General features: G+C 56.7%; 52 protein-coding genes and 1 pseudogene (2 of these 53 only partly in view). 31 read left to right on the top strand and 22 right to left on the bottom strand.

Annotated elements, in window-relative coordinates:
• A protein-coding gene (locus ACEPPP_RS07275) for a hypothetical protein (RefSeq protein WP_374090374.1) crosses the window boundary here: on the bottom strand, window positions 1-48 show its 5' end (the start). Its footprint begins 81 nt before the window's first position; 48 of the gene's 129 nt are visible here — the first part of the coding sequence; its start codon is at window positions 46-48; the stop codon falls past the left edge of the window.
• 29 nt (window positions 49-77) lie between these two features.
• Entirely contained in the window at window positions 78-1,478 is a 1,401-nt protein-coding gene (locus ACEPPP_RS07270; RefSeq protein WP_374090373.1) for an OFA family MFS transporter, read from the bottom strand.
• A gap of 402 nt (window positions 1,479-1,880) precedes the next feature.
• On the opposite strand from ACEPPP_RS07270, the gene ACEPPP_RS07265 reads away from it, so the two are divergent.
• The 6 genes from ACEPPP_RS07265 to phoU all read left to right on the top strand — a co-directional run bounded on the left by ACEPPP_RS07265 (window position 1,881) and on the right by phoU (window position 9,663).
• Window positions 1,881-2,735 carry an EAL domain-containing protein gene (locus tag ACEPPP_RS07265; RefSeq protein ID WP_374090372.1) on the top strand — a complete coding sequence of 285 codons (855 nt, stop codon included), beginning with the start codon at window positions 1,881-1,883 and terminating at the stop codon, window positions 2,733-2,735.
• A gap of 256 nt (window positions 2,736-2,991) precedes the next feature.
• Window positions 2,992-3,975: a PstS family phosphate ABC transporter substrate-binding protein gene (locus tag ACEPPP_RS07260; protein ID WP_374090371.1), complete on the top strand. Its 984-nt coding sequence runs from the start codon at window positions 2,992-2,994 to the stop codon at window positions 3,973-3,975.
• 192 nt (window positions 3,976-4,167) lie between these two features.
• Window positions 4,168-6,444, top strand: coding sequence for an ABC transporter permease subunit (locus ACEPPP_RS07255; protein WP_374090370.1), 2,277 nt, complete (start codon window positions 4,168-4,170; stop codon window positions 6,442-6,444).
• On the top strand, window positions 6,441-8,096 hold the full coding sequence (pstA, locus tag ACEPPP_RS07250) for a phosphate ABC transporter permease PstA (RefSeq protein ID WP_374090369.1): 1,656 nt from the start codon (window positions 6,441-6,443) through the stop codon (window positions 8,094-8,096). Before ACEPPP_RS07255 ends, pstA begins: the two co-directional genes overlap by 4 nt.
• A gap of 41 nt (window positions 8,097-8,137) precedes the next feature.
• Entirely contained in the window at window positions 8,138-8,935 is a 798-nt protein-coding gene (pstB, locus tag ACEPPP_RS07245; RefSeq protein ID WP_374090904.1) for a phosphate ABC transporter ATP-binding protein PstB, read from the top strand.
• Window positions 8,936-8,946: 11 nt separating this feature from the next.
• Window positions 8,947-9,663 carry a phosphate signaling complex protein PhoU gene (gene phoU, locus ACEPPP_RS07240; protein WP_024298569.1) on the top strand — a complete coding sequence of 239 codons (717 nt, stop codon included), beginning with the start codon at window positions 8,947-8,949 and terminating at the stop codon, window positions 9,661-9,663.
• Between the two features lie 100 nt (window positions 9,664-9,763).
• Here the strand turns inward: phoU and ACEPPP_RS07235 are convergent, their stop codons facing one another.
• Window positions 9,764-10,606: an outer membrane protein assembly factor BamD gene (locus tag ACEPPP_RS07235; protein ID WP_374090368.1), complete on the bottom strand. Its 843-nt coding sequence runs from the start codon at window positions 10,604-10,606 to the stop codon at window positions 9,764-9,766.
• A gap of 241 nt (window positions 10,607-10,847) precedes the next feature.
• Here ACEPPP_RS07235 and rluD point away from each other — a divergent pair, with 241 nt between their 5' ends.
• From rluD to ACEPPP_RS07220, 3 genes are read left to right on the top strand one after another with little or no spacing between them, the layout of a single operon-like run.
• On the top strand, window positions 10,848-11,792 hold the full coding sequence (gene rluD, locus ACEPPP_RS07230; RefSeq protein ID WP_374090367.1) for a 23S rRNA pseudouridine(1911/1915/1917) synthase RluD: 945 nt from the start codon (window positions 10,848-10,850) through the stop codon (window positions 11,790-11,792).
• Complete coding sequence (pgeF, locus tag ACEPPP_RS07225; protein ID WP_374090366.1) at window positions 11,779-12,513, top strand: peptidoglycan editing factor PgeF; 735 nt, start codon at window positions 11,779-11,781, stop codon at window positions 12,511-12,513. The genes rluD and pgeF overlap by 14 nt, the downstream gene beginning before the upstream one ends.
• Window positions 12,514-12,517: 4 nt before the next feature.
• Window positions 12,518-13,351 carry a ZIP family metal transporter gene (locus tag ACEPPP_RS07220; RefSeq protein ID WP_374090365.1) on the top strand — a complete coding sequence of 278 codons (834 nt, stop codon included), beginning with the start codon at window positions 12,518-12,520 and terminating at the stop codon, window positions 13,349-13,351.
• A 49-nt stretch (window positions 13,352-13,400) separates the two neighbouring features.
• Here the strand turns inward: ACEPPP_RS07220 and ACEPPP_RS07215 are convergent, their stop codons facing one another.
• The gene (locus ACEPPP_RS07215; protein ID WP_374090364.1) at window positions 13,401-15,035 is read right to left on the bottom strand and encodes an alpha-D-glucose phosphate-specific phosphoglucomutase; all 1,635 of its coding nucleotides are present in this window, start codon (window positions 15,033-15,035) and stop codon (window positions 13,401-13,403) included.
• A 50-nt stretch (window positions 15,036-15,085) separates the two neighbouring features.
• Here ACEPPP_RS07215 and ACEPPP_RS07210 point away from each other — a divergent pair, with 50 nt between their 5' ends.
• On the top strand, window positions 15,086-15,649 hold the full coding sequence (locus tag ACEPPP_RS07210) for a murein L,D-transpeptidase family protein (protein WP_374090363.1): 564 nt from the start codon (window positions 15,086-15,088) through the stop codon (window positions 15,647-15,649).
• Between the two features lie 85 nt (window positions 15,650-15,734).
• Complete coding sequence (locus tag ACEPPP_RS07205) at window positions 15,735-16,013, top strand: Lpp/OprI family alanine-zipper lipoprotein (RefSeq protein ID WP_374090362.1); 279 nt, start codon at window positions 15,735-15,737, stop codon at window positions 16,011-16,013.
• Between the two features lie 111 nt (window positions 16,014-16,124).
• Here ACEPPP_RS07205 and rdgC read toward each other — a convergent pair whose 3' ends face one another.
• On the bottom strand, window positions 16,125-17,033 hold the full coding sequence (rdgC, locus tag ACEPPP_RS07200) for a recombination-associated protein RdgC (RefSeq protein WP_374090361.1): 909 nt from the start codon (window positions 17,031-17,033) through the stop codon (window positions 16,125-16,127).
• 90 nt (window positions 17,034-17,123) lie between these two features.
• Here rdgC and ACEPPP_RS07195 point away from each other — a divergent pair, with 90 nt between their 5' ends.
• Complete coding sequence (locus ACEPPP_RS07195; RefSeq protein ID WP_374090360.1) at window positions 17,124-17,654, top strand: DNA-deoxyinosine glycosylase; 531 nt, start codon at window positions 17,124-17,126, stop codon at window positions 17,652-17,654.
• Window positions 17,655-17,687: 33 nt separating this feature from the next.
• On the top strand, window positions 17,688-18,290 hold the full coding sequence (gene yjgA, locus ACEPPP_RS07190; RefSeq protein ID WP_374090359.1) for a ribosome biogenesis factor YjgA: 603 nt from the start codon (window positions 17,688-17,690) through the stop codon (window positions 18,288-18,290).
• A 91-nt stretch (window positions 18,291-18,381) separates the two neighbouring features.
• On the opposite strand, the gene ACEPPP_RS07185 is transcribed toward yjgA, so the two are convergent.
• From ACEPPP_RS07185 to ACEPPP_RS07155, 7 genes and pseudogenes are all read right to left on the bottom strand, one after another.
• Window positions 18,382-18,681, bottom strand: coding sequence for a DUF4389 domain-containing protein (locus tag ACEPPP_RS07185; RefSeq protein WP_031429781.1), 300 nt, complete (start codon window positions 18,679-18,681; stop codon window positions 18,382-18,384).
• Between the two features lie 4 nt (window positions 18,682-18,685).
• The gene (locus ACEPPP_RS07180) at window positions 18,686-19,717 is read right to left on the bottom strand and encodes a DUF2333 family protein (RefSeq protein WP_374090358.1); all 1,032 of its coding nucleotides are present in this window, start codon (window positions 19,715-19,717) and stop codon (window positions 18,686-18,688) included.
• Between the two features lie 104 nt (window positions 19,718-19,821).
• Window positions 19,822-20,733 carry a tyrosine recombinase XerC gene (gene xerC, locus ACEPPP_RS07175; protein WP_374090357.1) on the bottom strand — a complete coding sequence of 304 codons (912 nt, stop codon included), beginning with the start codon at window positions 20,731-20,733 and terminating at the stop codon, window positions 19,822-19,824.
• Window positions 20,726-21,418 (bottom strand): DUF484 family protein, encoded by a 693-nt coding sequence (locus ACEPPP_RS07170; RefSeq protein WP_374090356.1) that lies wholly within the window; start codon window positions 21,416-21,418, stop codon window positions 20,726-20,728. Before ACEPPP_RS07170 ends, xerC begins: the two co-directional genes overlap by 8 nt.
• Complete coding sequence (dapF, locus tag ACEPPP_RS07165) at window positions 21,415-22,242, bottom strand: diaminopimelate epimerase (protein ID WP_374090355.1); 828 nt, start codon at window positions 22,240-22,242, stop codon at window positions 21,415-21,417. Before dapF ends, ACEPPP_RS07170 begins: the two co-directional genes overlap by 4 nt.
• Before the next feature lie 53 nt (window positions 22,243-22,295).
• A complete protein-coding gene (gene lysA, locus ACEPPP_RS07160; RefSeq protein WP_374090354.1) occupies window positions 22,296-23,543 on the bottom strand; it encodes a diaminopimelate decarboxylase in 1,248 nt (415 codons plus the stop codon).
• A 161-nt stretch (window positions 23,544-23,704) separates the two neighbouring features.
• A pseudogene (locus ACEPPP_RS07155) lies at window positions 23,705-23,794 on the bottom strand (lipoprotein); the annotation flags it as partial.
• 364 nt (window positions 23,795-24,158) lie between these two features.
• On the opposite strand from ACEPPP_RS07155, the gene ACEPPP_RS07150 reads away from it, so the two are divergent.
• Window positions 24,159-24,962 carry a sulfite exporter TauE/SafE family protein gene (locus ACEPPP_RS07150; RefSeq protein ID WP_374090353.1) on the top strand — a complete coding sequence of 268 codons (804 nt, stop codon included), beginning with the start codon at window positions 24,159-24,161 and terminating at the stop codon, window positions 24,960-24,962.
• A gap of 201 nt (window positions 24,963-25,163) precedes the next feature.
• A complete protein-coding gene (locus tag ACEPPP_RS07145; protein WP_374090352.1) occupies window positions 25,164-27,737 on the top strand; it encodes an ATP-binding protein in 2,574 nt (857 codons plus the stop codon).
• 14 nt (window positions 27,738-27,751) lie between these two features.
• On the opposite strand, the gene ACEPPP_RS07140 is transcribed toward ACEPPP_RS07145, so the two are convergent.
• From ACEPPP_RS07140 to ACEPPP_RS07120, 5 genes are read right to left on the bottom strand one after another with little or no spacing between them, the layout of a single operon-like run.
• Complete coding sequence (locus ACEPPP_RS07140) at window positions 27,752-28,075, bottom strand: HesB/IscA family protein (RefSeq protein ID WP_374090351.1); 324 nt, start codon at window positions 28,073-28,075, stop codon at window positions 27,752-27,754.
• Between the two features lie 6 nt (window positions 28,076-28,081).
• Entirely contained in the window at window positions 28,082-29,197 is a 1,116-nt protein-coding gene (locus ACEPPP_RS07135; RefSeq protein ID WP_374090350.1) for a cysteine desulfurase family protein, read from the bottom strand.
• The gene (iscR, locus tag ACEPPP_RS07130) at window positions 29,194-29,685 is read right to left on the bottom strand and encodes a Fe-S cluster assembly transcriptional regulator IscR (RefSeq protein ID WP_374090349.1); all 492 of its coding nucleotides are present in this window, start codon (window positions 29,683-29,685) and stop codon (window positions 29,194-29,196) included. The genes ACEPPP_RS07135 and iscR overlap by 4 nt, the downstream gene beginning before the upstream one ends.
• A gap of 58 nt (window positions 29,686-29,743) precedes the next feature.
• Window positions 29,744-30,535, bottom strand: a complete 792-nt coding sequence (gene cysE / locus ACEPPP_RS07125) for a serine O-acetyltransferase (protein ID WP_374090348.1) — start codon at window positions 30,533-30,535, stop codon at window positions 29,744-29,746.
• Between the two features lie 9 nt (window positions 30,536-30,544).
• Window positions 30,545-31,285, bottom strand: a complete 741-nt coding sequence (locus ACEPPP_RS07120; protein ID WP_374090347.1) for an RNA methyltransferase — start codon at window positions 31,283-31,285, stop codon at window positions 30,545-30,547.
• 89 nt (window positions 31,286-31,374) lie between these two features.
• Between ACEPPP_RS07120 and ACEPPP_RS07115 the strand changes: the two genes are divergently transcribed.
• The 3 genes from ACEPPP_RS07115 to ACEPPP_RS07105 all read left to right on the top strand — a co-directional run bounded on the left by ACEPPP_RS07115 (window position 31,375) and on the right by ACEPPP_RS07105 (window position 35,680).
• Entirely contained in the window at window positions 31,375-32,169 is a 795-nt protein-coding gene (locus ACEPPP_RS07115) for an inositol monophosphatase family protein (RefSeq protein WP_374090346.1), read from the top strand.
• A 572-nt stretch (window positions 32,170-32,741) separates the two neighbouring features.
• Window positions 32,742-33,473: a copper(I)-binding protein CorA gene (gene corA / locus ACEPPP_RS07110; RefSeq protein WP_374090345.1), complete on the top strand. Its 732-nt coding sequence runs from the start codon at window positions 32,742-32,744 to the stop codon at window positions 33,471-33,473.
• A 77-nt stretch (window positions 33,474-33,550) separates the two neighbouring features.
• Entirely contained in the window at window positions 33,551-35,680 is a 2,130-nt protein-coding gene (locus ACEPPP_RS07105; RefSeq protein WP_374090344.1) for a cytochrome-c peroxidase, read from the top strand.
• Between the two features lie 76 nt (window positions 35,681-35,756).
• Here the strand turns inward: ACEPPP_RS07105 and metG are convergent, their stop codons facing one another.
• The gene (gene metG, locus ACEPPP_RS07100; RefSeq protein WP_374090343.1) at window positions 35,757-37,778 is read right to left on the bottom strand and encodes a methionine--tRNA ligase; all 2,022 of its coding nucleotides are present in this window, start codon (window positions 37,776-37,778) and stop codon (window positions 35,757-35,759) included.
• A 180-nt stretch (window positions 37,779-37,958) separates the two neighbouring features.
• On the opposite strand from metG, the gene apbC reads away from it, so the two are divergent.
• Together apbC and ACEPPP_RS07090 are read left to right on the top strand one after the other, a co-directional pair.
• Window positions 37,959-39,050: an iron-sulfur cluster carrier protein ApbC gene (gene apbC / locus ACEPPP_RS07095; RefSeq protein ID WP_374090342.1), complete on the top strand. Its 1,092-nt coding sequence runs from the start codon at window positions 37,959-37,961 to the stop codon at window positions 39,048-39,050.
• A 206-nt stretch (window positions 39,051-39,256) separates the two neighbouring features.
• Window positions 39,257-39,922 (top strand): hypothetical protein, encoded by a 666-nt coding sequence (locus tag ACEPPP_RS07090; RefSeq protein ID WP_374090341.1) that lies wholly within the window; start codon window positions 39,257-39,259, stop codon window positions 39,920-39,922.
• 107 nt (window positions 39,923-40,029) lie between these two features.
• On the opposite strand, the gene rpiA is transcribed toward ACEPPP_RS07090, so the two are convergent.
• On the bottom strand, window positions 40,030-40,683 hold the full coding sequence (rpiA, locus tag ACEPPP_RS07085) for a ribose-5-phosphate isomerase RpiA (protein WP_374090340.1): 654 nt from the start codon (window positions 40,681-40,683) through the stop codon (window positions 40,030-40,032).
• 117 nt (window positions 40,684-40,800) lie between these two features.
• The gene (locus ACEPPP_RS07080) at window positions 40,801-41,259 is read right to left on the bottom strand and encodes an EVE domain-containing protein (protein ID WP_374090339.1); all 459 of its coding nucleotides are present in this window, start codon (window positions 41,257-41,259) and stop codon (window positions 40,801-40,803) included.
• 180 nt (window positions 41,260-41,439) lie between these two features.
• On the opposite strand from ACEPPP_RS07080, the gene ACEPPP_RS07075 reads away from it, so the two are divergent.
• The 3 genes from ACEPPP_RS07075 (at window position 41,440) to parE (ending at window position 45,007) form a co-directional block, all read left to right on the top strand.
• Complete coding sequence (locus ACEPPP_RS07075) at window positions 41,440-42,201, top strand: flagellar motor protein (RefSeq protein ID WP_374090338.1); 762 nt, start codon at window positions 41,440-41,442, stop codon at window positions 42,199-42,201.
• The gene (motD, locus tag ACEPPP_RS07070; protein WP_374090337.1) at window positions 42,198-43,025 is read left to right on the top strand and encodes a flagellar motor protein MotD; all 828 of its coding nucleotides are present in this window, start codon (window positions 42,198-42,200) and stop codon (window positions 43,023-43,025) included. Before ACEPPP_RS07075 ends, motD begins: the two co-directional genes overlap by 4 nt.
• A gap of 89 nt (window positions 43,026-43,114) precedes the next feature.
• Entirely contained in the window at window positions 43,115-45,007 is a 1,893-nt protein-coding gene (parE, locus tag ACEPPP_RS07065) for a DNA topoisomerase IV subunit B (RefSeq protein WP_374090336.1), read from the top strand.
• On the opposite strand, the gene ACEPPP_RS07060 is transcribed toward parE, so the two are convergent.
• Window positions 45,000-45,782: a zinc-dependent peptidase gene (locus tag ACEPPP_RS07060; protein ID WP_374090335.1), complete on the bottom strand. Its 783-nt coding sequence runs from the start codon at window positions 45,780-45,782 to the stop codon at window positions 45,000-45,002. The genes parE and ACEPPP_RS07060 overlap by 8 nt on opposite strands.
• Before the next feature lie 115 nt (window positions 45,783-45,897).
• Between ACEPPP_RS07060 and ACEPPP_RS07055 the strand changes: the two genes are divergently transcribed.
• The 4 genes from ACEPPP_RS07055 (at window position 45,898) to ACEPPP_RS07040 (ending at window position 49,670) form a co-directional block, all read left to right on the top strand.
• Window positions 45,898-47,832, top strand: a complete 1,935-nt coding sequence (locus tag ACEPPP_RS07055) for an ATP-dependent DNA helicase (RefSeq protein ID WP_374090334.1) — start codon at window positions 45,898-45,900, stop codon at window positions 47,830-47,832.
• Window positions 47,833-47,922: 90 nt separating this feature from the next.
• Window positions 47,923-48,312: a preQ(1) synthase gene (gene queF / locus ACEPPP_RS07050; protein ID WP_024298531.1), complete on the top strand. Its 390-nt coding sequence runs from the start codon at window positions 47,923-47,925 to the stop codon at window positions 48,310-48,312.
• Between the two features lie 8 nt (window positions 48,313-48,320).
• On the top strand, window positions 48,321-49,175 hold the full coding sequence (asd, locus tag ACEPPP_RS07045) for an archaetidylserine decarboxylase (protein ID WP_374090333.1): 855 nt from the start codon (window positions 48,321-48,323) through the stop codon (window positions 49,173-49,175).
• A gap of 147 nt (window positions 49,176-49,322) precedes the next feature.
• Window positions 49,323-49,670, top strand: coding sequence for a hypothetical protein (locus ACEPPP_RS07040; RefSeq protein ID WP_374090332.1), 348 nt, complete (start codon window positions 49,323-49,325; stop codon window positions 49,668-49,670).
• Between the two features lie 25 nt (window positions 49,671-49,695).
• On the opposite strand, the gene ACEPPP_RS07035 is transcribed toward ACEPPP_RS07040, so the two are convergent.
• Entirely contained in the window at window positions 49,696-50,505 is an 810-nt protein-coding gene (locus ACEPPP_RS07035; RefSeq protein WP_374090331.1) for a GntR family transcriptional regulator, read from the bottom strand.
• Window positions 50,506-50,732: 227 nt separating this feature from the next.
• Here ACEPPP_RS07035 and hflK point away from each other — a divergent pair, with 227 nt between their 5' ends.
• From hflK to ACEPPP_RS07015, 4 genes are all read left to right on the top strand, one after another.
• Window positions 50,733-51,713, top strand: a complete 981-nt coding sequence (gene hflK / locus ACEPPP_RS07030) for an FtsH protease activity modulator HflK (RefSeq protein ID WP_374090330.1) — start codon at window positions 50,733-50,735, stop codon at window positions 51,711-51,713.
• Window positions 51,710-52,678, top strand: a complete 969-nt coding sequence (gene hflC, locus ACEPPP_RS07025; RefSeq protein ID WP_374090329.1) for a protease modulator HflC — start codon at window positions 51,710-51,712, stop codon at window positions 52,676-52,678. The genes hflK and hflC overlap by 4 nt, the downstream gene beginning before the upstream one ends.
• A gap of 676 nt (window positions 52,679-53,354) precedes the next feature.
• Window positions 53,355-53,582 carry an MbtH family protein gene (locus ACEPPP_RS07020; protein WP_374090328.1) on the top strand — a complete coding sequence of 76 codons (228 nt, stop codon included), beginning with the start codon at window positions 53,355-53,357 and terminating at the stop codon, window positions 53,580-53,582.
• Window positions 53,583-54,431: 849 nt separating this feature from the next.
• Window positions 54,432-56,979: the 5' end (the start) of a non-ribosomal peptide synthase/polyketide synthase gene (locus ACEPPP_RS07015; protein ID WP_374090326.1), read on the top strand. It continues 14,213 nt past the right edge of the window; the window shows 2,548 of its 16,761 coding nt (coding positions 1-2,548); the start codon lies at window positions 54,432-54,434; its stop codon lies off the right edge, out of view.

The raw sequence follows: 56,979 nt of genomic DNA, 5'->3' as shown, positions 1-56,979 counted from the left end.
CAGCACCAGCCCCACTGGGGTGGATTTTGGTTTATCAGGATGTTTCATCTTTCGTCTCTTTAATCGGCGGGCTTCGTTTAATGTGCGTCGGACGCCGCACCGTGTGGAAAAACACCGTCGAGTTCATCGAATTCATCATGGCGCATGTGATGTTTCGCGTGCACCGGCCGGATCAGCATATTGCAAATGAAGCCGATGACTAAAACGCCGGCCATGATGTACATCGTCACATTGTAGGCATCCGACTTCGCGACCCCTTGGGCGATCTGAAACTCTCGGATATAGTTGACCAGGACCGGCCCTGCGACCCCTGCGGTTGACCAGGCGGTCAACAGGCGGCCGTGGATGCCGCCGACATAGCGGGTACCGAAGATGTCGGCCAGATAGGCCGGAATCGTCGAGAAGCCGCCACCGTACATGCTCATGATGATCGCATACAACAGGATGAACAGACCGATGTTGCCGAGCTGGCCCAGCGTCGGCACGGTCGCGTAAAGCACCGCGCCGAGCGCGAAGAAGATGATGTAGGTATTTTTGCGGCCCAGAAAATCGGAGGCCGAGGACCAAAAAAAGCGCCCGCCCATGTTGAACAGACTCAGCAAGCCGACAAAGCCGGCCGCCGCGGCCGGCGTGACCGCGCCTTTGAACATTTCCTGGATCATCACCGACGCCTGCCCCAAGACACCGATGCCGGCGGTCACATTCAAACACAACACCAGCCAGAGCAAATAAAACTGCGGCGTCAGCAACGCCCGGTCGATGTGCACATGATTATTCGTGATCATCTTGTTCTGAATGACCGGCGGCGTCCAGCCTTCGGGTTTCCAGTCGTTCGGCGGAATCCGTATCGTCAGGGCGCCGATCAGCATCGAAACGAAATACACGCCGCCCATCACCATGAAGGTTTCGAGCACGCCGACCGAGGTCGCCGATTTGAAATGATCCATCAGCAAGACCGCCAGCGGCGCGCCGATCATCGCGCCGCCGCCGAAGCCCATGATCGCCATGCCGGTCGCCATGCCGCGCCGGTCCGGAAACCACTTGATTAGCGTCGACACCGGCGATACGTAGCCGAGACCCAGCCCGATGCCGCCGATCACGCCGTAGCCGACGTAGAGCAGCCAGATTTGGTGCAGATACACGCCTAGCGCTGCAATCCAGAAACCGCCGCCGAAACAGCAGGCGGCGACAAACATGGTTAAGCGGGGGCCGACCTTTTCGAGCCATTTGCCGCCGAAGGCGGCCGATAGACCCAGGAACACGATCGCGAGGCTGAAAGTCCAGCCCAGCGTGGTCAGCTTCCAGTCGTCGGGTGTGGATTCGGTGATGCCGATCAGCTTGCTCAAGGGATCATTGAATACACTGAAGGCGTAGGCCTGGCCGATGCAGAGGTGCACCGACAAGGCCGCGGGAGGCACCATCCAGCGGTTATAACCTTGGGAGGCGGTAATGCGTTGCTTGGAAAAAAAACCGGACATGAAATCGAGCTCTAATTGAATGGACTTGGGTGGTAGGTGAGTGGGATAGGCGAGGAAAGCCGGTTCTAATCGGTAGCTGCAGCCGTAAAACCAGGTAAAGCGCTATTCTACTCTGAGATGGCGGGCTGAATCTACTGCGTTAGGCAGGGGGGGCGAAGTGAGCCTGAGAACGGTGAATTATGCAATAAACAGATATAACAATCTAATAATATCGTTTTATCAAATATTAAAATTTCACTAAGATCGTCAGCGAGTGCAAATACCGCCGATCGATCCTCATTAGCCTTGTTATGTGCCCTCTGGGCGGGTTTAACCCGCCTTTTTTTTCGGTCGGAGATGTTGTGAGTCCGCCGATTCTGAATCATCGGTGTTTAGCCTTGATCTACACCGGAGTGAGCCGCCATGAGCCAAAGCGTAATCGAAGTATTAAACGAAAAAATGCAGGATGCCTTTCTTGAAGATTTTACGCAATATCTGAAAGAGGATACACAGGGCCGCTATTCCGGCCTGTTCCGGGGCTTCGCGCTGGACAGCGTTTTTCAGCCCATCACGACCGGAAGCGATCAGCAGGCGATAGGCTATGAAGCGCTGCTGAGGCCTTCGATCGGGAGAGCCTTGCCGGTCGAGCCCAAGTTCGTATTCCGCTACATCGAGGAGGCCGGTGGTCTGGTGTTCTTCGATCGAATCTGCCGTACCCTGCATTTGCTCAATTTTCTCGCCTTCAAGCAGGAACAGGATCTGCTGTTTATCAACGTGCATCCGGCGCTGTTGTCGCAAGTGGATGCGCACGGCAAGGTTTTTGAAGCGATCGTGCATGCGCACTCGGTGCCGGTGGATCGGGTCGTGATCGAACTCGAGGAAAGTTTTCTCGAACACCAGCAGACGCTCGACAAGGCTTTGCGGAATTTCCGCGACCGCGGTTTCAAAATTGCGATTTCGGATTTCGGCAGGGAGCTGACCTATGTCAAACGGCTGTGGAAAATCACGCCGGATTTCGTCAAATTGCACGGCGATTTGCTGAGGGAGGCGGTCGTCAATGAAAAAGTCATGAAGATTTTGCCGAAGATCGTCGATCTGATCCATCAGGCCGGCGGGGAAGTCGTCGTGCAAGGCATCGAATCGGCGCGGCAGTTGGCGATCGTCGAACAAAGCGGTGCTCGCTTTCGGCAAGGCTTTGCCTTGTCTAAACCGGAACCTGCCGGTTATTGGCTGGAGCGGCTCGGCGATGCGAATTTGCGCCGTTATGCTTCGAGATAGTGGCCTTTTCGTCGCCTTATACTGCTTCCCGCTCGGTTCATAAGTCCGCTGACAAGGCGCGAAAGCCTTTTTTCCTTAAGCTCAATTCTCAAAACGCTAACATCATAGATAGCCTGTACGCCAGATTGTTGCACTCGGTCGTATCTGCTTGCGCGGAAAACCCGGGTGCTGTCATAATTCTGTCATATTCAGTGACTAACCTATGCGCAATGAATTCCAACGAGTCCATTTACCCATCTATTTTTTGAGAGTTGATATGAAATTGTCGTTTAAAAAAACATCGCTGGCATTGGCGCTGGGTGTTATGTCATTCGCTCCCCTGAGCAGCCAGGCCGCCGCCAAATTGGCCGTCGACCCGAGCCTTCCCGCCTATCAAACCGCCAGCGGGATTTCAGGCAACTTGTCCAGCGTCGGTTCCGACAGCTTGGCCAACATGATGACCTTGTGGGCCGAGACTTTCAACCGTTTTTATCCGAATGTGAATATTCAGATTCAGGCCGCAGGATCTTCGACCGCGCCCCCTGCGTTGACCGAAGGCACCTCGAATCTGGGTCCGATGAGCCGGGAAATGAAAGACGATGAAATCGAGGCTTTCGAAGACAAATACGGCTATAAGCCGACCGCGATTCCGGTCGCCGTTGACGCCTTGGCGGTGATGGTGAACAAGGATAACCCGATCAAGGGCTTGTCGATGGATCAAGTGGACGCGATCTTTTCCTCGACGCTGAAATGCGGCGGCAGCAAAGAGATCGAAAACTGGGGTGATGCCGGCGTGAAGGCGTGGGGTGCGAAAAGCATCCAGTTATATGGCCGTAACTCGGTATCGGGTACCTACGGTTATTTCAAGGAACACGCGCTTTGCAAAGGTGACTTCAAGAGCAACGTGAACGAGCAACCCGGATCCGCGTCGGTCGTGCAATCGATTACCTCTTCGACCAACGGTATCGGCTATTCCGGCATGGGTTATACGACATCCGGCGTCAGAATGGTACCTTTGGCCAAAAAAGGCACCACCAATTATGTCGAAGCGACGCCCGAAAATGCACTGAACGGCACTTACCCCCTGACGCGCTATTTGTTCGTCTATGTGAACAAGAAGCCTAACCAGCCGCTGGCGCCGCTCGAGAATGAGTTCATGAAGATGGTTTTATCCAAGGAAGGCCAGGAAGTCGTAATCAAGGACGGTTACATTCCGCTGCCTGCGAAGGTAGTTCAAAAATATCTGGAAGCGCTCAAATAAATAGGATTGCCGCAGTATATTCCCCTTGTACTCAGGTTAGGGAAAAGAGTCACTGAATGCCGGCAACGCTTGCCGGTATCTTCTCTCAGATGGCAACTTTTCGATTGGACGGCCAAGATTTATTCAACGAATCTTGGCCGTTTTTTTTGATGTTGTTATATCATTGTCACTTTTAAAAGCTAGCATCTTCGCATGTCTGAAATAAACAATCTTAGAAACATGCCAGGCTCCATTCAACAGTCGGCTGCCGGTTATTATCAGCGGTGGCGTTTGATCAAGGATACATTGGCGCGTTACGGCGTCATCATCGGCGGGCTCGGAATTCTTGTCGCGATCATTCTGATCTTCTTTTACCTGCTCTATGTGGTCTATCCGCTGTTCGTCGAGGCTTCGGCGACGCCGGTCAGCCAGTATGCGGTGCCCGAACAGTCGCTCGGTAAAACGCTGTTCCTCGAAATCGAGGAGCAAAATGAGCTGGCGACCCGTTTCACCGACAACGGTCAGGTGGTGTTTTTTGAGGCGGCCACCGGCAAGACCGTACTGACTCAGGCGATCGCGGTGCCTGAAGGTGTCTCGATTACCAGTTTTGCCCCGGGCAGCCCCGCCAATGCCGGCGTCTTCATCTACGGATTGTCCAACGGCGGCGCGGTCGTGGTCAAGGACCAATATAAGGTAACCTACGCGAACGATGTCCGCAAGATTAGGCCCGAACTCAGCTATCCTCTCGGCGAGGCGCCGTTGATGATAGTCGAGACGGGGACGCCACTCGATAAGGTCGCGCTCAAATGGGAAGACGATGCGACGGTGATCGCCGCGAAAACCGGCGGCAAGATTCATTTGGTTAATTTTGAAAAGGAGCAGTCGCTGTTTGCAGAAGAGGCGGCGCTGCAGCGTTTGGACGCGGATCTGGATGTGCAGGCGGACGGCATCACCGAGATGTTGATCGACAAGAACGGCGAGAGCCTGTTTCTGGCAGGCCGCGACGGCAGTATCAGTTTTTTCAATATTGCCGATAAGAGCGCGCCGGTGCTTAGACAGCGCCAAAATGTGGTCGAAGCGGGCCTTTCGATTACCCGCTTGGCGTTTCTAAACGGCGATTTGTCGTTGATGGTCGCCGATTCTTCCGGGCTGGTCGCGCAGTGGAGCAAGGCCAAGGATGAATTGAATAACGTGGTGCTGAAAAAGATCAGGGCCTTCAAGGTTTCCGATCAGCCGGTCGTTGCGATCGAATCCGAGCAGCGGCGCAAGGGTTTCATGACCTTTGATGTCAGCGGTAAAATGGGCGTCTTCAATTCGACTGCGGAAAGGCGCTTGCTCGAGGAAAATTTTGCGGTGAGTCCGGTGGCGGCCGCCTTGTCGCCGCGGGCGAACGCCTTGTTGCTGCAGTCCGGGGACGGCCAAGTGCGTTTCTGGAGAGTCAGTAACGAACATCCGGAAGTCTCGTTCGGATCGATCTGGGGCAAAGTCTGGTACGAAAGCTACCAAAAACCCGAGTATGTCTGGCAGTCGTCTTCGGCAGCGAATGATTTCGAGCCGAAATACAGCCTGACGCCGCTGGTTTTCGGCACCTTGAAGGCCGCGTTTTACGCGATGCTGGTCGCGATGCCGCTGTCTTTGCTGGGCGCGATATACGCGGCTTATTTCATGGCCCCGGCGATGCGCCAGGCGGTCAAGCCGACCATCGAATTGATGGGCGCCTTGCCGTCGGTGATCCTGGGCTTCCTGGCCGGCTTGTGGCTGGCGCCTTTCGTCGAAAAACATCTGGCCGGCATCTTTTCGATGCTGATTCTGCTGCCGATCGGCGTGCTGCTGTTTGCGCTGTTTTGGCAACTTGCCCCGAAAGCGATCCGGCATAAGATTCCCGACGGCTGGGAGGCTGCGTTATTGATTCCGGTGCTGCTGTTTACCGGCTGGTTTGCGTTTTGGATCAGCGTACCGCTGGAGTCGGCCTTATTCGGAGGTTCGCTGCGTGAGTGGTTCAGCCGCGAATTGGGCATCGGCTACGATCAGCGCAATGCGCTGATCGTCGGCGTCGCGATGGGTTTTGCGGTGGTGCCGACCATTTTCTCGATTGCGGAAGATGCGATCTTCAGTGTGCCCAAGCATTTGACGGTCGGCTCCCTGGCGTTGGGTGCAACTCCCTGGCAAACGGTCACCAAGGTCGTGTTGCTGACCGCGAGCCCGGGCATCTTTTCGGCGGTGATGATCGGCCTCGGCCGCGCGATCGGCGAGACGATGATCGTATTGATGGCGACCGGCAACACCCCGGTGATGGATTTCAGCGTGTTTCAGGGGCTCAGAACCCTGGCGGCGAACATCGCGGTCGAAATGCCGGAGGCGGAAGTCGACAGTACGCATTATCGGGTGTTGTTTCTGGCCGCGTTGGTGCTGTTTATGTTCACTTTCATTTTTAACACGCTGGCCGAAGTGATCCGTCAGCGTTTACGCGAAAAATACAGTTCGTTATGATCAAGTTATGGTTTAAAAGCGGCAATCCCTGGATCTGGCTGAATGCCGCTGCGGTCAGCGCCTGTTTGATCATGGTGCTGGGGGTGATGGGGCTGATATTCGTGCGCGGCATCGGGCATTTTTGGCCTGGCGAACTGGTGCAGTTCAGTTATCAGGAAGACAGCGGCCAAGTGCGCGATATTGTCGGCGAATTGATCGATACCAGTATCACGCCCGCGGCGATGGCGAAAGCGACCGGATATGCGATGGCCGACGACGAGGATGTGCTGGTGCAATATCAGGTCAAAACCGGCAACCGTGATATCAGCGGCGCCGATTTTCGCTGGATCCAGGCACGCCGAGTCAAACAGCAGAGCAATCCGCCCGAACTGATCGCGGTCGAACGGCGCGAATGGGGAAATTTCTATGGCCGGCTGGTCGCGGTCAAGGACGGCGGTAAGGTGGTCGGCGAAGGAGCGGAGGCGATGCCGGTCTTGCAGGAACGGCTAAAAGCCGCGCTGGATATTTTCGAGAAAATATCCCATCTGGAAAAAAAGAAAATCGGTGCGGTCAACTACAGCCTCGAACGGCTGCGGCTGGAACAGCGCAGGCTGGAGCTGGAAAAGCGCTGGGATGCGGAGGCGCAGCAACGCATCGCGGCCGAAAAATCGACGTTGGATGCCGAGTACAAGAAGCTCCAGGCGCAATTGGTTTCCTTGTACCGGGATATCCGCAAGGGCAGTTTTGTCGCGGCGGCGGATGACGGCAGCGAACACGAGATTGCGCTGGCCAAGGTGGTCAGGATTTACCAACCGAACAAGATGAATGTGTTCGGCAAAATCGGCCATTACCTGACCAAGTTCGTCGAATTTTTGACCGACGATCCGCGCGAGGCGAATACCGAGGGCGGCATTTTTCCGGCGATTTACGGCACCATTTTGATGGTGGTGATCATGTCGATCATCGTGACGCCGTTCGGCGTGATCGCGGCGGTGTATCTGCGCGAGTATGCGAAACAGGGTTTCATGACCCGGCTGATCCGGATCGCGGTGAACAATCTGGCCGGGGTGCCGTCGGTGGTTTACGGCGTGTTCGGCCTGGGATTTTTTGTTTATATCTTGGGCGGCAAGATCGACCGTCTGTTTTACCCGGAAGCCGCGCCCGCGCCGATGTTCGGCACGCCGGGCCTGATGTGGGCGTCGATCACGCTGGCGCTGTTGACGCTGCCGGTCGTGATCGTCTCCACCGAAGAAGGCCTGGCGCGGATTCCGAAATCGATCCGCGAAGGCAGCCTGGCGCTCGGCGCGACCAAGTTCGAAACACTGTGGCACACGGTTCTGCCGATGGCGAGCCCCGCGATGATGACCGGTTTGATTCTGGCGGTCGCCCGGGCGGCGGGCGAGGTGGCGCCGTTGATGCTGGTCGGCGTGGTCAAACTGGCGCCGTCGTTGCCGTTGGACGGCAACTTCCCGTTTTTACACATGGAACGAAAATTCATGCACCTCGGCTTTCATATTTATGACGTCGGCTTTCAAAGTCCGAATGTCGAGGCGGCAAGACCCTTGGTTTATGCGACATCGTTGTTGTTGGTCGTGGTGATTGTCGGGCTCAATTTGTCCGCGATCGTAATCCGCAATCATCTGAGGGAAAAATATAGAGCTCTTGAAGGTTAATCATCATGACATCACAACAAGCACGCACCCATGCGATCGACATGAAATCGATTCTGCGTGGTCCGATCGATCAGGCCGAGACTTCCGAGGTCTGCATCAAGGTCGACAATCTGAACCTGTTTTATGGAGAAAAACAGGCCTTGCACAATATCAATATGGATATTCCGAAAAAGAAGGTCACCGCCTACATCGGCCCCAGCGGCTGCGGTAAATCGACGCTGCTGCGCTGCATCAACCGGATGAACGATCTGGTCGACAGCGCGCGCATCGAAGGCCGAATCTTGCTGGATGGCGACAACATCTACGACAAATCGGTCAATGTCGCGGCGCTGCGCCGGCGGGTCGGCATGGTGTTCCAGAAGCCGAATCCGTTCCCGAAATCGATTTTCGAAAATGTCGCCTACGGCCTCAGGATTCAGGGCATCAACGATAAAATCACGCTCGAAGAAACGGTCGAAAAGGCGCTGCGCGGCGCGGCGCTGTGGGATGAGATGAAAGACCGTCTGAACGACAATGCGCTCGGCATGTCCGGCGGTCAGCAGCAGCGTCTGGTGATCGCGCGCGCGATTGCGATCGAGCCTGAAGTGCTGTTGCTCGACGAACCGGCTTCGGCCCTCGATCCGATCTCGACCCTGAAAATCGAGGAACTGATCAACGAGTTGAAAGAACACTATACTATCGTTATCGTCACGCACAATATGCAGCAGGCAGCGCGCGTGTCCGATTACACGGCTTTCATGTATATGGGCGAATTGATCGAAATGGGCTCCACCAGCGAGCTGTTCACGAATCCCAGAAAGCAGCAGACAGAAGATTACATCACCGGCCGTTACGGTTAAAGGAGGGGAAAATGGACAGCAATAAAATCGGGCATCATATCTCCGGGCAGTTCAACAAGGAACTCGAAGACATCCGCAACAAAGTGCTGACGATGGGCGGTTTGGTCGAGCAGCAAGTGGAACTCGCGATGCAGGCCTTTTCGACGGGCGACATCGAAATGGCCGAATTGGTGATCAAGCAGGACAATCAGGTCGATGCGTTGGAGGTCGAGATCGACCGCGAATGCACGCAGATTCTGGCGCTCAGACAGCCGGCCGCGTTCGATCTGCGTTTACTCCTGACCGTGATCAAGGTGATCAACGAGCTCGAAATCGTCGGCGATCTGGCCGAGCGCATCTCGAAATTGGCGATCCAGTCGGCCGACAGCGACGGCAAGATCGATCAGTATTATGAAATCCAGCATATGTCGAATCTGGTCAAGGACATGCTGCACCGCTCGCTCGACGCGTTTGCGCGGATGAGCATCGAGGAAGTGCCGGCGATTACCCACCTGGACGACAATGTCGATCGCGAATATGCGAGCATCATCCGCCAGTTGATCACGCACATGATGGAAGATCCACGCAATATCACGCGCACGATCAACGTGCTGTGGACCGTGCGCGCGATGGAGCGGATCGGCGATCATGCCTGTTACATCTGCGAGCATTTGATCTATATGGTCAAAGGCGAAGCGGTGCGGCATCTGAGCCGGGAAGAGCTGGAGAAGAAGGTCAAGGGCGGCTGATTTTGCCGCTCTTTGTGGGTGAGGGTTTTACCCCCACCTTCACCCTGGTTGAATTAAATGGCGGCGGCACACCGGGCGCCGCCGTAAAGGCCAAATCCCGCTATTTCTCCAAGCCGATAAAATCCCACACCTTGTGCGAGAACGTCGCATTCTTGTGTTCGGGCACCGGAGGTCCGTCCGGGTAGTTTTGCCGGTAAATCCGGTCGATATTGGCGGCCTGTTCGGTCATCTCCAGCTTTTCGTAGGCTTCCTTCAATACTTCCAAAGCAAACGGCACCGCCGGCGTCCGCTGGTATTTTTCGATCACTTCCGAGGCCCGGTTTACGGCGGCTACATACGCCTTGCGCTTCATGTAATAGCGGGCGACATGCACCTCATGCATCGCCAGGTTGTTCTTCAGCGCGATCATCCGTTGTTTGGAGTCCGGCACATATTTGCTGTTCGGGAAGCGCTTGATCAGTTCCGAAAAGTTTTCATAGGCTTCCTTGGCCGTGCTGGTATCACGCTGCGAGGTGTCGGTCGGCAGGAAGCGGTCCACAAAGCCGAAGCCGCGGTTGTAATTGACCAGTCCTTTCAGATAATAGGCGTAATCGACGCTCGGATTGCGCGGATTGATTTTGATGAAGCGGTCGGCGGCCGCGAGCGCGGCGTCGGGGTCGTTGCTCTTATAATAGGCGTATGCCACGTCGAGCTGGGTTTGCGCGGAAGTCTCGCCGAACGGATAGCGCGCCTCCAGCGCTTCATACAGTTTGACCGCTTTTTCGTAATTGCCGGCATCGACGGCGGTTTGCGCCTCCTTGCGGAATTTTTCGAGATTCCAGTCTTTGTATTCGTCTTCGGTCTCGGTATCCTTGCTGAAAGAGAAATTTTTCAGCGATTCGCAGCCGGTCAGCGACAGACCCAGCCAGCATATAAATAAACTTTTTAACAAAATTAATCGCATAGTGCTATCGATGTAGTAAGATGAGCAGTTTTCTTGCCGGTTTATGGCTCTCGTGCTAGATCTCTTCCCCCTTTGCGGGAGACGGCTGGGGTGAGGGTGTTTGAACTCAAAGTTTGTATTTGACCTGACGGCTCGCCAAGGCGAGAGCGGCGGGTGAGTTTTAGAACGGATACTAAGCTGACAAAACCGGTTTTAATTTAACGAGTATAACTTAACGCAGAGCGAAGCAGAAGAGCTTGTGATGGAAAGATTGACGGCCGTGGTGCCGTATGAATTGGCGGGCATGCGCCTGGATCAGGTGTTGGCCGAGGTGTTTTCCGATTATTCGAGAACCCGTTTGCAAACCTGGGTCAAATCGGGTCGGGTCACGGTCAACGGCCGGGTGTTGAAGGCGAAGGACAAACTGGACGGCGGCGAAGAGATCACGCTGGAGGCGGAAGACGAGGTGGTGGTCGAATCCGAGCCGCAAGACATCCCTCTGGATATCGTCTATGAAGACGACAGCCTGTTGATAGTCAACAAACCGGCCGGCCTGGTCGTGCATCCGGCGGCCGGCAACTGGGACGGCACCTTGCTGAATGCCTTGCTGCATCATGATCCGCATCTCGAAACCTTGCCGCGCGCCGGCATCGTACACCGGATCGACAAGGAGACCAGCGGTCTTTTGATGATCGCGAAGACCTTGCAGGCGCATAACAGCCTGACGCAGCAGTTGCAGGAACGCGAGATTACCCGCGAGTATCTCGCGATCACGCGCGGAAGGATGACCGCCGGCGGCACGATCGATGAGCCGATCGGCCGGCATCCGACCGACCGCAAGCGCTATGCGGTCAGGGAATCCGGCAAGCATGCGGTCACGCATTACCGGGTGCTCAAGCGCTTTGCACAGCATACCTTCATTCAGGTGATGCTCGAAACCGGGCGCACGCATCAGATACGGGTGCACATGGCGCATATCCGCTATCCTTTGCTCGGCGATCCGGTCTATGGCGGCCGTTTCCAGATGCCGCCTAACTGCGGCGAGCGGCTCGAAACCGAATTGCGCAATTTCAAGCGTCAGGCGCTGCATGCGGCGAAACTGGGGCTTTTGCATCCTGTCACCGACGAGTATCTGGAATGGGAGCAGCCGTTGCCGGAAGACATGCAGCGTTTGCTGGAGGCCTTGGAAGACAATGAGCGGCGCTGAGTCTTTTCTGTTTCCCGACTGGCCTGCGCCCAATGGGGTGCAGGCGGCGATGACGCTCCGGGCTGGTGGCGTCAGTGTCGGGCCTTATAGGAGCCTGAATCCCGCGCTGCATGTCGGCGACGATTTTGAAACGGTGATGCGCAACCGCAAGTTGATCCGCGAAAGCCTGGCGCTCCCGTCCGAGCCGGTCTGGCTGGAGCAGGTTCACGGCAATCAGGTCGTGAAGGCGGAAGCGGCTTCGATGCCGCCGCAGGCCGATGCGAGTTACACCGACGCGCCGGGCGTGGTCTGTGTGGTGATGACCGCCGATTGCCTGCCGCTTCTCTTGTGTTCGGCCGACGGCCGCCGTGTCGCGGCAATCCATGCCGGCTGGCGTGGTTTGTTGGCCGGGGTGATCGGCAATACGGTGGCGGCCATGGGGGAAAGCGAGCCGTTGGTCTGGCTGGGGCCGGCGATCGGCCCCGACGCTTTCGAAGTCGGCGAGGAAGTGCGCGCCGCCTTCATGCAAAAATCACCGGCGTTCGGCGAGGCCTTCAGGCCGCAAGCGGACGGCAAATGGCTGGCCGATATTTACCGGCTGGCGCGCATCGATCTAAATGTTTTGGGCGTGACAAAGATCTACGGTGGCCGCTTTTGTACGGTCACCGATGTGGAGCGGTTTTATTCCTATCGTCGGGACACGGTGACCGGGCGCATGGCGACATTGATCTGGAGAGATTGAACGCGTGAATTTATTGGTATTGATCATCATCTTTACGACCCTCGGCGGGGTGCTGAGCGTGCTCGCGGCCGGGCTGTTTCTGCTGCTGCCGGATCAGCGGAGAAATCATGTGTTGCCGCACGGCATCAGTTTTGCGATCGGCGCGTTGTTGGCGGTTGCGTTTTGGGGTTTGATCCCGCATGCTTTCGAGGAGGTCAAGCCGGAGCAGTTCCGCGCCTTGTCCGCGACGATTCTGGCCGGGATACTGAGCTTTTTCGTGCTCGAAAAACTGCTGATTTGGCGGCATTGTCATTACAATACCTGCGAGGCGCATGGCGAGGACGTCCATGATCATGATCATGGACACAGTCACGGTCACGGTCACGGCTTGGGGCATCGGCATTCGGCCGGCGCGCTGATCATTTTGGGCGACAGCATTCATAACTTTGTCGACGGCATCCTGATCGCCGCCGCTTTTCTGACCGACCCGAAACTCGGCATCGTGACCAGTTTGGCGGTCGCGGCGCATGAAATCCCGCAGGAAGTCGGGGATTTCGCGATTTTGCTGGAGAGCGGCTATGGCAGGGCCAAGGCGCTGTTCTATAACATCCTATCCAGCCTGGCGACGGTGTTGGGCGGGGTGCTGGCTTATTTCAGCCTGGAGGATTTGCATCACATGCTGCCTTACATCCTGGCGCTGGCGGCGTCGAGCTTCATCTATGTCGCGGTGGCCGATTTGATTCCGACCTTGCACAAAAAGACCGAATTGAGGGCTTCGCTGGAGCAGATCGCATTGATCGCGGCGGGCGTGCTGTTGATTTGCGTGATGCACGGTTTCGCGCACAGTCTTGAAGTGTGATCGCAAGGCGAAAGCGTTGAACTTTCGCCTTGCGCCCTGGTCTTTTTTGTCAGGTAATGACGTCGGGTGAACTTCTGCCGGTGCGCTTTTTGACTTCGCAAAGCTGTTCGGCCAGCACAATCAGTTCGGCTAAGGCTTCTTGAGCGTCCTGATCGTGCTTCGAGGCATCCGCTTCGAATTTTTCCAAATAGATTCTGAGCGTGGCGCCGACCGTGCCGGTGCCGGACAGGCGGAACACGATCCGCGAGCCGTTCGTGAAGCCGATCCGGATGCCCTGGTTTTTGCTGACGCTGCCGTCGACCGGGTCGGCGTAGCTGAATTCATCGGCGAATTTGACCGTAAAGGCGCCGAAGGTCTGACCGGGCAGGGACGGCAGTTGCTGGCGCAAATGCTCGACGATGCCGTTCGCGATGCCGGTTTCGACCCCTTCGTAATCATGCCGGCAATAAATGTCGCGGCCGAACTTTTGCCAATGTTCGTGCACGATGTCGGCGACCGACTGGCGTTTGCGGGCGATCAGGTTCAGCCAGAACAGTACTGCCCACAGGCCGTCTTTTTCGCGGACATGGTCGGAGCCGGTGCCGAAGCTTTCTTCGCCGCAGAGCGTGATTTTGCCGGCATCGAGCAGGTTGCCGAAAAATTTCCAGCCGGTCGGCGTCTCAAAGCAGGGCAGGTTGTAGGCCGCCGCGACCCGGTCGACCGCCTGGCTGGTCGGCATCGAGCGCGCGACGCCGCTGAGTCCCTTGGCATAGGCCGGAATCACCTGCGCATTGGCGGCCATGATGGCGAGGCTGTCGCTTGGGGTGACGAAAATATTGTTGCCGGTGATCATGTTGCGGTCGCCGTCCCCATCCGAGGCGGCGCCGAAGGTTGGCGCATTCGGGCTGAACATCAGTTCGGCCAGTTCGTGCGCATGGGCGAGATTCGGATCGGGATGATGGCCGCCGAAATCCTCCAAGGGCTGCGCATTGATGACCGAATCGGCCGGCGCGCCAAGCATGTCGACTAAGATGCGTTTGGCGTAAGGTCCGGTAATCGCATGCATCGCGTCGAAACGCAACGTGATGTAGCCGGAGCTTATGCTTTGTTTCAACAGATTGAAATCGAAGATCGACTGCATCAGTTCGGCATAATCGCTAACCGGGTCGATGATTGTGATCTTGAGTCCGTCGATCTGGAAACTGCCGATCGTATCGAGATCGATGTCGTCCATTTCGGCGATTTTATAACTGTCGATCGTCAGGCTGCGTTGATAAAATGCGTTAGTGTACTTTTCGGGAGCCGGGCCGCCGTTGCTGACGTTATATTTGATGCCGAAATCATCGTCGGGGCCGCCCGGATTGTGACTGGCCGACAGCACCAGTCCGCCGTAAGCTCCGTATTTGCGAATGATGTGGGAGGCGGCCGGAGTGGACAGCAATCCGCCTTGGCCTATAATGAGTTCAGCAAAGCCGTTCGCCGCCGCCATTTTGATGATCGTCTGAATGGCTTGTCGGTTAAAATAGCGGCCGTCGCCGCCGAGCACCAAGGTTTTGCCGTCGATTTCATCGAGTGAGTCGAAAATTGACTGAACAAAATTTTCGAGGTAACCTGATTCCCGGAAGACTCTAACTTTTTTTCTTAGTCCCGATGTGCCTGGATTTTGATCGTTGTAGGGTTGAGTTGTTATTGTATTTATCTGCATAATGAATCCTAAGTGCGACGATTGACCGTAGGAGTTAAAATACACCAAAATTGCTGCTGAGTGTAGAGAGTATGTTACGAATTTGTTTGCTGATATTTTGTAGTTTGTTGGCAGGTGTCGCGGCTGCGGGTGACGACATGTGGTTGCTGGTTGATACGACCGCGCTGAGGATCGAAGTCAAAAAAGGCGAGCAGACCGTGGACACAATCCCGGATATTGCGATTGGTAGGGGCGGCGCCGGATACAAGACCCACCGCGGCGACGACATTACGCCGTATGGCGATTATCGGATCGGCTGGGTCGGTGAAAGAAGCAATTTTCGCCGTTTTTTCGGGCTGACCTATCCTAATGCGCAGGATGCGCGCACGGCCTTGATCAAAGGTATCATCAGTAAGGATACTTACGAGCGGATCGTGGCAGCGAGCGAGAATCATCAGATTCCGCCGCAAAACACGCCTTTGGGTGGGCAAATTGGCATCCATGGGCTCGGTGCGGCGGATGAAAAGATCCATCGCAGCATGAATTGGACCCATGGCTGTATCGCCATGACCAATACCCAGATCGACCATCTAAGCCGGTATGTGGAGCCGGGAATGGTGGTAAAGATAAAATAAGTTAGCATTCGATTAAAATATTGTGGTATGATATTTTCGGTTAATTTGTTTTTGTAGTCGTAACTTTTTTATAAGGAAAAAGAAAATGAGAAAGCTTGTTAAATTATCAATGATTGCTTTGGCTGCCAGCTTGGTTGTAGGTTGCGCCACCAGCGGTGACATCGAAAATCTGCAAGGCCAAATCGATGGTTTGAAAACTGATGTTGCGAAAGCTTCTTCTGACGCTTCCAGCGCATTGGCTGCTGCTAACGACGCATCTTCTCGCGCTGCTGCTGCTGAAGCTGCTGCTAACCGCGCTGCTGACGCTGCTCAAGCAACCAACGACAAACTGGACAGACTGTTCCACAAAACCATGATGAAATAAGTCTTACGACTTAATCACATAAAAAAAGCCCGGCGGCGCAAGCTTCCGGGCTTTTTTGTGGCTGCCGTTTTGAAAGAAACGCCCGAACCAGAACTGCCGGGCGTGCTTTATTCAAGAGCGGTTTTCGCCGCCGAACCAGGCCGTCAGGCGCGGCAGCAATTCGGCCAGTTCCAGAGTCATGATCGTAAAGTCCGCATCGAAGCGCTCGGCGGCGCTGCCGGCGTCGATGTCGGCGGCTTGATCCTGAACCATGTCGAGAAAGCGCAGGCGTTTCAGCGCGAGGTGCTCGTCCAGCACAAAGGCAATGCGTCCGGCCCAGTTTACCGCCAGTTTGATCGCCTGTTTGCCGGTATCCAGGTGGTTTTTGATTTCCGGCACGGTCAGGTCATGCTTCTTGCAGCGGATGATGCCGCCTTCTTCTTCCAGCGAGCGCAATTCGCATTCATCCTCTATCGTCAGATCGTCGGGCATCTCTTGAGTCAACAGCCATTGGGTCATGTTCACGCTCGGTTTGTCGATCGTATTCAGCGGCACCGCCGGCAGCGAACCGAGGCATTTACGCAGGTTGCTGAGCAAGTCTTCCGCGCTTTTGGCGGATGCCGAGTCGACCAGCAGCCAGCCGCCCTTAGGGTCGATATAGGCATAGGTTTTGCGCGAAAACCGGAACGCTTTGGGCAATAGTTCGAAGATCAGTTCGTCTTTCAGGGTGGTGCGCTCTTTTTTGGACAGCTTGCGCGCTTCGCGCTCTTCGATCTCGCCGATCTTTTCCTGCAGCATTTCATTGACCACGGCCGTAGGCAGCACTTTTTCTTCCTTTTTTCCGCACAGCATCATAAAGCCGTTGGCGGTGTGCACTAATTGCTCGGAAGCTTTGCCGACCGGTTGCGTCCAGCCGAAGCTGAATTCTTCATGCGGCCCGCAGGGGCGGAAGAGCAGCGCCTGCAGTTTCTGCTCCAGTTCGCTGGGAGTCAAGGTGAACGCTTCGGTCAGGCGAAAAATAGTCAGATTCTTGAACCACATGATATGAGGGGTATCCTATAATTACAATGAGCCGGGTATTATCGCAAATTTGCCGGGCTCTCTTGTGAGTAATTTATAGAGGAACAGAGGATGCAGGAGATAAGCGGATTTGACCCGATTGCCGCTCCGGATGCGCGGGTATTGATTCTGGGTTCGATGCCCAGCAAAGTGTCGAAGGCCAGGGAACAGTATTACGGCCACAATAAAAATGCGTTCTGGACGATCATGGGGCAGTTGTTCGGCGCGGAACCCGAATTGTGTTACGGGCTGCGCAAAGGCATTCTGATGACGCATCGCGTAGCGGTCTGGGATGTGTTGAAAACTTGCCAAAGGCTCGGCAGTCTGGATGCGGATATTGATCTCGATTCGATCATCGTCAATGATTTCGGCGACTTTTTCAGACGCCACAACCAGGTTCGACATGTATTTTTCAACGGCATGACGGCGGAAAAAATTTACCGCAAATATATATTGCCGACATTGCCGGAACGATTCGGCTATCTGGTGTATCATAGGCTGCCCTCGACCAGTCCGACCAATGCGGGCCTCAGCCTGACTCAAAAAACGGAGGCATGGCTGGAGATCCGGCACTATTTGGCGGAGGAGCTGGCGGAGGGCTAACCCAGTTGAATCACAGGAAAAAAGCGTTTTAAGATGATTGAAGAAGAATACGACGGCTATGATGAAGACGTCGAATATTACGCGGTACGGCCGAACAAGACCCAAATAAAAAAGGACATCGCCGCGTTATTTGCCTTGGGCGAGGAAATGTCGAATCTGTCGCCCGATCAGTTAAATACCCTGATGCTGCCGGAAAAGATTCTGCAAGCGGTCCGGGAGGTATCCGGCATGCCGCATAAAGGCGCGCGCAAGCGGCTGTTGAAATATATCGCAGGGCAGCTGCATCTGATCGATGTCGCGCCGATCATCGAAAAACTGGAGCGGATCAAGAACAAAAGCGCGCATGCGGTCAGGGAGCATCATCTTGCCGAGCAATGGCGCGACCGCCTGATCGCCGAAGGCAACGAGGCGCTGACCGAGTTGCTGGACGAGCATCCGGAGGCCGATAGCCAGCAATTGCGGCAGTTGATCCGTAATGCGCAAAAGGAAATCGCGACAGCGAAACCGCCCAAGTCGGCGCGGCTGCTATACCGTTATGTGAAGGAATTGCTGCAGAACGAGGGTTTGACGCAGGCGGCGGATGACTCGGAAGCCGACGAAGAGGAAGCGTTCTGGGAGGATCAGGACGATCTTTAGATGCTTGTGCTTCCGTTTTTGATGATACGGGAGAGCAAGCCGGGGATGGGGGAATGAGCCCCATCCATCCATTGTATTTTTTAAACGGAAGTTATTTCTCGGGCATTTTCAGTTCCGCCGTCTGATTCCAGTCCGAAAACGGAAAGGGCAGGGCTTCGGTATTGAAAGTCATGAATAACAGGATGTGGTAAGTATAAACCGACAGGCTGCGGCCAAGATTCAGGATATTCTTGTTCGCCTTCCCGGTCAGCAGGGTCGAGGCGACCTGCAGCAGGATCACTGCCCACAGCAGCATCCTGACCAAGCCGCCGATCGCCGCAAAAATCAGCATGAAGAAGATTCTTTTCCAGGTATCGATGTTGGTCAAATTGTAGTTGATTTGTTCATCCATTCGTTTAACCTCGGTTCATGATGTCGCGCAAGTCCAATGCGGATGCATTCGCGCGGGCGATATAAGTCGCCATCGTCAAAGAGTAGTTCGCGAACAGGCCGTAACCGCTGCCGTTTAGAATCATCGGACTCAGGATGGGCGCCATCGCGTTTTCGAGCGACTTGATCATGATGTCGACCGTGTTCATCGCGCGCTTGTCGAGCAGAATGTCATGGAAATCGGATTTGACCGCCTTCAGGATATGCAGCAGCGCCCAACTTGAGCCGCGTGCCTCATAGAAAACGTCGTCGATTTCCAGCCAAGGGGTTTCCGGCAGCGACCCGGCTTTGGGGTTGCGGGAAGTCACGTCGGTTTCGGGGGCAACCACGGCGAACGCCGGGCTGATATCTGCGCCCGCGGTGCTGGCGCTGAGCCGCGTCGAAAGGTTGCCCAGGCGTTTGATGACGACTTCGGAATATTGCCACAAGTTGTCGGCACGCGCATAAAACTGTCCACGCTTCACGTTGCCGCCCCATTTTTGCAGACGCGACATGTAGTTGTGCAGCGCATCCACGCCCTTTTGGTATTCGGCTTCGGTCGACGGCAGCGCCCAGGAGTCGTTTTCGTAATAAAAATAAGGCTCGGCGATTTTGAGGTCGGGGTCTTCGTCGGATTGCGACTGGTCACGCGAAAAGTGGTTTCTAAGCGCCGACACCGCATCGCGCAGCATCACCAAGGCGCCGTATTCGAAATTCGAGATGTTGTCCAGGAACAAACCGGGGGGGGCCACGTCGTTGGTGATATAGCCGCCGGATTTATGCAGCAGGACTTCCGAGATGTGGGCCAGCGTGTTCGTATAGGTATAGCCCAACGGGATTTCGGTGGTGTTGGTCAGTTTGGCGCGTTCCATTGCCTCTTCCTGGACACTGAACTGATCCGGTTCGGTTCCCCACCAAGCACCCAAAATGAAAACGATGACGAGCGCGGCAAGCACCAGCATGCCAAAGCCCCAGAGTACTCCTTTCGATTTACTATCTTCTAATTCGTTTGCCGCCATTTCTGGAATCCTGATTGAATTGTCTTTACCGCAGACAACAGATTGCTTTGGGTGAAAAAAGAACCTGCATGGTAGCAGATTTTGGATTTTTTTTCCGCCTGCAATTAGGGTGTGGATGTTTTTTTTGCCCGCGGATGCGTCTGGTCATAAATCTCGGCAAGATGCTGAAAATCCAGATGGGTATAGATTTGCGTGGTGCCGATATTGCTGTGACCGAGCAGTTCTTGCACCGCACGCAGGTCGCGGCTCGATTCGAGCAGATGGCTCGCGAACGAATGCCTTAGCATGTGCGGATGAACGGGTTCGGCGACGCCTTTCGCGACGCGCCAGCGCTCTAGGCGCAATTGCACGCTGCGCGCGCCGAGCCTAAATCCTTGCGCCGAGGTGAATAGCGCCTTTTCCTCGATGTCGGCGGTATTGTTCCGGATCGGCAGCCAATTACGGAGCGCAGTGACCGCCTTGCCGCCGATCGGCAGCACGCGGTCTTTACCGCCCTTGCCGGATTTGACGATCAGCGATTGATCGTCCAGGTCGATATCGGTCAGATTCAGCGCGACCAACTCACTCAGCCGTAAGCCGCTCGAATAGAACAGTTCGAACATCGCCAGATCGCGCATTTCCAGATCCGAATGCGCGCCGGCTTCCAAAAGTCCTGTCACCTGATCGACATCGAGCGTTTTCGGCAGTTTACGCGGCTGTTTGGGGGCCTTGACATGCTCGGCGGGATTGATCTGTACCAGGCGCTTTTTCAGCAGAAACTGATAGAAGCCGCGCATCGCCGACAATTCGCGTTGCAGGCTCTTGCTGCCGATGCCTTGGCGGTGGCGTGCGGCGATATGCGCGCGGATATGGGGCTGACCGACATCGGACCACTGCTGGAGCGATTTCTCGTCGCAGAAGCCGGCCAGGTGTTCGAGATCGCGCCGGTAACTGCTGACCGTATGCCGGGAGGCGCGTTTTTCGACTTCCAGTTCGCGGAGAAAATCGTCCAGCGACTTCCGGGCGTCGCTATGCATATTTTTTTTGCGAGAGCAGGGATAGAAAGCGCGCGCTGATGATTTCGCTCATGTGGGTCAGGAAGAAACTGCCCATGCTGTAATGAAAGCGCTCGTTGCTACGGCTGCCGATCGCGAGGATGCCGCTCATATCGGCAAATTTCATCGGGATGATCGCGGCGGACTGGACCTCCAGCGCGGCGGCGCCGAACAAGACTTTGGCTTGAGCCAGGGTCGGGCGGCCGCATTTGGGTTGATCGGCGGCGAGAATCGCCAGAAATTGCTCGAGTTCGGCGCTGTCCGGCGCGAGAAACAGGTGCGGCAAGGCCGCATCGGGCTTGCTGGTGATGATGCGGACCGCGATGAAGTCGGTCATGAAATAATCGGACAAGACGATTTCGAGGCTCGCGACCGCTTCCTCGAGCGTCGAGGTTTCGAGCAGCGCCAGGGTCAGTTTGTGCATCCGGTCGAACGAGGTGTCGTTGCTTTTGGCGATCTCGATCAACGAGGCCAGCTGCGCTTCGATTTCCTGATTGCGCTTACGCAGCATTTCGAGCTGTTTCGAAATCAGCGAGACGGCAACTCCGCTCGGATGCGGTATGCTCAACTCTTCCAAGAGATCCAGATGATCGTTGAAGAATGCCGGATGGGCGCGCAAGTAGTCGGCAACTTGGTCAGAAGTCAAAGCGTTTGGCTGCTCGCTCATGGATTAATCGTCCCCTCGAAAACGGAAATGGCAGGTCCTGTCATCAGCACCGGTTCGCCGCGGCCCGCCCAGCGGATTCTTAACGAACCGCCCGGCAAGGTGACCTCAACGCTAGGATCGACGAGGCCGCGTTCGATCGCGATCACCGCCGCCGCGCAGGCGCCGCTGCCGCAGGCCAGGGTTTCGGCCGCGCCGCGTTCATAAACGCGCAATTTGATATGGGAGCGGTCGACGATCTGCATGAAGCCGATGTTTGCGCGGGCCGGAAAGATCGGATGCGATTCCAACAGGCAGCCGGCCTCTGCGACCGGAGCGGTGTCGACATCGGCTACCAAAAGAACCGCATGCGGATTGCCCATCGATACCGCGCCGAAAGTATAAGTCTCGCCGTCGGCAATGACCTGATAACTGTCGGCTTCCTGGTCGGCCCGCAACGGAATCTCGGCCGGATGGTGCCGGGGAATGCCCATGTTCACGGTAATCAGGCCGTCGTCGTCGAATTTGAGCAGCAACTGCCCGGCGTCGGTATCGACGCGGACCTCGTCCTTAGCGGACAAACCCTTGTCGCGCACGAAGCGGGCGAAACAGCGGGCGCCGTTGCCGCACTGGCTGACTTCGCCGCCGTCCGCATTGAAAATACGGTATTTGAAATCGGCGTTCGCGCTGACCGGCTTTTCGACCAGCAACAACTGGTCGAAACCGATGCCGAAATGACGGTCGGCCAGCTTCTTGATCGACTCGGGGTCCAGATCGGGCGTTTGGTGGATCGCGTCAATCACGACAAAGTCGTTGCCGAGGCCGTGCATTTTGGTGAAATGAATCATGAGATAAACGGTTGTTCAAAAACTTAATCTTAGACGAATTTAGCAGCGATTTCTTAAGGAAGCAACCGTTCACCCGCCCACAATTGTTCGATCGATTCCCGCGCCCGGATCAGATGGGTGTCGCCGCCGTCGACCAGAACTTCCGCCGCGCGCGGCCTGGAGTTGTAATTCGAGCTCATGCTGAAGCCGTAGGCGCCGGATGAGCGGACCGCCAATAGATCATTTGCATTGAGTCTGAGCGTACGCCCCTTGCCTAAAAAGTCACCGGTTTCGCAGACCGGTCCGACGATGTCCCAGGTTTGCTCGGCAGCCTGGTTTTGCATCCTGACCGGGATGATGTTCTGCCAGGCGCTGTACAGCGACGGGCGCACCAGGTCGTTCATCGCCGCATCGACGATCGCGAAGTTTTTATGGTCGGTCGCTTTCAGGTATTCGACGCGGGTGACCAGGATGCCCGCATTGCCGACGATCGCGCGGCCGGGCTCCAGCAGGATTTCGAAATCGGCTTCGCCGAGGCGATCCAATACGGCTCGAATATAGTCGGCCGGCTCCGGCGGCTGCTCGTCCTTGTAGCGAATGCCGAGGCCGCCGCCGAGGTCCAGGTGATGGAGAACAATGCCTGCCGCTTTCAAGTCGGCGACCAGGGCGAGAATGCGCTCCAGTGCATCCAGGAACGGCCGCGTCTCGGTCAGCTGCGAGCCGATGTGGCAGTCGATGCCGATGATCTTGATGTTCGGCATCCGGGCGGCGCGCTGGTATTCGCTCAGCGCCTGCTCGAAGGCGATGCCGAATTTGTTTTCCTTCAGGCCGGTCGATATGTAAGGGTGCGTATTCGCATCGACATCCGGATTGACCCGGAACGACACCGGCGCGATCACGCCGAGCTGCCCGGCCAGACGGTTGATGCGGTCGAGTTCGCCGCCGACTTCGATATTGAAACAGCGGATGCCGATCTTCAGGGCGGCGATGATCTCGTCTTCGCGCTTGCCGACGCCGGAAAAGACGATCTTGTCCGGCGCGCCGCTGGCGGCGATGACCCGCTCCAGTTCGCCGAGCGAGACGATGTCGAAACCGGAGCCGAGACGGGCCAACAGATTCAGCAAGGCGATATTCGAATTGGCCTTGACCGCATAGCAGATCAGGTGCGGGTGTGCGCCGAAAGCGCTGTCGAACGCGCGCCAATGCCTCTCGAGAGTTGCGCGCGAATAGACATAGCAAGGTGTGCCGTATTGCTTGACGATTTGCTCGACAGGCACGTCTTCGGCAAAGAGTTCATCGTTCCGGTAATTGAAATAATCCATCGTTATTGCGTGTTTTCTGTTGGGGGTTGATCTTCTTTGGGTTTGGCCTCGGCCGGTTTCGGCGGTGCGGCATCGATCGGCGGCGGCGCTTGGTCGATGTCGCGTTCGGGAATCGGCGCGGGCTGATCGGGATCCGCATCCACCTTGAGGCCCGGCGGCGGATTGTCGGGTAGATACAAGGGGCCTGGCTGGCCGCAGCCGGCTAGCCCTAGCGCCGTCAGCAAGTAAAGGCAATGGGGGTTAAACTTCATGGTCGTTGATCGAAGTGAGCGGTCCGATGAACCGGACAAAATGCACATGATAAGCCTAAACCGGCTCGATTAGAAAGCCGCCGCCGAGTTTGGCATGAAATTGATCCGGCCCCGGATCGCAAAGGAGAAAAACCCGTACCGGTTGGAACGGGTCCGTGGAAAAAGCGACGCGTCGTGCATCAGGGAATATACGGCATCGTTCCCCTGGCACGCGCCTGTCATCGCTTCGGTTGATGGCCCTTCGAAGGCGGGGGCAGGAGGTAATGGAGTCGCGATTGGATAACATATTGTTAAATAAGCAATCATAAACTGGTATAGTGCGCATCTTTTTTCGCAGTTTGATGAGGAGTGTGCTTTGTTCAGCATGGCATATATAGTTTCGGGATTTTCGGTCGGTTTGCTGGTCGGCGTGACCGGCGTCGGCGGCGGCTCGCTGATGACGCCGTTATTGGTGTTTCTGTTCGGCTTCAAGCCGGCGGTCGCGGTCGGCACCGACCTGTTGTTCGCGGCGATCACCAAGACCGGCGGCGTCTGGGTGCACCACGGCAAACACAATTCGGTCGAATGGAAAATCGTCGCCTTATTGGCGCTCGGCAGCCTGCCCTGCGCGCTGGGGACGCTCTATCTGTTGAAGCAATTGCACGAGACCGGCAAGGAAATCAGCGGCGTCATCACCTATTCATTGGGAATCGCACTGATCTTGACCGCCTGCGCCTTGCTGGTGCGCAGCGTTCTGATGCATCGGGCGCAAAAAGCCGGCCTGATCGACGACGATCACAGCAACGAAGCCAATGCCGCGCGCTTCCGGCGTTTACATGCGCCGGCCACCGTGTTGACCGGCATGGTGCTCGGCGTGCTGGTCACACTGTCTTCGGTCGGCGCCGGCGCGTTGGGAACGGTCGCCTTGCTGTTTTTGTACCCGAAGATGACCACCTTGAAAGTGGTCGGCACCGATCTGGCTCATGCGATCCCGTTGACCGCGGTGGCAGGGCTCGGCCACCTGGGCATCGGCAATGTCGATGTGACTTTGCTGGCCAGCTTACTGGTAGGCTCTTTGCCGGGCATTTGGATCGGCAGTCATTTGAGCGCGAAGATTCCCGAGCGTTTTCTGCGGCCGGTGTTGGCGACCGTGTTGCTGCTGATCGGCTTGAAATTCGTGTCGCAGTAAACGTTTGCGCAAACCGGGGCGGAAGGCCAGGCGTTTCAAATACCCAGGGTTACCCTCCGAAACCGTCCTTCACCTTCTGCTGTTGGAGAAGAATAAGTGCGTTTGGTTGCTGATCGAGCGATGTGCTCTCGCATCGTTACTATCGATCGGACGATGATAAAATGATCGCCGGATTTGTGATCTAGGATAGGCCCGGCAATAATGAACGATTTATTCCTGATGCGCGCGTTGAACTATGTTTTCATCGTGATCGTACTGGCGCTCGTATATTTCGGTTTCGGCATCCTGAGCCAACTGCTGAATGTGACGCCAAGCCATGCGGGCGCGGTCGGGCCTTCCGCCGGCATTGCGCTGGCGGCATTGCTGTTGCTCGGCAAGCGCATCTGGCCGGGTGTGTTTCTGGGGAGTTTTACGACCTGTGCCATTGTCTCGGCGTTCAGCTTCGATACGCCGATGCTCGTCATCCACTTGGCGTATGCGACGGGTGCGACCTTATCGGCGCTGCTCGGTTATGTGCTGATCAAAAAGTTCGTCGGCATTCCGAATTCATTGATCGAGGATCGCAGCATCCTCTTGTTCATGCTGTTGGGCGGTCCATTAAGCTGTCTGGTCGCGCCGACCGTAGGTGTCACGGCGATGTATCAGTCCGGGATGATCGGCGCGACGCAAATACTCTCGCCCTGGTTTTTCTGGTGGATCGGCGACACAATGGGCGTACTGGTGTTTACGCCGATTATTTTGATTGCCTATGCCGAGCCCAGGGCGGTCTGGGGGCAACGCCGCTATGCGGTCGGTTTGCCGCTGATGGCGACTTTTGTGCTGGTGATCATTCTGTATCTCTATGTCCGAAAGTTGGAGGAAGAGCAGCATCGTCAGGAGTTCAACGATCAAACGGCGACCTTGTCGCAGGCCATCATCAATCGCCTGCAAGGGGATATGCATGCGATCGATACGGTGCGCTATTTTTTTTACGGTTCCCGCCGCGTAGAGCAAGATGAATTTGTGTTTTTTACCCGGCATACACTCGAATTGTTTCCCGAAATCAAGTCGAGTAGCTGGATTAGGGTTGCCAAAGGCGGCATCAATCTGGAGTTTTCCGCCGCACTGAATCCATATCCGGATTACGAGGTTTCCGCGCAGCGGCCATGGCTGGCCAATCTCAACAAATTGCTCAAAGGCCGTCAGGGCAAGGCGGAAGACGCGTTTATGGCTATCGAAAATGGTCAGGCGACCGTGTTTTTCCCGGTTTTTAGCAAGCCGTCGAATGTCGACAAGCATCTTCTGGGTTTAGTCTCGACGACCTTTTTGATTGCCGATCTGGTGCATGCCTCTACCGAGGCACTGAAAAATACCGGCAGTTTTCTGACGATAGTCCTCGAAGACGGCGCGGGTGGGCCGTATAACACGGTGTATTCGAATCAGCCGGCCGGTTTTTCGCAAGTCAACTCAGTCAGGCAGTATGCGACCGAAGCGGGGGGGCGGCGTTGGCTACTGTTTTTCTATCAGGACAGGAAGGATTTGCAATTTCATTGGTCGGTTTGGATGGTGCTGATCGGCGGACTGCTGTTTACCAGTCTGTCGGGCGTCGGCTTGTTGATGCTGACCGGACGCTATTTTCGCACCGAGTCCATCATCAATGAGCGTACCGAGCAGTTGCTGAAAGCCAAAATCGCCGCAGAAGCGGCGAACGCGTCGAAAAGCCGATTTCTGGCGAATATCAGCCATGAGTTGCGCACGCCGTTGAATGCGATACTGGGCTTTTCGCAGCTGCTGCTGAAGAAACGCACGTTTAATAAGGAAGAGTACGAGCAAATTCATACGATCAGACAATGCAGCGATCATCTGTTGGAGCTAATTACCGGCATTCTGGATATCGCCTCGATCGAATCGAACAAAATCAGGACCGATATCAAGGTTTTCGACAGTCATAAGCTGCTGAAAAATATCGTCGATATTTGCCGATTGAACGCCGAGGCCAAGCGCCTTGAACTAGACGTGAATACCTTGGCGATCCCGCGCCTGTTGTCGGGCGATCAAAAGCGCATCCGCCAGGTCATCGTCAATCTGCTCGATAACGCGATCAAATACACCGAGCGCGGCCGAGTGACGCTGACGGCGAATTACGTTGAGGGGCATTGCCTTATCGCAATCGAGGATACCGGCTGCGGCATTGCCGAACAGGATCTGGAGTCTATCTTTGCGCCTTTTACCCAACTGAACGAAGACGATTTCATCCGGCCCGGTCTGGGGCTGGGCTTGGCGATTACCCGCGAGCTGATCCATCTCATGGGCGGAACCATCAGAGTGAGCAGTCAGCCCGGCACGGGCAGCCGGTTTTCGGTGTCGCTGCCGTTACCGAGCGCCGAGGATCAGCCAACCCGGCCCGCCGGCAACAGCGCGTGGCAACCGGCGGACGGGCCGCTGCGGGTGCTGATTGCGGACGACAGCCAGATCAACCTGTTGCTGCTGGCCAATTTGTTGGAGCTGGAAGGTTGCAGCGTCGATTCGGCCGCCAACGGCAGGGAAGCCCTGGCGTTGATCGAAAGGCATGATTACCGGCTGGCATTGGTCGATCTGAACATGCCGGTGATGTCCGGGCTCGAATTACTGATGGTCGTCAGAAGCCGGGGCAAGGGGCTCAAAATGGTCGCGGTCAGCGCTTACGCGGAGGAAGGTCGGATCAATGATGCGCTGGCGGCCGGTTTCGATGCCTACCTGACCAAGCCGATTCGCGATGAAGAGCTGACCGCGTTATTGAATTCGCTGGGGAGTTAATCCGGCCGGGCGTTCTATACGCTGAAGCTTTCCCCGCAGCCGCAGGTCGCCTTCACGTTCGGATTGTTGAACTGAAAGGCTTCGTTGATGCCTTCGCGGCGGTAATCCAGTTCCATGCCGTCGATGTAGGGCAAATCGTCCTGTGTGACGATCAGCTTGACGCCGTGGCCTTCAAAGACCGTTTCGTCGCCTTGAAGTTGGTCGGCGTAGTCGAGCGCATAAGCATAGCCGGAGCAGCCCGATTTTCTGACCCCGAGCTTCAGGCCGATGCCCTTGCCGCGTTTTTCGAGCTGCTTCTTGATCTGCCGGGCGGCGCTTTCAGTGAGTGTGACTGACATGGTTTTTCATCCTTCCTGGCAGACCAGGATTTTTAACTGTTCAATAAATTGGGTGATTTGATCCGGGGTATTGGTCGTGCCGAGGCTGATCCGGAGCGTGCTTTGGGCCAACGCCGGAGCGATGCCCATCGCCGTCAGCACATGGCTCGGTTCCTTGCCGCCGCTCGCGCAGGCGGAGCCGCTGGAGACCGCCACGCCTTGCTGATCGAGCCGCATCAACAACATTTCGCCGTCGCTGTTCGGCAGCCCGAACTGTACCGTATTCGGCAGCCGCGGCGCGTCTTCGGCAAAGATGCTGAGGCCCGGAATCGAGCGGAGGCCGTCTTCCAATTGGGTTTTTAAACCGGCTAGATATTCACCCCGCTGGGCAAGCTCGGACTTTGCCAGTTCCGCCGCCTTGCCGAAGCCGACAATCGCGGCGACGTTTTCGGTGCCGGCCCGGTAACCTTGCTCTTGTCCGCCGCCGAGCAGCAAGGGCGAGAGCCTGGCGCCTTTCTCGAAAATCAGTGCGCCGGCCCCCTTTGGGCCATAAAGCTTATGGCTGGACAGCGACATCAGCCGAACGCCCAGACTGTTGAAATCCACCGGGATCTTGCCGGCCGCCTGCACGGCGTCGGTATGCAGCGCAATGCCGTGGGCTCGCAATTGCTCGGTGAGACGTGCGATGTCCTGAATCACGCCGGTTTCGTTATTCGCGAGCATGATCGACACCGCCGTCGTTTTTTGGGTGCGGATGATCGCGTCGAGCGCTTCCTGGCAGATCAAACCGTTTTGGTCGACATCGATCAGCGACAAGGGATGGCCTTGCTGGCGCAAGCGTTCGGCCGGTTCGAGAATCGACGGGTGTTCGATCGCCGATACCGCAAGGCCGGCTTGCGGTTCGAGACTCGCCAGAGCCAGATTGTTCGCTTCGGTGCCGCCGCTGGTAAAAATCACCTGGCTCGCGGTGGCGCCGACCAGTTCGGCGACCTGATGGCGCGCCGTATCGATCGCGCTTCTCGACAGCCGGCCGAGACGGTACAAGCCGGATGCATTGCCGTAAAAGCTTTTCAGGTAGGGCAGCATCGCTTCCAGCACCCGAGGATCGATCGGGGTGGTCGCGTTATGATCCAGGTAGATCATTTGGGGTAGGCGCTGATTCCTGTTTGGAGCTGGAATTCGATCACGTGCTGGGCATCCTGTTCCTGGCGCCGGGCGATTTCCTGGATTTGGTGTTTTTCCAGCAGATCGGCCAGGGTAATGCCTTTCAGGTAGTCGCGGATCTGTTCGCTGAGACCCATCCACAAGTCGTGTGTCAGGCAGGCCTTATGATTTTGGCAATTGCCTTCGCCGCCGCATTTGGTCGCATCGAGCTGTTCATCGACCGCGATAATGATGTCCGCAATATTGATCGCGCTGGCATTGCCGGCCAGGGTATAGCCGCCGCCGGGGCCGCGCACGCCCTTGACCATGCCGGCGCGGCGCAGGCGCGCAAACAATTGCTCGAGATAAGACAGCGAAATGGTTTGCCGAGTCGCAATGTCGGTCAGCGTCACAGGCGCCTTTTGGCTGTGAAAAGCCAAATCCAGCATCGCGGTGACCGCATAGCGGCCTTTGGTAGTCAAGCGCACAACATTACCCTTACAAAGATTAGTGTCATTCGATTTTAATCTTAACCCATCAAAATAGTCAACTTTTATAATCCGGCTTTTGCTCGGGCTGATAACTGTCCTCGATTTCGCAGCCGTCCAGCTTCGGAATCAGCGGCTCGGGGTATTGAATGCCGGCTTCGTTGAGCGCTTTTTTCATGTTTTCGAGCTGCTGGTCCATGGCCTGGATGTGGTCGAGCATTCGGTTGATCGCATTGGCGACCGGGTCGGGCATGTCGGCTTTCGCGCCGTAGGGGTCGAAGCCCATTCGGTAGGCGATCGCCTCCCGTTCCGCCTTCTCTTGTTTGACATTCGGATCGATCAGATGGCCCGGAATGCCGACGACCGTGGCGCCGGCCGGCACCGGTTTCAACACCACCGAATTCGAGCCGACCCGTGCGCCCTGGCCGATGTCGATCGGCCCCAGAATTTTCGCGCCGGCGCCGACGACGACGCCGTCATGCAGGGTAGGGTGGCGCTTGCCTTTCTTCCAGGAGGTGCCGCCGAGCGTGACGCCGTGATAGAGCGTGCAGTCGTCGCCGATGACCGCGGTTTCGCCGATCACCACGCCCATGCCGTGATCGATGAAGCAGCGCCGGCCGATTTCGGCGCCCGGATGGATTTCGATGCCGGTCAGCCAGCGGGCGACATGCGATATGAAACGCGCGAGCCAGCGGAAGCCGGCCTGCCAGCAGCGATGGCTGAGGCGGTGGATCAGTACGGCATGAAAGCCCGGATAGGCGGTGATCACTTCCCATATCGACTGGGCGGCGGGGTCGCGCTCGAAAACGCAGGTAATGTCTTCTTTGATTCTGGCGATGATGGCGAGCATGTGCGGTCCTTAGGAGGATTGTTTCTGGCTTTTTTTATGGCCCTGCGACATCCTGAGAATGCCGCGCAAAATATCGACTTCCTTGGTATCGAGTTCGATGCGGTTATAAATCCGGCGCAATCGGCGCATGATCGATTGCGACTTGTCGGCCTGGGTGAAATCAATATCGATCAGCGTTTGATAGAGATGGTCATAAAATGATTCCATCTGCTCCGCGGTCGCCAAGGGGGTCTCGCCGCGGTCGCCGATCGCCTTGCGTTGAGCGCTGCCGGCGGCGACGAACAGCTCGTAGCAGACGACCTGCACCGCCGCGGCCAGATTCAGCGAGCTGAAGGCCGGATTGCAGGGGATGTGCAGCAGGTAACGGCACATGTCGAGCTCCTCGTTGGTCAGTCCCGAATGTTCGCGGCCGAATACGATCGCGATCTTTTCGCCGGCATGTTTTTCGAAGATTTCGGTGACGCATTCCCTTGGCGTCAGTTCCGGCCAGCTGATCGTCCGCGAACGCGCGCTGGCGCCGAACACGACCTGGCAGTCCGCGATCGCCTCGCGCAGGGTATCGCAGACCGTCGCCCGGGACAAAATGTCGTCGGCTCCGGAGGCGCGCGAAGTCGCGTCCGCGCTCGGGAAGATTTTCGGCGCGACCAGCCTGAGGTTGGTCATCTGCATGTTTTTCATCGCCCGGGCAACGGCGCCGATGTTGCCGGGGTGAGTGGTTCCGACCAGAACGATAGTGATATGGGACAGCAACGCGGTGCCTCGTGATTCAAAAAAGCCTCAAGTTTATCAAAAGATTTGGTATCCTATAACGATTTATCCGCTCATTTTCAATTCCGCCTATGCAACCGATGCTGAATATTGCCGTCCGCGCCGCCAGAAGCGCGGGCGATCTGATTTTGCGCTCGACCGACGCCATCGGTCATCTTCAAATCGATCAAAAAGGTAAAAACGATTACGCCAGCGAAGTCGACCGCAAGGCGGAACGCGAAATCATCAACATTATCCGCGCGGCCTATCCGGACCACGCGATCCTGGCCGAGGAAAGCGGCGCGCACCAGGGCAACGATTTCGTCTGGGTGATCGATCCTCTGGACGGCACCACCAATTTTCTGCACGGCTTTCCGCAGTTTGCGGTGTCGATCGCGTTGAAGCACAAAGGCAAGCTCGAAGTCGGGGTCGTGTACGACCCGCTCCGCGACGAACTGTTTACCGCCAAACGCGGCGGCGGCGCGATGCTGAATAACCGCAGGATTCGGGTCACCAAGCAAAGCACGTTGAAAGGCGCGCTGATCGGCACCGGCTTTCCGTTCAAGACCGACAAACACCTGGACGCCTACGTCGGCATGTTCAAGGCGATCACGACCGATTCGGCCGGTATCCGCCGCGCCGGCGCCGCCGCGCTCGATCTGGCCTACGTCGCCGCCGGGCGCCTGGACGGCTTCTGGGAAATCGGCATCATGGAATGGGATATGGCGGCGGGGATTCTGTTAATCAAGGAAGCCGGCGGCGTCGTGACCGATTTTTCGTTCAACGACAATTTCCTCGAAAACGGCAACGTGATTGCCGGCAATCCGAAGATGCATCAGATCCTTTACAAGTTGATCGAGCCGCATGTGACCGAGAGTTTGCGCTAACGGGTATACGCCTGAGCGTTTGCCATTTTCAATTCAGCGCACGATGGGCGGAACTCCGCCCATCGTTAGCTTCTCCTCCTGAGCTATTCAGGGCAGCCGGATTCGATTGCAGGATCAGTCCGTTGAAAAACCCGCTTGCATTGACCCACTCAATCCCCGTTTTCGGTGCATGCCGATGTGCCCGCCAATGTTTCCCGGCCTTTGCTGCGGTTAAAGTGTGCTTTCACCTGACCCTGGCTAATGCCATACCCTCCTCCTGCTACACCTGAGTAGTCCGCTCGCCGGCGAACGTAGAGCCATTGAATTTACCTTGCCATGTGCCGTTGAGATCACGCGCCGAAGAGTGTGTCATCTGACACAGACAAGTGAGGCATATGACATAGTTCTTAAATTCCCTATGTTTTATGTGGTTGAAAACATTAGAGTATTATAATGGCATAATATTTGCCTAATGTATCCCTGCATGGCACGGTTTAAGTGTCGTGACCGACTTCGGCTTTCGCGGTTCCCGGATCAGGCGACGGTACATCCAGGAATTACGCGGTAGGTTAGATTCATTTTTAGGGATACCTATGAAATACAACAATAAATTTAAAAGTTTGGCATTAATTTCAGTGGCTGCCGGCCTGTTTTTCGCCAACCCCCTCCAAGCGGCTACAGCTCTAAATCCTTCAGGCACTTTTTTCTTTGACAAAAACAACACTACAGCAGACATGGCTGTCCGCGCCTATTCCTGGTACAACCTCAGCATGGGCTATATAGGCTGGACGCATCACTCGAACTGGGGATTCGTCAAGCTGAAGAAAGGCAAGCCGGTCACCATCACGCTGACTACGGAAGTCAGCGGGTTGCACCCGGCAATCACGGTTTGGTACCGGGCGGGAGCCAAAAATCCGAAGCTGCTGCCTTATATGAACGCCCACTCGTACAAGCAGTTCGGCGATATTTACGAGCCGAACGCCGAAGCCACCGATGCCGAGAACAACCCGGTCAAGGTCGGCAATATCGTCATGAAGTTCATCACCAACGGCTTTGACCGCGACGGAATGACCGACACCGATCCCAATACGCCCATGCCGGACGCCTTACCGGCCGAGTACGACCAGTCCCAGTTGTACCGGGTGATGGACGGTAAATCGAAAACGCTGGCAATCACCTTTACCCCTCCTGAAAACGGCTGGTACCAGTTCGCCGTTGGGGCGCTCAACCCCGATATCGATTCGACGGCCTACGAAACGGGCCCAGGTAAGGGCGCCGGTCCCGCGACTGCGCATACGGTCCATGTAGAAGTCAGTATCCCGTAATCGGGATCGTAAAAAGGGATTATCTCGCCACAGGGAGGCGGCCGCGAGGCCGCCTCCTTTTTTATTTTGGAATAATCATGTTCTGTTTCATCCAAAAAGTTTTATCCGGTATTGCCCCGCGTGCTTATGCGTTGATTCTGCTATGTGCCGTAGCCGATGCCGCATTTGCCCACGGCGCACTATCCGATCAGGTGCTGAAAGGCTTTAAAGTCCCGGCGACGCCCAAGTTGATCGGAAAGTCGGCAATCGTCGTCGATCAACAGGCCGCCGTGCAGCTCGGCAAGGCCCTGTTTTGGGACGGAAGCGTCGGCAGCAACGGAACCGCATGCGCTTCCTGCCATTTTCATGCCGGAGCGGATATTCGCCGTATCAACCAGTTGAACCCCGGCCAGGCGCATACCGCCAATGCCGACAGCACCGCGAAAACTTTCGAATTGCCGTCGGGCAATGCCGCCGGGCCGAACTATGAATTGAAAGCCGGCGACTTTCCGTTTTTCCGCTTTGCCGATGTGGACGACATCACCACGTTGACGGCATCGACCGACGACGTGGTCGGTTCTGCCGGAGAGCCCATGCAGCAATTTGTGGCGGTCAATGCGACGGGCATTAATAGCGATCAATGCAATTCCGAGTTGAGCGCGGTCTTCCATGCGGGGGGGCTGAATACTCGCCAGGCCACCAAGCGCAACGCGCCGACGGTGATCAACGCCGCCTTTAACTTCCGCAATTTTTGGGACGGCCGCGCCAACAACGTATTCAACGGCCAATCGCCGTTCGGATTGCGGGATACCGGCGCCAAAATCTGGCTGGCGAAAGGCGAGAAATCGGTTAAAGCCATGCCGTTGGGGCTGGAAAACGCCTCGCTGGCATCCCAAGCCGTCGGTCCTCCGGCAGATATGGTGGAAATGTCTTGCAAGGGGCGGACATTTGCCGACATCGGCCGAAAATTACTGCAGCGCAGGGCCTTGGAGTCGCAGGAAGTGCATCCCGAAGACAGCGCGCTTGCCGGTTTGCGCGACCCGTCCGGCACCGGTTTGACGTTGACCTACGCCGAATTGATCAAAAAGGCGTTTAACAAGAAATATTGGAAGAGCGCCGCTACCATCGAGTTGGTCAAGAATTCGGGGCAATTCTATTCGCAAATGGAAGCCAATTTTGCGATGTTCTTTGGCTTGGCCATCCAGCAATACGAGAATACTTTGATTTCCAACGATGCGTTGTTCGATCAGTCCATTAATGACGAGACCGGCTTCCCGGATGGTTTTACCGAGGCGCAGCAGCGCGGCTTTCGAGTGTTCAACGATGCGCATTGCAACAATTGCCATTCCGGACCGACTTTCTCTTCGGCGGCAAGCCCGCAAATTTTCATGAATACCGCCAAGAAACCCCGTTACCTCAAGCTGGTGAACCGCGACGTGCTGGGCGAGCAAGCCGACGGGTTCGATACCGACAGCAGTTTGTTCGATATCGGTTTCGCCATTACCAGCGTTGCGCCGACGGCTCATGACATCGGGCTGGGCGGGACTGACCCGTTCGGCAATCCGCTCTCGTTCGCCAAACAATACATCAACGTTCTCACCGGCAATGCCAAAAAAATGCTCGATCCGGTGATTGTGGCCGCTTGCGACATGGTTGATCCGTTTACGGAGGATTATCTGTCCGGCCAGTTGGCTAATGATAAACTGGGTAAAAGCGTTTGCAAGGGCGCCGGAAAAAAACAAGCCAAAATCCCTACCCCTGAAGTCGCTGCCGCGGAACTGGCAAAATCCGGTCAAGGCCGGCTTTCCGACGGAGTCAGTGCCGCGTTTAAAATTCCGACGCTGCGTAATGTGGAACTGACCGGGCCGTACATGCACAACGGAGGAACGAAGTCGCTGGAAGAGGTCGTCGAATTTTATAATCGCGGGGGAAATCTGACTAATCCGCGCCATTCGACGACACTGGTGTTTTTCCAGGGCATGTCAGAGCAGGACAAGTCCGATCTGGTGGCCTTTCTGAAGACTCTGACCGACGAACGTGTGCGCTGGGAACGTGCCCCGTTCGACCATCCCGCACTTCAGGTTCCGCACGGGCATGAAGGCGGGGAGAATCCGCTGGGGTCAGGGTTGGCCGGGGATCGTTTTCTCGAGGTGCCGGCGGTCGGCCGGAATGGGCGTACGCCAGAAATGGGGCCTTTAAAGGCGTTCGACAGTTACCTGCGGCCCTGAGGGCTGCGCCGAGTTAAACCCTCTCATACCGACAATCGGCTTAGCCCCCTCGGCCAGCCGGTGTGAGAGGCTTTTTTTATTTGACCCGCATGCCCGGCTGCGCGCCCGCATCCGGGCTCAGCACCCACAAGTCCTTGCCGCCGGGGCCTGCTGCCAGGACCATCCCTTCCGACACGCCGAAGCGCATTTTCCGGGGCGCCAGATTCGCGACCACGACGGTCAATTTCCCTTCCAGGTCTTCCGGCGCATAGGCCGATTTGATTCCGGCGAAGATGTTGCGCGTTTCGTCGCCGATGTCGACGGTCAATTGCAGCAGTTTGTCCGAGCCCTCGATAGGCTGGGCTTTGACGATTTTGGCGATGCGCAGGTCGACTTTCGCGAAGTCGTCGTAATCGATGGTCGCTGCGATCGGCTCGCAGGTCTTCGCTTTCGGCTGGCTTGGCGTTTTTTCGAGATTGTCTTTCGAGGCTTCGACGATCGCGGTGATTTTGTCGGCCTCGACGCGGGTCATCAACGGTTTGAACGCATTGATCCGATGGTCGAGCAAGGGACCTGCCAGAGTCGGCCAGGATTGCGGGCCGATGTTCAAAAATTCTTCGGCATCGGCCGCAAGCTTCGGCAGCACCGGGCGCAAATAGGCGGCGAGCAGGCGGAACAGGTTGACGCCCATCGAGCAGACCGCATGCAATTCGGCATCCTTGCCTTCCTCCTTCGCGATCAGCCAGGGTTTTTTCTCGTCGATATACTGATTGGCCTTGTCCGCCAGCGCCATGATTTCGCGCATCGCCTTGCCGAATTCGCGCGTTTCGTAATGGCTCGCGATCGTTTCGTTCGCGTCGATGAAATCCTGCCACAAGCCGGGCTCCGAACAGCCGGCGGCCAGCTTGCCGTCGAAGCGCTTGGCGATGAAGCCCGCGCAGCGGCTGGCGATGTTCACGACCTTGCCGACCAGGTCGGCATTCACGCGCTGGGTGAAATCGTCGAAATTCAGGTCGATGTCGTCGACGCCGGCGCCGAGCTTGGCCGCGAAATAATAGCGCAGGTATTCGGGATTCAAATGGTCCAGATAGGTGCGCGCGGTGATGAAGGTGCCGCGCGATTTGGACATCTTCTCGCCGTTGACGGTCAGAAATCCGTGCGCGAAGATCGCGCTCGGCGTTCTGAATTCGGCGCCGTGCAGCATCGCCGGCCAGAATAGCGCGTGGAAATAGATGATGTCCTTGCCGATGAAATGGTAGAGTTCGGCGCCGCTGTCCTTGGCCCAGAATTCGTCGAAGTTCAGGCCTTGGTTGTCGCACAGGTACTTGAAGCTGGCCATGTAGCCGATCGGCGCATCGAGCCAGACATAGAAATATTTGCCGGGCGCGTCCGGAATTTCGAAGCCGAAATACGGGGCGTCGCGCGAAATGTCCCATTGCTGCAAGCCGCCCTCGAGCCATTCGGCCATCTTGTTGCGGACTTCCGGCTGCAGGTGGTCGCCGTCATTGATCCAGTCGCTCAGCATGCCCTCGAAATCGGTCAGATTGAAGAAGTAATGCACAGAATCCTTTTCGATCGGCTTGGCGCCGGAGATCGCCGACACCGCGTTCTTCAGTTCGGTCGGGGAATAGGTCGCGCCGCAGGCTTCGCAGTTGTCGCCGTATTGGTCCTTGGCGCCGCATTTTGGGCAGTCGCCCTTGATGAAGCGGTCCGGCAGGAACATGTTTTTGACCGGATCATAGGCCTGGGTGATCGTGCGCGAGCTGATATGGCCGCCGTCTCGCAGGCGCTGGTAGACCAAAGCGGAAAGGCTCCGGTTTTCTTCGGAATGGGTGCTGTGGTAATGGTCGAAGGCGACGCCGAATTCGCTGAAATCGGCCAGATGCTCCTTGCCGACCTTGGCGATCAGGTCTTCCGGCGAAATGCCTTCCTTGTCCGCGCGCAGCATGATCGGGGTGCCGTGGGTGTCGTCGGCGCAGACGTAATAGCATTGCTGGCCGCGCTGCTTCTGAAAACGCACCCAGATATCGGTTTGAATGTATTCGACCAGATGCCCGAGATGGATCGGGCCGTTGGCGTAGGGCAGGGCGCTGGTGACTAATATTTTTCTATCCGACATGATCAGTAACAGGTGAATACGAAGACAAACAAGTCTGGTATTATCGCATAAATCAGGCGCATCTTCCGAATATGGAAACGCTTCGCCGAAGTGTTGTAAAATGGCTCATATTCCGAGTAATTTAATAGGTTATTGCCTGCGAATTGTCTCGACCTCTCCATTCATTACCTGGAACAAACAATGGTTAGCATCGAAAAAATTGATGTCGAATACTGCTTGAAAACCTTCATCGACCCGAATCACGGCCTCGATTTGGTCGCCGCCAAGTCGGTCAAGTCAATTACGGTCGAGGGTGCCGATGTCGCGGTCAAGCTGGAGCTGGGTTATCCTGCCAAGTCATACGTGGCGGAACTGCAGGCGGCGGTCGAGCAGCAGCTGAAGACGCTGCCCGGCATCGGCAGGGTCAATGTCGAAGTCACAGTCAAGATCATCGCGCATCAGGTGCAGCAAACCCTGAAACCGCACAGTCAGGTCAAGAACATCATCGCGGTCGCCTCCGGCAAGGGCGGCGTCGGCAAATCGACGACCGCGGTGAATCTGGCGTTGGCGCTGGCCGCCGAAGGCGCGAATGTCGGTATTCTCGATGCGGACATCTACGGCCCGAGCATTCCGACCATGCTCGGTCTGTCGGGTTACCCGGTCAGCCATGACAACAAAACGATGCAGCCGAAGATCTCCTTCGGCATCCAGACGATGTCGATCGGCTATCTGGTGGATGCCGGCCAAGCGATGATCTGGCGCGGGCCGATGGCGACGAATGCCTTGCAGCAGTTGCTCAGGGATACCGCCTGGGACCATCTGGATTACCTGATCGTCGATCTGCCGCCCGGCACCGGCGACATTCAACTGACCCTGGCGCAGCAGATTCCGGTCAGCGGCGCGATCATCGTGACCACGCCGCAGGACATCGCGCTGATCGATGCGCAGCGCGGCCTCGGCATGTTCGAGAAGGTGAACGTGCCGGTTCTGGGCATCGTCGAAAACATGAGCGTGCATATCTGCAGCCAGTGCGGCCATGCCGAGGCGATCTTCGGCGAAGGCGGCGGTGCGTTGATGGCCGAGACCAATCATGTCGATTTTCTGGGGGCGCTGCCGCTGGACATCCATATCCGCCAGTTTGCCGATTCGGGCCGACCGACCGTCGTCGCGGACCCTGAAGGACGTGCGGCCGGGATCTATCGGGAGATCGCGCGCAAGATGGCGGCTAGGCTGGCGCTGAAGGCGAAGGATTTCAGCGCGAGATTTCCGAATATCGTGATCCAGAATACTTGAGCCTAAGCGAGCGAGTGTCAAAATTGACGGTTGGAGAGTGTGTATGATGTAGGGTGAAGCGCGATTAACCTGGCGCCAACGCAAATCTATTCTTTAATCTGTGAACCAGTTCCATATCCCATTAGGTATTGAAACTAGACTCTAGTTCAACCTTGTTGATAGCCCTAACGGGCTTCATCTAGCAGCAATATCGCCTGAATAGGGAGATGAACATGATGATCAGATTAGTGATTTCGGCCATCCTGATGGCCTCGTTCGGCGCCAGCGCGCCGGTTTATGCAACGAACGACGGCCATTTGGATGGCGTCTGGTTGAGCGGTCGCATTACCACGACGATTCCTAAGGCCATCGACACGTCAGGTCCAAGCCCCTGGGCGCAATTAAAAAATCTTAAAATCGATAGCGGGACGGATAATTGTTATGCCCAATTGACGTGGGGCGGCGAAGGTTCCTATGTTTATCATTTGGTTACCTATTGTTTGAATGGCAATGGGCAATGGGAGCGGGAGGAATATAGCACCGAGCTTTGGGAGCTCAATGACAGCAGACAAAGCCTGGGTTCGGATTGGGGATCAATTTACTTTGTGCAACAAGGTAAAGTATTTCATGGTTTCCCGGCCAATTATGCCTTCATCGGCTACGAAGGGTCGCTCGAATTGATTCCGAAATATGATCGAAATGGCTGGCTGAGCGGTGTCAGCGTCGGCGCCAGTTCCGGCATGATTTACTCGTGGGACTCGGGTTCAAAGATCGGAGGAACCTCGCGTTCTGGGGGAGTGAAACTGCGCTTTGTCAAGACGGAGCGGGTTCCGCAAGGCGCCATCGATTGCGCGGCCGGCGCAACGCCGCTGTGTGTCGAGTCCGAGAGTTGACATGCGGACTTTCAAAGACAGCGGACCCACAAAAAAGCCGTACTTTCAGGTACGGCTTTTTTGTGGGGGCCTATGCCAATCGGCATAGGCCCGGCAGCCGATGAAAATTACCAGCTGCTGATTTCTTCACCTTGGCTGACCAGGATGATGTCGGCAGGGCGCATCGCGAACAGGCCGACGCAGACTACGCCGGTGATGTCGTTGATGGTCTTTTCGAGTGCAATCGGATCCACGATGTCGAGGTTATGCACGTCCAGGATATGATTGTGGTTGTCGGTCACGAAGTTTTCGCGCCAGACCGGCTGTCCGCCCAGCTTGACCATTTCACGCGCGACGTAGCTTCTGGCCATCGGGATCACTTCGATCGGCAGCGGGAATTTGCCCAGCACATCGACGCATTTGGAGCCGTCGGCGATACAGACAAATTTTTTGCTGGCCGCCGCGATGATTTTTTCGCGGGTCAGCGCGCCGCCGCCGCCTTTGATCAATTGTTTGCGCGGATTGATTTCGTCGGCGCCGTCGATATAAATGTCCAGTGTGCCGACTTCGTTCAGGTCGAGCACCGGAATGCCGACTTTTTTCAGGCGTTCGGTGGTGCCGACCGAGCTGGAAACTGCGCCTTCGATCGTGTTTTTATAATCGGCCAGCATGTCGATGAAATAATTGACCGTCGAACCGGTGCCGACGCCGATCAGCGGGATGTCCTTGACGTAATCGAGGGCGGCGGCAGCGACTTTTTGTTTTAATTCGTCTTGAGTCATAAATTTCCTGTTGTTCTTGTGTGGGTGGATTAATCCGCGCGATGATACCGCATAAATCGGCTTTATTCAGCCGATTTTTAAAAAAATGATCGCTTGGCGGGAAGCGCGGCAGGGGGCTTATGCCAGCGAGAGAATGAAATCCCATTGCGCCTTCGAAACCGGCATGATCGACAGCCGGTTGCCGCGCCTGACCAGGGCAAGGTCGGCGAGTTCTGACTTCTCTTTCAATTCCCGCAGCGTAATCGTGCGCGGCAAGTGTCTGACATATTTCACGTCGACCATGAACCAGCGCGGATTGGCCGGCGTGCTCTGGGGATCGAAGTGCGGATCTTTGGGGTCGAATGCCAGAAAGTCGGGGTAGCCCTCCCTTGCCACTTCCATGATGCCGACGATGCCGGGCTCCGCGCAGTTCGAATGATAAAAGAGAACCTGATCGCCGAGCCGCATTTGGTCCCGCATCATGTTGCGCGCCTGGTAATTGCGCACGCCGTCCCAGTGCTCGGTGCCGCTAGGTCTTCGGCAGAGATCGTCGATACTGAAGGTATCGGGTTCAGATTTCATCAGCCAGTATTGCATTCGTCAAAGCTCCTTTGTTGGGGGTTGGTTATGGCTTGCATCGGCAAGGCGTTATAGCGTTTTTAGACGCTTCAGTCCACTTTGCCTCGAGCGAATTTGACTATACTTTAGCTGCGCTGCGCCCTTGGCGCACGTTAACGACGATCTAAATTGCGAAACTGAGCGGATAAAACAAACTTGATGGATATCTTAAGTGTCATTGGCGTACTGATCGGCATCGGCGCGCTGCTGTTCGGAAACTTTCTGGAGGGCGCCAATCTCAACTCCCTGGTCAATGGCCCGGCCTTTATTATCGTGTTCGGGGGCACGATCGGCGCGACGTTGCTGCAGTTTCCGCCGCAAATTTTTGTTCGCAGTTTAAGACTCGGGTTATGGGTGTTTTTCCCGAAGAAAAAGGATTTGACGGTCGAGATCGACAAGATCGTCGAATGGAGCCAGTTGGCGCGCAAGCAAGGCTTGCTCGGTTTGGAAGACAAGATCGACAGCGAGCCCGATCAGTTTATTAAAAAAGGGCTGCAATTATTGGTTGACGGCAACGAGCCGGAAGATATTCGCGATATCCTGGAACTGGAGATTAACAACCGGGAAGATGTGGATTTGCAGGGTGCGAAAATGCTCGAGGCGATGGGGGGCTATGCGCCGACGGTCGGCATGCTTGCGGCGGTGATGGGGCTGATCCACGTCATGGAAAACCTGTCCGATCCGCAGCTGCTCGGCTCCGGTATCGCGACCGCCTTTGTCGCGACGGTCTATGGCGTCGGTTCCGCGAATCTGTTTTTCTTGCCGATGGCGAATAAAGTCAAAACCTATGTGTATGCGTCTTCACAGGCCCGGGAGATGATCGCGGAAGGATTGATCGCGATTTCGCAGGGCGAAAATCCGCGCAACATCAAATTGAAATTGAGCGGTTATCTGCATGAAAGGGAGAGCGTCAGCTTATGAGAAGGCGGCGCAGAAGAATACCGAGCGAAGCCGTCAATCATGACCGCTGGTTGATTTCCTATGCGGACTTCGTGACCTTGCTGTTCGCATTTTTTGTGGTCATGTATGCGATTTCGGCGGTCAACGAAAACAAATACAAGGCGTTTTCGAAGTCGCTGGAAAAAGCCTTTATCGAAAAAAAACGTCAGGTCAGCCAGTTGGAGGGTACGCTGGGGGAGCCCGGCAATGCCGAAAATTCCGTCAATACGGCTGTTAGTTTGGCCGCGGACAGCCGGCAGTTGCAGCATACCTCAGAGCAATTGACTCAAATCTTGGAAGGTTTGATTGCCGAAAATCTGGTGACCGTCAAAAAAGGCAGATACTGGATCGAGTTGCAAATGAACAGCGAACTGCTGTTTTTGAGCGGTTCGGCGGAACTCGCCTTAACCTCGCTGCCGGTACTCAAGAAGGTTGCGGAAGTGTTGAAGCCTTTGCCCAATCAGATCAATGTCGAAGGCCATACCGATAATTTGCCGATCGATACGGTCAAGTTTCCTTCCAATTGGGAATTGTCTGCGTCCAGAGCCACGACCGTGGTCAGGGAGTTCATCAATGACGGCATCGATCCTCCGCGCCTGTCGGCGATAGGCTACGGCGAGTTTCATCCGATCGCGGACAACAGGATAGAAGAAGGCCGCTTCAAGAATCGCCGAGTCGTGATATTGATCATTTCGCAGGGCTACGCGCGCCACCGCTTGTTCGAAGAAACGGCGGCAAATGACCAGAAGGCAATTCCGGGATTAGCGCCGGCCGGTCAGCGCGTGCCTGATCGTAGCCGATTGTAAAATGTTTGTCCTGTCGGCGGCGCTTGATTGTTTCTTAAGCTGAACCCTACAATAACGCGAATAATCCTGGATCTTGAATTTGAGTCATCATGAGTAACGAATATAACGCCGCCGCGATCGAAGTCCTGAGCGGCCTGGAGCCGGTGCGCAAGCGCCCCGGCATGTACACCGATACCACGCGGCCTAACCATCTGGTGCAGGAAGTCGTCGATAACAGCGTCGATGAAGCCTTGGCCGGCCACGCGGACACGATCGAGGTGGTGCTGTACAAGGACGGTTCTGTCAGGGTCGGCGACAACGGTCGCGGCATGCCGGTCGACATCCATCCGGAGCAGGGCATCCCGGGCGTCGAGGTGATCCTGACGCAATTGCATGCGGGCGGCAAGTTTTCGAACAAGAACTATCAGTTTTCGGGCGGTCTGCACGGCGTCGGCGTCTCGGTCGTGAATGCCCTGTCCGCAGAGCTCGAGGTCGAGGTCAAACGCGGCGGCAAGGTTTACCGGATGACATTCGCCGACGGCGAGAAGCAGAGCGATCTGGCCGAAGTCGGCACGGTCGGCCGCAACAACACCGGCACGACGGTCACCTTCCGTCCGAATGAAAAATATTTCGACTCGAGCAAGATTTCGGTGACCCGGCTGAAGCAGAACCTGCGCGCGAAGGCGGTGCTGTGTCCGGGCTTGACGATCAGCCTGAAGGTCGAACAGCCGGAAGAAGAGATCGTCTGGTGCTATCAGGACGGTTTGCGCGAATATCTGCTCGACCGCATCGGCGATATCGACTTCCTGCCGGAGCAGCCGTTCATGGGCAGCATGGCGGCCAATCACGAGGCGGTCGAATGGGGCATCATCTGGGCGCTCGAAAACCCCGGCGAAATGCTCGCCGAAAGTTACGTGAATCTGGTGCCGACCGCGCAGGGCGGCACGCACGTGAACGGCCTTCGGGCCGGTTTGACCGAGGCGATGCGCGAATTTTGCGACATTCGGAACATCCTGCCGCGCGGCGTGAAGGTCGCGCCCGAGGATGTCTGGGAAAACTGTCATTTCGTGCTCTCGGTCAAGCTCGAAGACCCGCAGTTTTCCGGACAGACGAAGGAAAGGCTCAGCTCGCGCGAATGCGTCGCCTTCGTCTCCGGCGTCGCGAAAGACAGTTTCAGCCTCTGGCTGAACCAGCATCCGGCCGAGGGCGAGAAGATCGCCGAAATCATCATTACCAGCGCACAGAAGCGCCTGCGCGCGAACAAGAAAATCGTGCGCAAGAAAATCACTTCGGGCCCCGCCTTGCCCGGCAAGCTGGCCGATTGTTCGGCGCAGGACATCGGTCGCACCGAGCTGTTTCTGGTCGAAGGCGATTCGGCCGGCGGCTCGGCCAAGCAGGCGCGGGACCGCGATTTTCAGGCGATCATGCCCTTGCGCGGCAAGATTTTGAATACCTGGGAAGTCGATTCGAATCAGGTGATGGCGTCGCAGGAAGTGCACGACATCGCGGTCGCGCTCGGCATCGAGCCGGGCTCGAATGATCTCGCCAATTTGCGCTACGGCAAGGTCTGCATCCTGGCCGATGCGGACTCCGACGGCAACCATATCGCGACCCTGATCAGCGCGCTGTTTTTCCAGCATTTCAATGCCCTGGTCAGGGCCGGCCATGTGTTCGTGGCGATGCCGCCCTTATACCGTATCGACGTCGGCAAGCGGGTGTTTTATGCGCTCGACGAAGCCGAGCGTCAGGGCGTACTGGACCGGATCAAGGCCGAGAAGATAAAGGGACAGATCAACGTGCAGCGCTTCAAAGGCCTCGGCGAAATGAATCCGGGCCAGCTCCGCGAAACGACGATGAACCCGGATACCCGCAGGCTGGTACAGATGACGGTGACCGACGATGACGACACCGGCGCTCAGTTCGATCTGCTCTTGGCCAAGAAACGCGCGCCGGACCGGAAAGTCTGGCTGGAGACCAAGGGCAATCTGGCGGACATCAAGTGACAGAGCGGCCTGCCCGCAATAACGGATCTTGCCGGTAATAGCGGCACAATTGCGCGTAAACGGCCGCAAATTCATGATGCAGGATGTCTGGGGCGCAGAAAAAATATTCGCTGATCACCGCGAAAAATTCGGCGGGGCTCTCCGCCGCATAGGGATCGATGCGACTCCCGTGATGATGCTCGATGCGTCGGATCAGATGTTGATAAGCCATGCTCAGCGCCGTTGACCAGGCGGAAACGGACATATCGTGATGCAGCGGCGGATAGCCGTCGGCCGGACCGTTCAGCATGTCGAGCTTATGGGCAATCTCATGGATGACCACGTTGCGTTCGGATGGAGCCTTCCGCAGATCCTGTTCGATATCGTCCCAGGCTAAGATCAGGGGGCCACGGGACCAGGATTCACCGCACAACGCATGTTCCTGATGATGCACGACGCCTGCGGCATCGGTTTCGTCCCGGCGGACGCGAAAGGCGGCCGGGTAGACGATCACTTCGCTCCATCCTTCCAGACAGCCAAGACCGAGCCCGAGTACCGGCAGGCAGGCGAGCGCGGCGATGACGACGCGCATGGCCTCGGTCGGTTCGAATCCCTGGACGCCGACCAGATCTTTCTGCTGTAAAAACAGCGTCGCAAGTTCGCGCAAGTGCGCTTTTTCGACCGAGCTCAATCCCTGAAAAACAGCCGTGTTGTCGATGGCTTCCCGCCACAGGGCCTGCGCAATCGGATGCCGGTGCAGAATATAACGAATCCGAACACGTTTGAAAAAATGCATGATTCAGGTTTTGGGACGGGTGAAAAACGAAAAAACATCACGATGGGGCTTTGCCGGCCTTATTATATGCATTATTTATCACAGTGTCAGAGCCAGGGCACAACCCAAAAACCGAGTGACCGAATTAGAATTATTTTTCAGCAGCGAAGGAGGCCTTGCGAAGACGATCCAGGGCTTCCGGCCGCGCGAGCCGCAAATCGAAATGGCCAGGGCGATCGCGGCCGCGATTCAAAGCCATCGCCATCTGATCGCGGAGGCCGGTACCGGCACCGGCAAGACCTTTGCCTATCTGGCGCCGGCGATCTTTTCGGGGCAAAAGGTGATCATTTCGACCGGCACCAAAAACCTGCAGGATCAGCTGTTCAACAAGGACCTGCCGGTGATCCGCAAGACGATCAAGACGCCGTTTCAGGCCGCGCTGCTGAAAGGCCGCAGCAATTATCTGTGCAGCTACCGCCTCGAAAATTCGCTGAATTCCGCCTTCGGTTTCAGCAAGGAAGACGCGGATGCGTTGACCAAGATCAAGTCCTGGTCGAAGCGCACGAAGACCGGCGATATTGCCGAAATGTCCGACGTAGCCGAGGCCAATCCGGTCTGGTATCAGGCCACTTCGAGCGTCGATAACTGTCTCGGGCAGGATTGCCCAAAATTTTCCGACTGTTTTCTGTTCAAGGCCCGAAAAGAGGCGCAGGAGGCCGAGATTCTGGTCGTCAATCATCATTTGCTGTGCGCGGACTGGTCGATTCGCGACGGCGGCTTCGGCGAACTGTTGCCGAAGGCCGAAGTGATCATCGTCGACGAGGCGCATCAGCTGGCCGATACCGCCTCCAATTTTTTGGGCATCAGCATCAGCAGCAAGCAACTGCACGATCTGGCCGCGGACGCCTTGATCGAGTATTTCAAGGACGCGACCGACATGCCGGCCCTGCGCGCCGCCTGCGAAGAGCTCGAGCATGGCGCCAAGGACCTGCGTCTGGCCTTCGGCATCGAACTGAAGCGCGGCGAATGGCGGGACATCGACAGCAATCCGAAGATTGCCGGCGCCTTGGCCGATGTCCGCGCGCAATTGCAGCGTCTGGCCGCAGAGCTTGAGCTGGCGTCGGTCAAAAGCAAGGGGCTGGAGTCGTGCTTCAAGCGCGCCGAGGAACTGGTGCAGCAGTTGAACGTCATTTCCGAAGAGTCCGGCGGCAAATGGATACGCTGGTTTGAGACGCATCGAAAAACGGTTACCTTGAGCCGGACGCCGCTCGACATCGCCGCCGAATTCCACAGTTTCATGCAGCTCAGCAAGGCGGTGTGGATTTTTACCTCGGCGACCCTGAGCGTCGCGCAGCGCTTCGATCATTTCGCGAACAGTCTCGGCGTCGCCAATGCCGACAACGCGCGCTGGGACAGCCCGTTCGATTATGCGAGCCAGTCGTTGTTCTATCATCCGAAAGGCTTGCCGAAGCCCGATAATCCGGATTTTACCGCGATGATCATCGATTTCGTGGTACCGGTTTTGCAGGCGAGCCGGGGGCGGGCGTTTTTTCTGTTTACCAGCCACCGCGCCTTGAAAGAGGCCGCCGAACTGTTGGCGGATAAAATCCCCTATCCGCTGTTGATTCAGGGCAGCCGGCCGAAAGGCGCGCTGCTGGATCAGTTCACGAAGACCGACCATGCGGTGCTGCTCGGCACCGCGAGCTTCTGGGAAGGCGTCGATGTGCGCGGCGAGGCGCTGTCGTGCGTGATCATCGACAAGCTGCCGTTTGCGTCCCCGGGCGATCCGGTGTTGAAGGCGCGGATGGAGGCGATGCGGAAGTCGGGCCGCAATCCGTTTTTCGAATATCAATTGCCGGCCGCGGTGATCGCGCTCAGGCAGGGCATCGGCCGGCTGATTCGCGACGTGACCGACCGCGGCGTGTTGATGGTTTGCGACCCGCGCCTGCTGAAACGCTCCTACGGCCAGATATTTCTGGACAGCGTGCCGGCCATGAAACGCACCCGCGATATTGCGGAGGTGCAGGCGTTTTTCGCGCAGGAAAAGCCGAAGCCCAAAGACCGGGCGTAGGGACATTTGCGCGCGCGAGTGATCCAGTCAGCCATTTTGTCCCGGATGCTGGTAAAATAAGCGGTTATTGATTCAACTCCCATTTTTTAAATGAGCACAAAACCCAGTAAAGACCTCGAAACCTTCGTCAACCCCGAGCCCGGCCGGGACTATACGATCCGTATCGACATCCCCGAATTCACCTGTTTGTGTCCGAAAACCGGCCAGCCCGATTTCGCGACGATCCGCCTCGAATATGTGCCGGCAGCGGCCTGCGTCGAACTGAAGGCGCTGAAACTGTATATCTGGACGTTCCGCGATCAGGGCGCCTTTCATGAGGCGGTGACCAATCAAATCCTGAACGACATCGTCGCCGCGATTCAGCCGAATTTCCTGCGCGTGCGCGCCGAGTTCAATGTGCGCGGCGGCATCTATACGACGGTCGTCGCCGAACATCGCAATCCTGAGTGGCAAGCGCCGCAGCCGGTGCATCTGCCCTGAGCATCACGATGATCAAAGACACGCTGACCACGCTGCCGCAATACCTGTTGCCGCAGCATACCTTGTCGCGGCTGATGAGCCGGCTCACGCATTCGAAAAACGTCGCCTGGAAAAATTTCTTCATCCGGCAGATCGTCCGCCATTACGGCGTCAATATGGACGAGGCGCTGGAGCCGAATATCGAAGCCTATCCCAGCTTCAATCATTTTTTCACGCGCGAGCTGAAACCCGGCATCCGGCCGTTGACCAGCGTTCCGAATGCGATCGCCTGTCCTGCGGACGGCGCGGTCAGCCAGGCCGGCCAAATCACCGCCGGCACGATCTTTCAGGCCAAGGGCAAAAGTTTTACCGCGGTCGATCTGCTCGGCGGCAGCGCGGAGCGCGCCGCGCCGTTTCAGGACGGCGTGTTTTCGACGATCTATCTGTCGCCGAAGGATTACCATCGCCTGCACATGCCCTTGACCGGCACGCTGCGCGAGATGGTGCACATCCCGGGCCGCCTGTTCAGCGTGAACGCCGCCACCGCGAACGTCGTGCCGGGGCTGTTTGCGCGCAACGAGCGCGTCGCGGCGATTTTCGATACCGAAGCGGGGCCGATGGCCTTGGTGCTGGTCGGCGCGATTTTCGTCTCCAGCGTCGAAACGGTCTGGCATGGCGTCGTGACGCCGCCGACGGTCAGTTCGGTGCAAAGCTGGCGCTACGACGACAATGCCCCGACGCTGCAAATCGGCGAGGAAATGGGCCGCTTCAACATGGGGTCGACGATCATCGTGTTATTCGGCAAAGACCGGGCGGCATGGGCCGAGGACCTGGCGGCCGGCAAATCGGTTCGGCTTGGAGAAATGATCGGCAAAAAGTTGTAACGACAGTTTGCCGGCATAAAAAAAGCGCCCGTGTGGCGCTTTTTTTATGCGCGCTCATTTTGGGGACTTTTAACAACAACCTTTGAGCTGAACCATTGTCAAACCAGCCGTCGGCATGAGATTGTGCAATATAAGAGGAGACACGTCATGAAACCGATCATCAATCCGCGGATCCACGGTTATCTCGATTATGCTACCGTCGTCATCTTCCTGCTCGCGCCCTCGTTGCTGGGGCTGAGCGGCGTCGCCGGCATGCTGGCCTATGCCTTGGCGGCAATCCATCTGGCGATGACGTTGGTCACCGATTTTCCTTTGGGCGCCGTCAAACTCGTGCCCTTTCGCCTGCACGGCCGGGTCGAAAGAATGGTGGGTCCCGCTTTATTGCTGGCGCCTTTTTTGCTCGGCTTCGAAGGCGCCGCGCGCGGTTTTTATTTCTTGCTCGGCGCTGTGATCATCGTCGTCGGTTTGTTGACCGATCACGAGGCGACATCATAAAAAATCAGCGCCTCGGCGCCTGGTTTTACTTGATCAAAACGGGAGTCGGCGGCAAGGGGCCGAGATTGACTTTGTATACGTAGGAATCGCCGCGAAAGGTGCCTTCGACATACTCGATCAATTGGTCCGCGGCCGAATAGGTGTGCCGTTTCAGCAACAGGCAGGGGCTCGGCTGTTCGAAGCCGAACACTTCAGTCTCCTCGGGCGTGCTCAACACCGCTTCGATCGACTGGTCGGCGCGCACCAGCACAATGCCGCATTGATCCTGTAAAAAGGCATAGACAGAGCCGCGGGTGTCCCAGGCTTCCAGTGCCGGCACGGCGGTTAAGTCGTACCAGGCGACTTCGCGGGTCATCGGGACGCCGTCGGCCATGCGCACACGCACCAAGCGCAGCAACGGCGTCATCGACGGTCTCTTGAACAGGCAGGCTATCGTGCGTTCGCTGACCACCTCGCAGTGCAGCACGCGAGTCGAGGAGGTTTTGCCCTGTTCGCGCATTTCCTCGGTAAAACCCTTCAGGCGTCCCGGCGCCGGATGCGCGCGCGGCGGCGCCTGCACGACCGTGCCGCCGCGCCCATGCGTGCTCAACAGGCGATTGGAGCGCAATTCGTCATAACACCGCTTGACCGTGGTCCGGCTGACCCGCATCGCTTCCGCCAGCGTCCGTTCCGAAGGCAGGTTCACGCCGGACTTCAGAACGCCTCCCTCGATCAGCGCATGCAACTGCCGTTTGAGTTGCAAATAATAAGGCTCCGAACTCTGCTCATTGAGCTGCAATCGCTTGATCAAATCGGTCGCGGGATCGTTTTCTTGAGTCGTATAGCCTAGGGTCATGATTTATTCACCTATATCAATTTGGCAGGGCTTATGCCATTATTCAGCAGGGATTCGGAAAATAAATGCTGGCTTTGGGTGTTTGATTTTTAGATTTGCCGGCGGTTATTTTTTGAGAATGTATGCGGTCTAATGCGTCTTGTTAAATGTAAGTCGTTGACAAGTATAACAAATTGAACTTTACTGAATGCTTAACCGATATCTGGTTTCAACCGTGAGGAGCTGCTATGGAGTACTCGAACACCGTGTGGGAGCGTCTGCCGGAGCCCAAGCTGCCGGTGCCTCTGCCGTATCTGGCGTTGGTCTTTTTTGTACTGATCGGGCTATGGTCGTCATTTTTCACGATTCCGGCCGAGTCCGAAGGCATCGTGTTGCGCTTCGGCAAATATATCAACAAGGTGCCGTCGGGGCTGCATTTCAAGATTCCGTTCGGCGTCGATAAAATTGTCGAAGTGCCGACGCAGCGCCAGCAAAAGCTGGAATTCGGATTTTTCACGCCCGGCTATTCGAATCCCGATCAGGTCGGATTCGAGCCGGAGCTCGAAAAATCGATGGTGACCGGCGATCTGAATTCGGCGCTGGTCGAATGGATCGTGCAATACCGGATCACCGAGCCGGAGAAATATTTGTTCGACGTGCGCGATCCCGGCCTGACCTTGCGCGATCTTTCCGAAGCGATGATGCGGGAAGTCGTCGGCGACCGCACCGTCGATGAGATCATCACGATCGGGCGGCAGGAAATCGAAGACAATGTGCTGATGCGTCTCAGCAATCTGGCCAAGCGTTATCAGCTCGGCGTCACGATCAATCAGGTGCAACTGAAAAACGTGAATCCGCCGCTGCCGGTGCAGCCTTCGTTCAACGAAGTGAATAGGGCGCAGCAGGACCGCGAAAACATGATCAACATCGCGAACGGCGAATACAACAAGGCGGTGCCGCGGGCGCGCGGCGAGGCCGACCAACGAATTCAGGCCGCCGAAGGCTACCGCTTCAAACGCATCAACGAGGCCGAAGGCGACGCCAGTGCCTTCACCTCGGTGCTCGATCAATACATCAAGGCGCCGGCGGTGACCCGCACCCGCATCTATCTCGAAACCCTGGGCCAGGTGCTGCCCCAGGCCCGGCAGCAGATCATCGTTGACGACACCGTGCAGCAGATCTTGCCGATGCTGCCGTTCCCGGCCACGGCACTGGAGGCAGGAAAATGATCCGATCCAAAAATCTGAGTTATCTTGGCGCGGCGATTGCGCTGTTACTGCTGTTCCTTTCGGCCTATACGGTCAATCAGGCCGAGCAGGTGATCATCACGCAATTCGGCAGGCCGGTCGGCGATCCGATCACCGATCCCGGCCTGCATTTCAAATTGCCGTTCGTCCAGGACGTGAACCGTTTCGACAAGCGCTATCTGGCCTGGGACGGTCCGCTGGTCGAGATGTCCACGAAGGACAAGACTTATATCCAGGTCGATACCTTCGCCCGCTGGCGGATTACCGATCCGATGCGTTATTACCTGCGCCTTCGCGACGAGCGCAGCGCGCAATCCCGGCTCGAGGACATTCTCGGCAGCGAGACGCGCACCGCGATCGCCCGCCATGAACTGATCGAAGTCGTGCGCACCGACAAGGAGCGGAAGCCGATGCGGGATGAAACCCTGGCCGTCGCGGCCGGCGAAGGCACGCTCGGAACGTTGCGGCCGATCCAAGTCGGGCGCGCGCGGATCGAACAGGATATCTTTCATGCCGCCCAGCCCAAGCTGGCCGAATTCGGCATCGAACTGCTCGACGTGCGCTTCAAGCGGATCAACTACAACCAGCAAGTGCTGGAGCGGATTTATCAGCGGATGATCAGCGAACGCCTGCAAATCGCCCAGCGCTTCCGCTCCGAAGGCGAGGGCGAGGCCGCGCGCATCAACGGCAAGAAAGAGCGCGACATCAACGAAATCGAATCGGCCGCTTATAAGAAGATACAGGCGATTCACGGCGAGGCCGACGCCAAAGCGACCGAAATCTATGCCCAGGCCTACACGCAAAAACCCGAAGCGGCGGAATTCTTCAAGTTTACCAAGAGCATGGAAACCTACCGCAAGATTCTGAATCAAGACGCCACCATCGTGCTGTCGACCAATAGCGACCTGTTTGAACTGCTCAAACGGGGCGAGCAGAAACGTCCGTAGTCAACCGTCCGGATGTTACGCCGCGGGCGCGGATTACGCTCCGCTGTGTTTCATCCGGCCTTCTCCTCCGTAGCGCAAAATGAATACTGCGCTGCTTTCAAATCATGAGTGCCCAGTGAACTTGCGCAGGTTTTCGTTGAAAACAGAGCGGGATGTAATTTTTTGCGCCAGTTAACTTTGGGTTAAGCACTTAATCCGGAAAAGCCATTATCATAGGCATTACCCCTTTTTTTTGTCTGGTTGAATAGTCAGCTATGCAAAGCGCGGGTTAACTACCGAAATCGATCGCGTTCAGCCGGAAGGCGAGCCGTGATAACGAGAGTGTCGGTGTTCCTGTCAATGCCGAAATGGTTTTTTCTAACTAACGTATTTCTACTGGTTGTCGCTAGCGTATCAACGGTTTTCATGGAGTTGTAAAAAAAAGCCCATATCATAAGCTGTAAGTATTTTGTTTTCTACGATGTATCCATAGCGGGGATCTGCTGGATAACGATAGAAATAGATCGCGTTCATCCCAATTCAGGTGAGTTGTGATGGCGAGTATGAGAGCGTTCCTGGCAACGCCGATATGGCTTTTATCACTAACAGATCCGGGCCGTCTTTTATCGGGAGGCCAGGGATTTCGTGCCGATATAAAGGCACAGCAAGATTTGATTACGAAAAATGGGAGAGTGAAGTGAGTTGGGACAAAGAAGAAGACCGGACGACTTATACCGTCGTGGTTAACGGCGAAGAGCAATATTCGATCTGGCCGGATTTCAAGGAGATTCCGGAGGGTTGGCAGGCCGTCGGCAAGACCGGAAATAAAGAAGCTTGTCTAGCCTACATTAAAGAAGTATGGACCGACATGCGTCCTCTCAGTCTCCGCCAGCAGAGGGATGTCGCTGAAACTGCGGAACGATAGAACGATGGCCAGAGTGGCAGGATGGCGCTGAGAAGGGATATATGCCGGCCGGGTCGCATGGTGGATTTTCCTGGATAGGCCTCAAAGTCACGGCAAAAATATGCTCGTCCTGCTTCCGTTATGCGGGGGCAGGTTCCTGTATTCGGTTCTTGGGCAAAACATTTTTTGGATGGGAAGGATGTCTGTCCGGCGATTTTGCTAGGCCGGAATATCCTTACTTTACGAAAAAACCTTTAAGCCGGTGGCGCTGTTAGTGTGCGGACCCATATCGGCACAGCGCTGTGTCTCGGTCTGTCCTTTTCCGTGTGCTCCCTTCTCATGCCCAGATGATGACATTATCGGTCATGATCGTCCTATCTATCGATTTACTGGTCCGCAGGACGTCCTGATGGGAGTCAAGAGATCCCGTTTTCGACACTCAAGCGCCGATTCCTTTTCGCTTCCCAAGCCCTAATAACTACAGGTCCATGAAAGACATGGCTGGCTTACCGCCTCAGGTAGGCTAAGGCCAGTATGCACAACCGTATGCATTGTTGCGCGCACCGCTCGCTAGAGATCAGCGCGTCCCCGTTACCGAAGCGCGGAAACATAATTCGTCCTAATTTCAATTACGAATGACATTTGCTGCGCTCGCTTCGATACATCGCGAAGGCAGCCGGAATCGTTGTCGCTTTCAAGCGCTAAAAGCGCTGGATGCCGGGTGATGCTTGCCATCGTGCGCTACAAAATAACCGCCAATCGGCGAAAGACACTTTGAATCACAGGTAAAAAGAAAATTGTATGTGTGAACGTGAAATCCAAAACAGCATAGCAGAACAAAAATATTTTGCTGGAGCGCAAGAGCCGTCGATGGACAAAACCGCGAACGTCCTGCCTTTGTCAGCTGCGCAGACCGGCATGTGGTTCGCGCAGACGTTAAGTTCACCGGATTCGATGTTCAATCTTGCCGAAGCCATAGAAATCCATGGACCGATCGATCCTGCGCTGTTCGAGAAAGCCTTGCGGCAAGCCGTGATGGAGGCCGACACGGTGCGCGTGCGTTTAATCGAGGATGGCGATGGGCTAAGGCAAATCATCTCCCCGTCTTTCGACGCCGAAATCCCGTTTATCGATGTCAGCGCCGAGGCGGATCCCGAGGCGGCGGAACGCTGGATGATGGCTGAATTAACCCGGCCGGTCGATTTGCTGACGGGCACTCTCTGGACGTCTGCCCTGTTTAAGATCGCGTCCGACCGCTTCGTCTGGTATCACCGCAGCCATCACATCATCATGGACGGCTTTACGGCAGGCCTCTTTACCCGGCGCGTTGCAAGCCTATACACCGCGCTCGTCGAAGGGCGGTCTCCATCTGATGACGATGCATTCGCGCCTTTGTCTCTCCTGATCGAGGAAGACGCGGCTTATCGCAACTCTGAACGCTTCATACGCGACCGCGATTATTGGATGAAGCGCCTCGCCGACAAACCGGAGCCCCTGAGCCTCGCGAGCCGGCAGTCGCCGAATGTCGGCGGCCTGTTGCGCCAAACCTCGAATGTCTCGCTCGAAACCGTCAATGAATTGCGCAGGTTTGCTCAGGCGGCCGGCGCCAGCATGCCGCAAACCTTGATTGCGGCTACCGTCCTTTACCTTTACCGGGTCACGGGCGTGGAGGATATGGTGGTCGGCCTTCCGGTTACGGCGCGGTCGAATAATCGTATGCGGCGGGTACCGGGCATGGTTGCAAATGCGTTGCCGCTACGTCTCGCGATGGCTGCGGACATCAGTGTGGCCGAACTCCTCCAACAAGTCGGCAAGGAAGTCCGCCAGATCCTGCGGCATCAGAGTTACCGATACGAGGACTTGCGGCGAGACCTGAATCCGCACGATCCTAACCGGCATCTCTTTTCGCTGTTCGTCAATATCGAGCCTTTCGATTATGACCTTAGCTTTGCCGGCCATCCTGTGACTCCGCATAACCTTTCGAACGGGACCGGCGACGATCTCGCCATCTTCATTTACGACCGCGGCGACGGCAAAGGCCTCAGGATAGACTTTGACGCCAATCCGGCCCTTTATACTTCTGAGGATCTTGCCGCGCACCAGCGGCGTTTCTCAAAACTTCTGGAGACCATCACGCGCGACCCCGGCCTGCAAATCGGCCGGATAGATATTCTCGACCCGGCGGAACGCCGGCAGGTTTTATTCGACTGGAACGCGACCGCGGCCGACTACCCGCAGGACCTTTGCCTCCACGAGCTGTTCGAGGCGCAAGTGCAGGCGGCCCCCGAGGCGACGGCTGTGGTGTTCGAAGACCGGCGTTCGACCTATGCCGAGCTGAACGCCAGGGCCAACCGGCTGGCGCGCCACCTGCGCGGTTTGGGCGTGGGGCCGGAGACGCGCGTGGCGATCTGCCTGGAACGTAGCGTCGAATGGGTGGTCGGCCTGTTGGCCGTGCTGAAGGCGGGCGGCGCCTATGTGCCGCTGGACCCGATCTATCCGAAGGACCGTCTGGATTTCATGCTGGCCGACAGCGGCGCCGCCGTGCTGCTGACCCAGGCCGCGCTCGTGGATGCCCTGCCGCACCATCCCGTCACCTTCTGTCTCGACCGCGATTGGGCTTCTATCGAACAGGAGAGCCCGGCGAATCTTGACGGCCTGACGCTTCCGCAAAATCTCGCCTACGTGATCTATACCTCCGGTTCCACCGGTACGCCGAAGAGCGTGGCGGTGCCGCACGCCGGGGTGGTAAACCTCGTAGCCTGGCACAATCGGCAGTTCAAGGTGAGCGCCGCCGACCGGGCTACCCAATTGGCCGGCCTGGCCTTCGACGCGAGCGCCTGGGAAACCTGGCCCTACCTGCTGGCGGGAGCCAGCCTGCACCTGATCCGGCAGGAACTGCTGGGGCAGCCGGAGGCGCTGTGGCGGAAACTGGCCGACGACCGCATCACCGTGGCCTTCATGCCGACGCCGCTCGCCGAACTGATGCTGGCATCGCCTTGGCCCGAGCACCTGGTTCTGCGCGGCCTGCTGACGGGCGGCGACCAGTTGCATGGGTATCCGCCGGCCGGGTTGCCGTTCGAACTGGTCAACAACTACGGCCCCACCGAGAACAGTGTTGTCTCGACCTCCTGTACGGTGCCGGCGGGCAGGGAAGGGCTGCCCTCCATCGGCCGGCCCATCGCCAACACCCGCGCCTACCTGCTGGATTCGACCTTGACGCCGGTTCCGGTCGGGGTGGCGGGCGAGTTGTACGTGGGCGGCGCCGGGCTGGCACGGGGCTATGTGGGCCGCCCCGAACTGACCGCGGAGCGCTTCGTGCCGGACCCGTTCGGAGCGGCGGGCGCGCGCCTGTACCGGACCGGCGACCTCGGCCGCTGGCTGCCGGACGGCAGCCTCGAATTCCTCGGCCGCAACGACT

Source organism: Methylomicrobium lacus (assembly GCF_041897535.1).
GTDB classification, from domain to species: Bacteria; Pseudomonadota; Gammaproteobacteria; order Methylococcales; family Methylomonadaceae; genus Methylomicrobium; species Methylomicrobium lacus_A.
Note: the sequence above shows the minus strand (reverse complement) of the source record. Positions and strands in the feature narration are given on the sequence as shown.

Bases quoted from the DNA above. Each gene is read 5' to 3' on its own strand.
- metG (WP_374090343.1), bottom strand. From the start codon at position 37,778: ATGTCGGATAGAAAAATATTAGTCACCAGCGCCCTGCCCTACGCCAAC.
- ACEPPP_RS07140 (WP_374090351.1), bottom strand. From the start codon at position 28,075: ATGTCAGTCACACTCACTGAAAGCGCCGCCCGGCAGATCAAGAAGCAG.
- corA (WP_374090345.1), top strand. From the start codon at position 32,742: ATGAAATACAACAATAAATTTAAAAGTTTGGCATTAATTTCAGTGGCT.
- ACEPPP_RS07265 (WP_374090372.1), top strand. From the start codon at position 1,881: ATGAGCCAAAGCGTAATCGAAGTATTAAACGAAAAAATGCAGGATGCC.
- ACEPPP_RS07235 (WP_374090368.1), bottom strand. From the start codon at position 10,606: ATGCGATTAATTTTGTTAAAAAGTTTATTTATATGCTGGCTGGGTCTG.
- ACEPPP_RS07215 (WP_374090364.1), bottom strand. From the start codon at position 15,035: ATGCAGATAAATACAATAACAACTCAACCCTACAACGATCAAAATCCA.
- pstA (WP_374090369.1), top strand. From the start codon at position 6,441: ATGATCAAGTTATGGTTTAAAAGCGGCAATCCCTGGATCTGGCTGAAT.
- asd (WP_374090333.1), top strand. From the start codon at position 48,321: ATGATCAAAGACACGCTGACCACGCTGCCGCAATACCTGTTGCCGCAG.
- ACEPPP_RS07060 (WP_374090335.1), bottom strand. From the start codon at position 45,782: ATGCATTTTTTCAAACGTGTTCGGATTCGTTATATTCTGCACCGGCAT.
- ACEPPP_RS07090 (WP_374090341.1), top strand. From the start codon at position 39,257: ATGAACATGATGATCAGATTAGTGATTTCGGCCATCCTGATGGCCTCG.
- apbC (WP_374090342.1), top strand. From the start codon at position 37,959: ATGGTTAGCATCGAAAAAATTGATGTCGAATACTGCTTGAAAACCTTC.
- xerC (WP_374090357.1), bottom strand. From the start codon at position 20,733: ATGCATAGCGACGCCCGGAAGTCGCTGGACGATTTTCTCCGCGAACTG.
- phoU (WP_024298569.1), top strand. From the start codon at position 8,947: ATGGACAGCAATAAAATCGGGCATCATATCTCCGGGCAGTTCAACAAG.
- ACEPPP_RS07270 (WP_374090373.1), bottom strand. From the start codon at position 1,478: ATGTCCGGTTTTTTTTCCAAGCAACGCATTACCGCCTCCCAAGGTTAT.
- ACEPPP_RS07195 (WP_374090360.1), top strand. From the start codon at position 17,124: ATGCAGGAGATAAGCGGATTTGACCCGATTGCCGCTCCGGATGCGCGG.
- ACEPPP_RS07145 (WP_374090352.1), top strand. From the start codon at position 25,164: ATGAACGATTTATTCCTGATGCGCGCGTTGAACTATGTTTTCATCGTG.
- ACEPPP_RS07170 (WP_374090356.1), bottom strand. From the start codon at position 21,418: ATGAGCGAGCAGCCAAACGCTTTGACTTCTGACCAAGTTGCCGACTAC.
- ACEPPP_RS07180 (WP_374090358.1), bottom strand. From the start codon at position 19,717: ATGGCGGCAAACGAATTAGAAGATAGTAAATCGAAAGGAGTACTCTGG.
- yjgA (WP_374090359.1), top strand. From the start codon at position 17,688: ATGATTGAAGAAGAATACGACGGCTATGATGAAGACGTCGAATATTAC.
- ACEPPP_RS07260 (WP_374090371.1), top strand. From the start codon at position 2,992: ATGAAATTGTCGTTTAAAAAAACATCGCTGGCATTGGCGCTGGGTGTT.
- ACEPPP_RS07115 (WP_374090346.1), top strand. From the start codon at position 31,375: ATGCAACCGATGCTGAATATTGCCGTCCGCGCCGCCAGAAGCGCGGGC.
- ACEPPP_RS07205 (WP_374090362.1), top strand. From the start codon at position 15,735: ATGAGAAAGCTTGTTAAATTATCAATGATTGCTTTGGCTGCCAGCTTG.
- ACEPPP_RS07040 (WP_374090332.1), top strand. From the start codon at position 49,323: ATGAAACCGATCATCAATCCGCGGATCCACGGTTATCTCGATTATGCT.
- ACEPPP_RS07075 (WP_374090338.1), top strand. From the start codon at position 41,440: ATGGATATCTTAAGTGTCATTGGCGTACTGATCGGCATCGGCGCGCTG.
- rluD (WP_374090367.1), top strand. From the start codon at position 10,848: ATGGAAAGATTGACGGCCGTGGTGCCGTATGAATTGGCGGGCATGCGC.
- rpiA (WP_374090340.1), bottom strand. From the start codon at position 40,683: ATGACTCAAGACGAATTAAAACAAAAAGTCGCTGCCGCCGCCCTCGAT.
- ACEPPP_RS07150 (WP_374090353.1), top strand. From the start codon at position 24,159: ATGGCATATATAGTTTCGGGATTTTCGGTCGGTTTGCTGGTCGGCGTG.
- ACEPPP_RS07255 (WP_374090370.1), top strand. From the start codon at position 4,168: ATGTCTGAAATAAACAATCTTAGAAACATGCCAGGCTCCATTCAACAG.
- ACEPPP_RS07185 (WP_031429781.1), bottom strand. From the start codon at position 18,681: ATGGATGAACAAATCAACTACAATTTGACCAACATCGATACCTGGAAA.
- parE (WP_374090336.1), top strand. From the start codon at position 43,115: ATGAGTAACGAATATAACGCCGCCGCGATCGAAGTCCTGAGCGGCCTG.
- cysE (WP_374090348.1), bottom strand. From the start codon at position 30,535: ATGCTCGCCATCATCGCCAGAATCAAAGAAGACATTACCTGCGTTTTC.
- ACEPPP_RS07035 (WP_374090331.1), bottom strand. From the start codon at position 50,505: ATGACCCTAGGCTATACGACTCAAGAAAACGATCCCGCGACCGATTTG.
- ACEPPP_RS07105 (WP_374090344.1), top strand. From the start codon at position 33,551: ATGTTCTGTTTCATCCAAAAAGTTTTATCCGGTATTGCCCCGCGTGCT.
- queF (WP_024298531.1), top strand. From the start codon at position 47,923: ATGAGCACAAAACCCAGTAAAGACCTCGAAACCTTCGTCAACCCCGAG.
- hflC (WP_374090329.1), top strand. From the start codon at position 51,710: ATGATCCGATCCAAAAATCTGAGTTATCTTGGCGCGGCGATTGCGCTG.
- motD (WP_374090337.1), top strand. From the start codon at position 42,198: ATGAGAAGGCGGCGCAGAAGAATACCGAGCGAAGCCGTCAATCATGAC.
- pgeF (WP_374090366.1), top strand. From the start codon at position 11,779: ATGAGCGGCGCTGAGTCTTTTCTGTTTCCCGACTGGCCTGCGCCCAAT.
- hflK (WP_374090330.1), top strand. From the start codon at position 50,733: ATGGAGTACTCGAACACCGTGTGGGAGCGTCTGCCGGAGCCCAAGCTG.
- ACEPPP_RS07080 (WP_374090339.1), bottom strand. From the start codon at position 41,259: ATGCAATACTGGCTGATGAAATCTGAACCCGATACCTTCAGTATCGAC.
- rdgC (WP_374090361.1), bottom strand. From the start codon at position 17,033: ATGTGGTTCAAGAATCTGACTATTTTTCGCCTGACCGAAGCGTTCACC.
- lysA (WP_374090354.1), bottom strand. From the start codon at position 23,543: ATGGATTATTTCAATTACCGGAACGATGAACTCTTTGCCGAAGACGTG.
- pstB (WP_374090904.1), top strand. From the start codon at position 8,138: ATGAAATCGATTCTGCGTGGTCCGATCGATCAGGCCGAGACTTCCGAG.
- ACEPPP_RS07135 (WP_374090350.1), bottom strand. From the start codon at position 29,197: ATGATCTACCTGGATCATAACGCGACCACCCCGATCGATCCTCGGGTG.
- dapF (WP_374090355.1), bottom strand. From the start codon at position 22,242: ATGATTCATTTCACCAAAATGCACGGCCTCGGCAACGACTTTGTCGTG.